At 70.4% G+C, this 57,671-nt stretch carries 48 protein-coding genes and 1 pseudogene (1 of these 49 running past the window's edge); 18 read left to right on the forward strand and 31 right to left on the reverse strand.

Translation table 11 applies throughout. The features are described 5' to 3' along the window. The 6 genes from ACFY36_RS33145 to ACFY36_RS33170 all read right to left on the reverse strand — a co-directional run. On the reverse strand, positions 1–422 hold a 422-nt coding region (locus ACFY36_RS33145; protein WP_499749869.1), incomplete at its 3' end, for an NAD(P)/FAD-dependent oxidoreductase. A 126-nt stretch (positions 423–548) separates the two neighbouring features. After that, positions 549–1,385 (reverse strand): RsmA family anti-sigma factor, encoded by an 837-nt coding sequence (locus ACFY36_RS33150; RefSeq protein ID WP_499749870.1) that lies wholly within the window; start codon positions 1,383–1,385, stop codon positions 549–551. After that, on the reverse strand, positions 1,382–2,017 hold the full coding sequence (sigM, locus tag ACFY36_RS33155; protein WP_499749871.1) for an RNA polymerase sigma factor SigM: 636 nt from the start codon (positions 2,015–2,017) through the stop codon (positions 1,382–1,384). The genes ACFY36_RS33150 and sigM overlap by 4 nt, the downstream gene beginning before the upstream one ends. Positions 2,018–2,058: 41 nt before the next feature. Further along, on the reverse strand, positions 2,059–3,585 hold the full coding sequence (locus ACFY36_RS33160; protein WP_499749872.1) for a protein kinase family protein: 1,527 nt from the start codon (positions 3,583–3,585) through the stop codon (positions 2,059–2,061). A 210-nt stretch (positions 3,586–3,795) separates the two neighbouring features. Continuing rightward, on the reverse strand, positions 3,796–5,541 hold the full coding sequence (gene murJ, locus ACFY36_RS33165; RefSeq protein ID WP_499750221.1) for a murein biosynthesis integral membrane protein MurJ: 1,746 nt from the start codon (positions 5,539–5,541) through the stop codon (positions 3,796–3,798). A gap of 36 nt (positions 5,542–5,577) precedes the next feature. Beyond that, entirely contained in the window at positions 5,578–6,447 is an 870-nt protein-coding gene (locus ACFY36_RS33170) for a hypothetical protein (protein WP_499749873.1), read from the reverse strand. Positions 6,448–6,549: 102 nt separating this feature from the next. Between ACFY36_RS33170 and ACFY36_RS33175 the strand changes: the two genes are divergently transcribed. Then, positions 6,550–7,983, forward strand: coding sequence for a CCA tRNA nucleotidyltransferase (locus ACFY36_RS33175; protein ID WP_499749874.1), 1,434 nt, complete (start codon positions 6,550–6,552; stop codon positions 7,981–7,983). Here the strand turns inward: ACFY36_RS33175 and ACFY36_RS33180 are convergent. Together ACFY36_RS33180 and ACFY36_RS33185 are read right to left on the reverse strand one after the other, a co-directional pair. After that, entirely contained in the window at positions 7,980–9,080 is a 1,101-nt protein-coding gene (locus tag ACFY36_RS33180) for a WD40 repeat domain-containing protein (RefSeq protein ID WP_499749875.1), read from the reverse strand. The two genes, ACFY36_RS33175 and ACFY36_RS33180, sit on opposite strands and share 4 nt — an antisense overlap. Continuing rightward, complete coding sequence (locus ACFY36_RS33185) at positions 9,077–9,580, reverse strand: SigE family RNA polymerase sigma factor (RefSeq protein ID WP_499749876.1); 504 nt, start codon at positions 9,578–9,580, stop codon at positions 9,077–9,079. The genes ACFY36_RS33180 and ACFY36_RS33185 overlap by 4 nt, the downstream gene beginning before the upstream one ends. Before the next feature lie 89 nt (positions 9,581–9,669). On the opposite strand from ACFY36_RS33185, the gene ACFY36_RS33190 reads away from it, so the two are divergent. After that, the gene (locus ACFY36_RS33190; RefSeq protein ID WP_499749877.1) at positions 9,670–10,125 is read left to right on the forward strand and encodes a methylated-DNA--[protein]-cysteine S-methyltransferase; all 456 of its coding nucleotides are present in this window, start codon (positions 9,670–9,672) and stop codon (positions 10,123–10,125) included. A 69-nt stretch (positions 10,126–10,194) separates the two neighbouring features. On the opposite strand, the gene ACFY36_RS33195 is transcribed toward ACFY36_RS33190, so the two are convergent. Then, entirely contained in the window at positions 10,195–11,274 is a 1,080-nt protein-coding gene (locus tag ACFY36_RS33195; protein ID WP_360248303.1) for an inositol-3-phosphate synthase, read from the reverse strand. A gap of 20 nt (positions 11,275–11,294) precedes the next feature. Beyond that, entirely contained in the window at positions 11,295–11,945 is a 651-nt protein-coding gene (locus tag ACFY36_RS33200) for a PadR family transcriptional regulator (protein ID WP_499749878.1), read from the reverse strand. A gap of 158 nt (positions 11,946–12,103) precedes the next feature. Between ACFY36_RS33200 and ACFY36_RS33205 the strand changes: the two genes are divergently transcribed. The 3 genes from ACFY36_RS33205 to ACFY36_RS33215 all read left to right on the forward strand — a co-directional run bounded on the left by ACFY36_RS33205 (position 12,104) and on the right by ACFY36_RS33215 (position 17,150). Then, positions 12,104–12,571, forward strand: coding sequence for a DUF5318 domain-containing protein (locus tag ACFY36_RS33205; protein WP_499749879.1), 468 nt, complete (start codon positions 12,104–12,106; stop codon positions 12,569–12,571). Positions 12,572–12,763: 192 nt separating this feature from the next. Continuing rightward, positions 12,764–15,472: a transglycosylase domain-containing protein gene (locus tag ACFY36_RS33210; RefSeq protein ID WP_499749880.1), complete on the forward strand. Its 2,709-nt coding sequence runs from the start codon at positions 12,764–12,766 to the stop codon at positions 15,470–15,472. A 139-nt stretch (positions 15,473–15,611) separates the two neighbouring features. Further along, positions 15,612–17,150 carry a glycosyltransferase family 87 protein gene (locus ACFY36_RS33215; protein ID WP_499749881.1) on the forward strand — a complete coding sequence of 513 codons (1,539 nt, stop codon included), beginning with the start codon at positions 15,612–15,614 and terminating at the stop codon, positions 17,148–17,150. Positions 17,151–17,153: 3 nt separating this feature from the next. On the opposite strand, the gene ACFY36_RS33220 is transcribed toward ACFY36_RS33215, so the two are convergent. The 3 genes and pseudogenes from ACFY36_RS33220 to ACFY36_RS33230 form a co-directional block, all read right to left on the reverse strand. Further along, positions 17,154–18,071: a hypothetical protein gene (locus ACFY36_RS33220; RefSeq protein ID WP_499749882.1), complete on the reverse strand. Its 918-nt coding sequence runs from the start codon at positions 18,069–18,071 to the stop codon at positions 17,154–17,156. Positions 18,072–18,499: 428 nt separating this feature from the next. Continuing rightward, positions 18,500–20,383: pseudogene (locus ACFY36_RS33225) on the reverse strand (hypothetical protein); the annotation flags it as partial. A 675-nt stretch (positions 20,384–21,058) separates the two neighbouring features. Then, positions 21,059–21,835 (reverse strand): deoxyribonuclease IV, encoded by a 777-nt coding sequence (locus ACFY36_RS33230; RefSeq protein ID WP_499749883.1) that lies wholly within the window; start codon positions 21,833–21,835, stop codon positions 21,059–21,061. 127 nt (positions 21,836–21,962) lie between these two features. Here ACFY36_RS33230 and ACFY36_RS33235 point away from each other — a divergent pair, with 127 nt between their 5' ends. The 5 genes from ACFY36_RS33235 to rplI all read left to right on the forward strand — a co-directional run bounded on the left by ACFY36_RS33235 (position 21,963) and on the right by rplI (position 24,890). Further along, positions 21,963–22,934 carry a hypothetical protein gene (locus tag ACFY36_RS33235; protein WP_499749884.1) on the forward strand — a complete coding sequence of 324 codons (972 nt, stop codon included), beginning with the start codon at positions 21,963–21,965 and terminating at the stop codon, positions 22,932–22,934. A 285-nt stretch (positions 22,935–23,219) separates the two neighbouring features. Next, positions 23,220–23,510 carry a 30S ribosomal protein S6 gene (rpsF, locus tag ACFY36_RS33240; RefSeq protein WP_097325510.1) on the forward strand — a complete coding sequence of 97 codons (291 nt, stop codon included), beginning with the start codon at positions 23,220–23,222 and terminating at the stop codon, positions 23,508–23,510. A gap of 64 nt (positions 23,511–23,574) precedes the next feature. Next, positions 23,575–24,144 carry a single-stranded DNA-binding protein gene (locus tag ACFY36_RS33245; RefSeq protein ID WP_499749885.1) on the forward strand — a complete coding sequence of 190 codons (570 nt, stop codon included), beginning with the start codon at positions 23,575–23,577 and terminating at the stop codon, positions 24,142–24,144. A gap of 42 nt (positions 24,145–24,186) precedes the next feature. Next, on the forward strand, positions 24,187–24,426 hold the full coding sequence (rpsR, locus tag ACFY36_RS33250) for a 30S ribosomal protein S18 (protein ID WP_007073789.1): 240 nt from the start codon (positions 24,187–24,189) through the stop codon (positions 24,424–24,426). A gap of 14 nt (positions 24,427–24,440) precedes the next feature. Beyond that, positions 24,441–24,890, forward strand: coding sequence for a 50S ribosomal protein L9 (gene rplI / locus ACFY36_RS33255; protein ID WP_097325442.1), 450 nt, complete (start codon positions 24,441–24,443; stop codon positions 24,888–24,890). Between the two features lie 56 nt (positions 24,891–24,946). On the opposite strand, the gene ACFY36_RS33260 is transcribed toward rplI, so the two are convergent. Continuing rightward, on the reverse strand, positions 24,947–28,882 hold the full coding sequence (locus ACFY36_RS33260; RefSeq protein WP_499749886.1) for a hypothetical protein: 3,936 nt from the start codon (positions 28,880–28,882) through the stop codon (positions 24,947–24,949). A gap of 496 nt (positions 28,883–29,378) precedes the next feature. Here ACFY36_RS33260 and dnaB point away from each other — a divergent pair, with 496 nt between their 5' ends. Further along, positions 29,379–30,821 (forward strand): replicative DNA helicase, encoded by a 1,443-nt coding sequence (gene dnaB, locus ACFY36_RS33265; protein ID WP_499749887.1) that lies wholly within the window; start codon positions 29,379–29,381, stop codon positions 30,819–30,821. Positions 30,822–30,827: 6 nt separating this feature from the next. Here the strand turns inward: dnaB and ACFY36_RS33270 are convergent, their stop codons facing one another. From ACFY36_RS33270 to ACFY36_RS33285, 4 genes are read right to left on the reverse strand one after another with little or no spacing between them, the layout of a single operon-like run. Then, a complete protein-coding gene (locus tag ACFY36_RS33270) occupies positions 30,828–31,163 on the reverse strand; it encodes a hypothetical protein (protein ID WP_499749888.1) in 336 nt (111 codons plus the stop codon). Further along, complete coding sequence (locus ACFY36_RS33275) at positions 31,160–35,173, reverse strand: toxin glutamine deamidase domain-containing protein (RefSeq protein WP_499749889.1); 4,014 nt, start codon at positions 35,171–35,173, stop codon at positions 31,160–31,162. The genes ACFY36_RS33270 and ACFY36_RS33275 overlap by 4 nt, the downstream gene beginning before the upstream one ends. Further along, positions 35,170–35,502: a hypothetical protein gene (locus ACFY36_RS33280; protein WP_499749890.1), complete on the reverse strand. Its 333-nt coding sequence runs from the start codon at positions 35,500–35,502 to the stop codon at positions 35,170–35,172. The genes ACFY36_RS33275 and ACFY36_RS33280 overlap by 4 nt, the downstream gene beginning before the upstream one ends. Then, positions 35,495–35,920, reverse strand: coding sequence for a YbaB/EbfC family nucleoid-associated protein (locus ACFY36_RS33285; protein WP_499749891.1), 426 nt, complete (start codon positions 35,918–35,920; stop codon positions 35,495–35,497). The genes ACFY36_RS33280 and ACFY36_RS33285 overlap by 8 nt, the downstream gene beginning before the upstream one ends. 88 nt (positions 35,921–36,008) lie before the next feature. Between ACFY36_RS33285 and ACFY36_RS33290 the strand changes: the two genes are divergently transcribed. Continuing rightward, on the forward strand, positions 36,009–37,178 hold the full coding sequence (locus ACFY36_RS33290; protein WP_499749892.1) for an SUKH-3 domain-containing protein: 1,170 nt from the start codon (positions 36,009–36,011) through the stop codon (positions 37,176–37,178). A gap of 78 nt (positions 37,179–37,256) precedes the next feature. Here ACFY36_RS33290 and ACFY36_RS33295 read toward each other — a convergent pair whose 3' ends face one another. From ACFY36_RS33295 to ACFY36_RS33305, 3 genes are read right to left on the reverse strand one after another with little or no spacing between them, the layout of a single operon-like run. Then, positions 37,257–37,646: a TFIIB-type zinc ribbon-containing protein gene (locus ACFY36_RS33295; RefSeq protein ID WP_498693447.1), complete on the reverse strand. Its 390-nt coding sequence runs from the start codon at positions 37,644–37,646 to the stop codon at positions 37,257–37,259. A 1-nt stretch (position 37,647) separates the two neighbouring features. Then, positions 37,648–38,898 (reverse strand): glycosyltransferase 87 family protein, encoded by a 1,251-nt coding sequence (locus ACFY36_RS33300; RefSeq protein ID WP_499749893.1) that lies wholly within the window; start codon positions 38,896–38,898, stop codon positions 37,648–37,650. Next, positions 38,895–41,429: a putative bifunctional diguanylate cyclase/phosphodiesterase gene (locus tag ACFY36_RS33305; RefSeq protein WP_499749894.1), complete on the reverse strand. Its 2,535-nt coding sequence runs from the start codon at positions 41,427–41,429 to the stop codon at positions 38,895–38,897. The genes ACFY36_RS33300 and ACFY36_RS33305 overlap by 4 nt, the downstream gene beginning before the upstream one ends. 485 nt (positions 41,430–41,914) lie before the next feature. Here ACFY36_RS33305 and moaC point away from each other — a divergent pair, with 485 nt between their 5' ends. Genes moaC through ACFY36_RS33325 form a run of 4 tightly spaced genes read left to right on the forward strand, consistent with a single transcriptional unit; the run spans position 41,915 to position 44,599 of the window. Beyond that, positions 41,915–42,406, forward strand: a complete 492-nt coding sequence (moaC, locus tag ACFY36_RS33310) for a cyclic pyranopterin monophosphate synthase MoaC (RefSeq protein WP_499749895.1) — start codon at positions 41,915–41,917, stop codon at positions 42,404–42,406. Beyond that, positions 42,379–42,903, forward strand: a complete 525-nt coding sequence (locus tag ACFY36_RS33315; RefSeq protein ID WP_498656129.1) for a MogA/MoaB family molybdenum cofactor biosynthesis protein — start codon at positions 42,379–42,381, stop codon at positions 42,901–42,903. Before moaC ends, ACFY36_RS33315 begins: the two co-directional genes overlap by 28 nt. Before the next feature lie 9 nt (positions 42,904–42,912). Then, the gene (locus ACFY36_RS33320) at positions 42,913–44,148 is read left to right on the forward strand and encodes a molybdopterin molybdotransferase MoeA (RefSeq protein WP_499749896.1); all 1,236 of its coding nucleotides are present in this window, start codon (positions 42,913–42,915) and stop codon (positions 44,146–44,148) included. 25 nt (positions 44,149–44,173) lie between these two features. Further along, positions 44,174–44,599, forward strand: a complete 426-nt coding sequence (locus ACFY36_RS33325) for a molybdenum cofactor biosynthesis protein MoaE (RefSeq protein ID WP_097325422.1) — start codon at positions 44,174–44,176, stop codon at positions 44,597–44,599. On the opposite strand, the gene ACFY36_RS33330 is transcribed toward ACFY36_RS33325, so the two are convergent. From ACFY36_RS33330 to ACFY36_RS33345, 4 genes are all read right to left on the reverse strand, one after another. Then, complete coding sequence (locus tag ACFY36_RS33330) at positions 44,586–45,812, reverse strand: glycosyltransferase 87 family protein (RefSeq protein WP_499749897.1); 1,227 nt, start codon at positions 45,810–45,812, stop codon at positions 44,586–44,588. The genes ACFY36_RS33325 and ACFY36_RS33330 overlap by 14 nt on opposite strands. A gap of 83 nt (positions 45,813–45,895) precedes the next feature. Then, complete coding sequence (locus ACFY36_RS33335) at positions 45,896–46,438, reverse strand: DoxX family membrane protein (RefSeq protein WP_499749898.1); 543 nt, start codon at positions 46,436–46,438, stop codon at positions 45,896–45,898. 28 nt (positions 46,439–46,466) lie between these two features. Then, on the reverse strand, positions 46,467–47,672 hold the full coding sequence (locus ACFY36_RS33340) for an ATP-binding protein (protein ID WP_097325416.1): 1,206 nt from the start codon (positions 47,670–47,672) through the stop codon (positions 46,467–46,469). A gap of 119 nt (positions 47,673–47,791) precedes the next feature. Next, positions 47,792–48,457 (reverse strand): LppU/SCO3897 family protein, encoded by a 666-nt coding sequence (locus ACFY36_RS33345; protein WP_499749899.1) that lies wholly within the window; start codon positions 48,455–48,457, stop codon positions 47,792–47,794. Between the two features lie 351 nt (positions 48,458–48,808). Between ACFY36_RS33345 and ACFY36_RS33350 the strand changes: the two genes are divergently transcribed. Continuing rightward, entirely contained in the window at positions 48,809–49,222 is a 414-nt protein-coding gene (locus ACFY36_RS33350; RefSeq protein WP_499750222.1) for a prepilin peptidase, read from the forward strand. Here ACFY36_RS33350 and ACFY36_RS33355 read toward each other — a convergent pair. The 6 genes from ACFY36_RS33355 to ACFY36_RS33380 form a co-directional block, all read right to left on the reverse strand. Then, a complete protein-coding gene (locus tag ACFY36_RS33355) occupies positions 49,209–52,373 on the reverse strand; it encodes a UvrD-helicase domain-containing protein (protein ID WP_499749900.1) in 3,165 nt (1,054 codons plus the stop codon). The genes ACFY36_RS33350 and ACFY36_RS33355 overlap by 14 nt on opposite strands. A 91-nt stretch (positions 52,374–52,464) precedes the next feature. Continuing rightward, the gene (locus ACFY36_RS33360; protein ID WP_499749901.1) at positions 52,465–53,718 is read right to left on the reverse strand and encodes a metallophosphoesterase; all 1,254 of its coding nucleotides are present in this window, start codon (positions 53,716–53,718) and stop codon (positions 52,465–52,467) included. 99 nt (positions 53,719–53,817) lie between these two features. After that, positions 53,818–54,849: an aminoglycoside phosphotransferase family protein gene (locus ACFY36_RS33365; protein ID WP_499749902.1), complete on the reverse strand. Its 1,032-nt coding sequence runs from the start codon at positions 54,847–54,849 to the stop codon at positions 53,818–53,820. Positions 54,850–55,033: 184 nt separating this feature from the next. Further along, the gene (locus ACFY36_RS33370; protein ID WP_499749903.1) at positions 55,034–55,285 is read right to left on the reverse strand and encodes a MoaD/ThiS family protein; all 252 of its coding nucleotides are present in this window, start codon (positions 55,283–55,285) and stop codon (positions 55,034–55,036) included. Beyond that, entirely contained in the window at positions 55,286–56,293 is a 1,008-nt protein-coding gene (moaA, locus tag ACFY36_RS33375; RefSeq protein WP_499749904.1) for a GTP 3',8-cyclase MoaA, read from the reverse strand. A gap of 92 nt (positions 56,294–56,385) precedes the next feature. Beyond that, the gene (locus tag ACFY36_RS33380; RefSeq protein ID WP_499749905.1) at positions 56,386–57,267 is read right to left on the reverse strand and encodes a fructosamine kinase family protein; all 882 of its coding nucleotides are present in this window, start codon (positions 57,265–57,267) and stop codon (positions 56,386–56,388) included. 56 nt (positions 57,268–57,323) lie between these two features. Here ACFY36_RS33380 and ACFY36_RS33385 point away from each other — a divergent pair, with 56 nt between their 5' ends. Then, on the forward strand, positions 57,324–57,671 hold the 5' portion of the coding sequence (locus ACFY36_RS33385) for a GNAT family N-acetyltransferase (protein WP_499749906.1). It continues 156 nt past the right edge of the window; 348 of the gene's 504 nt are visible here — the first part of the coding sequence; it begins with the start codon at positions 57,324–57,326; its stop codon lies beyond the right edge, outside the window.

A 57,671-nucleotide genomic window follows, 5' to 3' on the forward strand; every position in this document is an offset into this window, starting at 1 on the left:
GACGAGACGCCGTGGCCGAGCAGCTCCTGCTCGCCGGGGACGCCCAGCGGGCGCCAGGCCGAACCGGTGGAAAGGATGACAGCGCGGGCGAAGTATTCCTTCTCGCCCACCCAGACGGTCTTGAGGCCCTCGGTACCGGCCTCGGTCGGCTTGTCGGTCAGCTCGACCCGGGTGACGTCGTCGGTGATGAACTCGGCACCGAACTTCTCGGCCTGGGCGCGCATGTTGTCCATGAGCTCGGGGCCCATGATGCCGTCGCGGAAGCCGGGGAAGTTCTCGACCTCGGTGGTGGTCATCAGCGCGCCACCGGACTGCACACCCTCGATGACGAGCGGCTTGAGGTTGGCGCGGGCCGCGTAGAGCGCCGCGGTGTAGCCGGAGGGCCCCGAACCGATGATGATCAGATTACGGACCTCGTCCACTGCCGACTCCTCAGTCTGCTCAACGCCCGCGGGAGATGCCCGCTCGGCGACACTGCACGCTAGAACGCCATGCTAGGCACACACCATTCCCGCGTGCCGGTCGTGTTCGACCTCACCCGGGGCTGATCAGCGTACCGGGAGTTTTGCCAGGGTGTCCGCGTCACCGGCGGGCGTGCCGCACGACGGGCCGCTGGCCCAGGCCCAGAGGCCATTGGTGGCGGTGAAGCGCACGACCAGGGCCGGCGAGCCGTTGAAACGGGCGTAGTCGACCGACTCGACGGCGATGGGGCCGCCGGCGTTCTCCCGCTGGATCGCGTCGAGGCACTCCTGGAGGGCGGTCAGCGGCACGAGCCGGGCCAGCTCGGGCACGGTCGCGGTGGCGGCCCGGTCGCCGTTCTTCTGCGCGGAGAAGGTCTCGTCCGGGTTCGAGGCGGCGCTCAGCGGCTCGGACGGGGCGATCGCGAGGGTGGCCTTGGTGTAGTCGGTGCCGGTCGAGAGGGTCGGCGGGCTCGCGGCCGGCACCTGCTCGGCCGAGCCGCCTGCCGCCGTGCTGGCCGCCGAGTCGTCGGAGGCGCTGTCGCGGCCGGCCAGGTAGTCGAGGCCGAAACCGACGAAAGCGACGACCCCGGCGGCGATGGCGATCGGGGTCACCCAGCGCCGCTGCCTCTTCTTTCTCTCTACGGGGCCGGCGTCGTGCACCAGTTCGAGGCGCGGCGGGGCGCTGAACGCCTCGTCCAGGCGGGCGGCCAGGTCGGACGGCATCGGCTCGGGCGCCAGGCGGCCCAGCTCGGCGCCGACCATGGCCATCCGGCCGCCCAGGGTCTCGTACGCCGAGCGCCACCGCGGGTCGTCGGCGATCAGGGTGGCCACCACGGACTCGTCCGGCGTGCCCTCGAGGGCCCCGCCGATGTAGTCCGCCAGCAGGTCGATGTCGACCCCGCTGAACTCCGCCGCCCCGGTCACCTCTGGTCCCTCCGATCCGCCGCCGGTCCCGATGGGACGGAAGTGGACGCCTCCTGGTTCCCCTGGCCGGGGTGAGCGATGTCTCCCAGCGCCAGTGCCATCTTGGCTCGCCCGCGGGCGCATCGGCTCTTGATCGTGCCGACCGCCACCCCGAGGATCTCGGCCGCCTCGGCCACCGGGTAGCCCTGCACGTCGACCAGGACGATGGCCGCGCGCTGGTCGACCGGCAGCGCGGCCAGCGCCTCCCGGACGAGCAGCGCGGTCTCATGATCTTGAGCGGGGGCGGCCGGCTCCACACCGGACGGCCGGTCGTCGGAGCGGCTGCCGTCGGGCAGCGGCACGGTCGGGTGGGCCTGGCGGCGGCGGATCCGGTCGAGGCAGGCGTTCACCACGATGCGGTGCAGCCAGGTCGTGACGGCCGAGTCGCCGCGGAACCGGGCCGCGTTGCGGTGGGCCGAGAGCAGCGCGTCCTGCACCGCGTCGGCCGCCTCCTCGCGGTCGCCGATCGTGCGCAGGGCGACCGCCCACAGCCGGTCGCGGTGGCGGCGCACCAGCTCACCGAACGCCTGCTTGTCGCCCTCGACGTGGGCACGGAGCAGGTCGGCGTCGCTGGCACCGTCCCCGGAAGTCACGGGAGCAATCTAACCGGATCGACGGCGACGGCGGGAGCCGCTCAGTAGCCGTACACCTCGATCTTGTTGACACTGACCTTGTAACCGCCGCCCTCGTCGGCCTTGGGCAGCTTGGTCAGGAAGACCAGGACGTACTGATATTTCGAGTTCGGGTCGAACGGCGAGAAGACCTCGCGCGTGCCGTCCGTCGTGGTGTCGCCGTCGCCGAGACGCTTGTACGTCGACATGATCTTGGAGTCGCCGTCGGAGGTGTCACCCGGGTCGCTCGTGCCGGCCCGGATGTCCATGGTGACGCCCGGCTGCGACATCTCGACCTCGATCTCGGAGAGCGAGCGGGGCGAGCCGAGGTTGATCAGAACGCCCATGCCGGGCTTGCGGGTGCCGAAGTTGGGTTGCTTGAACCGCTGGGTCTCCCAGGCCGTCTCGGGATCGTTGTCCACCGTGTATTTCGCCTGGCCGGTGTCCTCGCGGTCGCCGTCCGGCGGATCGACGATGCGCACCATGTCGCCGGTGAGCGCGATCTTCTTGGGCTGGGGGGCCGGGGTCTGCTCGTCGCCGGTCGTGCCGTTGGCGGCGCCGGCGTTGGCCTGCGTGGTGCTCGACGGATCGGGATCGTTCGACGAGGTGATGGCGCGGATGCCGAAGACCAGGCCGATGACCGCGATGACCACCAGCGCGGCCACTCCAAGGAAGATCTTGGGGGTGCTGCGGGTGGGCTCGGTCGTCGTGTTCTGCGCGAAGCGCAGGGGTCCGACGTCCTCGTATTCGTCCTCGGCGGCGTCGAGGCGGGCCAGCTCGGCGGTGAGCGCGTCGGCCTCGGGAGCGGCCACGCGGTGGTCGAGCAGGTCCATCGTCAGATCGTCGAGGTAGGCCGGCACACCGGCGCGGAGCTGGCGGGGCGCGGCCGGGTTGCCGCTGGCGTCGCGGTTCGCGTCGGGCAGCGTGGACGCGCGGACCTCGGTGCGCGGCCAGTGGCCGGTGAGCGCGAAATAGAGGATGCCGCCGACCGCGCGGACGTCACCCTCGACGTCGTCGGCCGAGTCGGCGCGCGCGTCGGCCAGGACCACCCGGCCGTCGTCGCCGATCAGCACGGTGCCGGGGTGCACGTTGCCGTGGACCATGCCGGTGGCGTGCACGGCGGTCAGCGCGTCGGCGATCGCGTGGGCGATGGTCGTGGCACGGCCCGGGTCGAGCGGGCCGTCGGAGGCGACCAGCTCGCGCAGCGACTCGCCGTCGACCCACTCACGGACCACGTAGGACCGGGCGCCCTCGTCGATCGCGTCGTAGACGCCGACCAGGTTGGGGTGTATTACACGGCTCGCGTCCACCGCGGCCTGCAACATCTCGGAGGCGGAGTCGCCGCCGGGGTAGCGCAGCACGACCGCGACCGGGCGCCGGAGGATGACGTCGATGCCGCGCCAGACCTGACGGCCGGCGCTGTCGTTGTTGACGTGTTCCTCGAGGCGGTAGCGCTCGGCCAGGACCTCTCCGGCAGCGGGGGCACCAAAGGTCATGACCGGCCCGTCCGCATCGGCCGCGGTCTCATGGCCTTCGCCGACCTGGGTCACCCGTCCTCCTCAGTGCTCCACGGCAGCTTCTTAATACGGCGGCTTCTTAAACGTCGGCGTGCGGAAGAGCACACGCCGACACCGACCATACCCGCCCGGGGCCATGCCGCGGCAGGTCGTCCCCCCGGCGCGGCAGCGCGAAATGCCCGGCTTTGTAGATGATCGTCCGCGCCGTTCGGTGGAATACCCGCAGCTCAGAACCGCACCGGCTCAGCGCCCGATCTTGCGGCGGACCATGCCGACGACCTGATTGACCTCGGCCACGCGCAACATCGTTGCCGCACCGAGATAGGCCACCAGGATCACCGCGCCGCCGACCGCGAGCTGGATCAGCGACTCGCCGCGGCCCGAGGGCGAGCCCGCGCCGGGCAGGAAGTGCACGACGAGGAGGCCGAGGCCGGCGGCGATGGCGGCGGCAACGACGATCTTGATGAGTCCGGCCGCCAGCGAGCCGAGGTTGAGCCGGCCGATCCGGCGGCGCAGGACGACGAGCGAGATCAAGGCCGAGACCGCGTACGAGATCCCGTTGCCCGCGGTCATGCCGGCCGCCGAGAGCGAGCTGCTGAGGACCGCCGCCAGCACGAGGTAGGCGCCGATGCGCACCGCCACCACGGGCAGGTTGATCAGCGCGGCCGTCTTGTTGCCCTGCAGAGAATAGAAGGTGTAAGTGCAGAGCTGGCTGATCGAGAACGGGAGCACCGCGAACGCGGCCACCACGAGCACCGTTCCGGTCGCCAGCGCGTCGTCGTTCCCGTAGGCGCCGCCCTGGAAGAGAGTGACCGAGATCGGGGCGCCCAGGACGCCGTAGATGACCGCGATCGGCGCGAGCGCCGTCACCACCAGGCGAATGGCCCGGCTCAGGTCGGCGCTCACCTCCGCGTACCGGCCGTCGGCGGCGGCCGCGCTCATCTTGGGCAGCAGCGCGGTCATCACCGAGACGCCGATGATGCCGTGCGCCATGGTGAGCAGCAGGAAGACGTTGTTGAAGGCGAGCACGCTGGCGCTGCCCTTGCCGGCGACCCGGTTGAGGATGCGGACGACCACGAAGACGGCGATCTGGTTGGCCGCGACGTAGCAGAGCATCCAGCCGGCCAGCCGGCCGATCTCGCCCAGGCCCAGCGACCGGGGATCCCAGCGCCACTTCCAGCTGAAGCCGACCTTGCGCAGCGCCGGGAGCAGACCGGCGGCCTGGACCACCATGCCGAGCAGCAGGCCGCCGCCGATCACGGCGATCCGCCCGGGCGTCATGTCCTCGGGCTTGAGGCCCTCGGCCGTGCCGAAGACGCCGATGAACACGCCGCAGGCGGCGATCACGACGATGTTGTTGAGGATCGGCGCCCAGGTGGGCGCAGCGAAGTGACCACGCACGTTCAGCACCGCGGCGATCAGGCCGGACAGACCGGTGAAGAAGATGATCGGCAGGATGAGGTACGCGAAGTTGGTGACGAGATCGTTGTAGGACTCGTCGCTGCTGGACTGGATCGCGGTGATCAGCGGGGCCGCCACCACCACGAGCGCGGTGGCGATGCCGAGCGACACGATCGCGAAGGTGAGCAGCTTGCGGGTGAACTCGAGGCCGCCGTCCGGGTCGGCCTTGCGGCGCCGCACCAGCAGCGGGATGAGAACGCTGGAGAGGATGCCGCCGAGCAGCAGCTCGTAGATCTGGCCGGGGAGGAACTGGGCGCTGGTGAAGGCGTCGCCGATGCCGGCGCCGAGGGTGATGCCGATCAGCGCGTTGCGGACGAAGCCGATGATCCGGCTGACGAAGCTGCCGATCGCCATCATGGCGCTGTTCGACGCGGTGCTGCCCGTGTCGTCGCTGGGCAGCGCCTCACCGCCGGTGGCGGCCGCGCCGGGCAGCTGCTCCTCGACCGAGATGATCGTGACGCCGTCCTCCGGGCGTACCGGCTCGCCGTCCGGCGCCGCGTGCGCGCTGCGGTACAGACCGCTGTTCACCGGTTTCTCCCGACCGTCGTACAACACGTACGTACCTTAAAGCTGTCGAGCGAGCAGGGCGCCGGGCGTGGCGCCGGCGAGCGTCTCGACCATCCAGCACGCCTCGGCCGGCACCAGCGGCTCGCTCAGCGCGTCCAGGACCGTCGGATGATCGCAGCCGGCCTCGGTCAGCGCAGCCAGCAGGGCCGGAATGCGCCGAAGGTCACCCGTGTCCAGAATTTCCCGGGCGAGTTGCCACGTGCCGTCGTACCACTGCTGGTGGGGCACGAGCCGCAGGTGCTCACCTGACCGGCGTACCAGATCGGCCAGTGACTCCGCCGGAAAGCGCGACCCACCGCGGACCTCGCGGAAAGCGAAGTCGGGCTCGGTGATGGCGGCGATCGTCGCCTCGTCGAGGACCTGGGGCGACTCGGCCGGCGGGGACGGCCACCAGTCGTCGCTCGCGAAGAGCGGCAGAGGGGTCTGCTCGGGGCCGTGAGGCACGGCCGGGGCCACTTCCCGCTGGAGAGAGCGGTAGGCGGCCTGGCGGGTCGCGACGGCCGTGGGATCGTCGTCCGGGGCGAAGGGCGACAGCAGGGCCACCACCAGGCCCGGATGGGGCAGCGTGGGGTCCTCCCAGGCGATGACCCGGGCGCAGAGCTCCAGCTCGGGCCAGCGCAGCGCGGCCGGGAAGGGTCCGTCGGCCGGGGCCGAGCCGAGCTGGACGGGCTCGCTGGAGGCGGGACCGCGCAGGCCCAGGGTGCGCTCGCCGGTGGCGAGGTCGAGGTCGAGCACGAGCGCGTAACCTCCGGTGACCGGCAGGGTCACGCGCAGTTCGCGCTGGTCGGCGTCGTCGGTGGTCGCGCTCTCGCCCGTCCAGAACCGGGGGTCCAAGGCCAGGCGGCGGAGCGCCTCGGAAACGGGCACCGACCTATCCTGCCCGCTGCCACAGCCAACTGCCACGCCGGCCATCCGACCGCCCCACCCGCCGCCCTTCACCGGACTAAAGACAGATACCCTGGTAACCCCATGTCTGTTCTCAATTCCGCCCAGCAGAGCGCGGTCGCCGAGTTGCTCCGTGTGTCCCCCCTCGCGGATGAGCTGGGGCGCCGCTTCGGCGCCGCCGGCCACGAGCTGCATCTCGTCGGCGGATCGGTGCGGGACGCCCTTCTCGGCCGTCTCGGTGACGATCTCGACTTCTGCACCGACGCGCGGCCCGAGCAGACCCTGGCCGTGGTGCAGGGCTGGGCCGACGCGATCTGGGAGACCGGGCGCGAGTTCGGCACGATCGGCATCCAGAAGAACGGTCTGCGGCTCGAGATCACGACCTTCCGGGCCGAGGCGTACGACGGGGTCACCCGCAACCCGATCGTCGAGTACGGCACGTCGCTGCTCGACGATCTCGAACGGCGTGACTTCACGATCAACGCCATGGCGGTGTCGCTGCCGGGACACGAGTTCACCGATCCGTACGGCGGCCTGGACGATCTCGCGGCCAAGGTGATCCGCACGCCGGCCGCGCCGTCGCAGTCCTTCGGCGATGATCCACTTCGGATGCTGCGGGCGGCGCGTTTCGCGGCCAAGCTCCAGTTCACTGTGGACGAGCCGGTCATCGCCGCCATGTCGGAAATGTGCGCTGATCTCGACCGGATCACCGCCGAACGGATCCGTGACGAGTTCACCAAGCTCATGTGCGGAGCCGACCCGATCGCCGGCCTCCGGCTGCTCGTCGACACCGGCCTGGCCGACCGTTTCATCCCCGAGATCTCCGGGCTGAAGCTGGAGATCGACGAGCACGCCCAGCACAAGGACGTCTACGAGCACACCCTGATCGTCGTCATGAACGCGATGCGGCTCGAGGGCGACGAGGGCCCCGACTTCGTGCTGCGGATGGCCGCGCTCATGCACGACGTCGGCAAGCCGGCCACGAAGGCGGTCGGCCGCGACGGCCGGGTCAGCTTCCACCACCACGAGGTGGTCGGCGCGCGCCTCACCAAGCAGCGCATGAAAGCCATGAAGTACCCCAAGGACGTCATTTCCGACGTGGTCGAGCTGGTCGGCCTTCACCTGCGCTTTTACGGGTACGGCCGGGGCGAGTGGACCGATTCGGCCGTGCGCCGCTACGTGACCGACGCCGGTCCGCTGCTCGAGCGCCTGCACAAGCTCACCCGCTCCGACGTGACCACCCGCAACCGGCGCAAGGCGGCCAACCTGGCCGCCGACTACGACGCGCTGGAGGAGCGGATCGCCCGGATCGCCGCCGAGGAGGACCTGGCCCGGGTCCGTCCCGACCTCGACGGCAACGCGATCATGGAGCTGCTCGGCGTGCCGCCCGGCCCGATCGTGGGCCAGGCCTGGCGCCACCTCAAAGAGCTCCGCCTCGACAACGGGCCGCTGACGCGGGACGAGGCCGAGGCCGAGCTCTACAAGTGGGCCCGCGACAACGGGCACCTTTCCGGTTAGGGCGTCCCCACGCTGACCGTGCGGTAGCGGAAGTCGCGGGGAAGCGTCATCACCTCGACGACGGTGCCGTTCGGGTCGTAGAGGGTGGCGACCTTGTCCGTGAGGGCGAGGATCTGCCCGTTCGGCAGGAACCGCGCGTTCGAGCCGGGGATGCTCTTGATGATCTTCCCGGTCGCCGTGTCGGCGATCCGGCGCTCGTCCCCGCCCAGAGCGGCCGCCTCCAGCAGGACCCGGCGGCCGTCCGGCGACCAGGCGTTGCCGCTGACCGGCACGCCCGGCACGGGCATCGTGCGTACCTGCTTGCCGGTCGCGACGTCGTAGACCGCGAGCTCGCCGACCGTGTCGGACACCTCCTCCGACTGCGCGACCGTCAGGTCCCGCCGGGCGATGGCGATGCTCTTGCCGTCGGGCAGCCAGGTGAAGAAGCAGTTGTCCGGGCAGACCGCGATCGCGTCGGGCACGGACTGCCTGCTCGTGCGGCCGGTGGCCGCGTCGATCACGGTGTAGCCCTTCAGCGTCGAGGCGAGCAGGCGGGTGCCGTCCGGCGACCACTGCGGGTCGAGCATGTAGCCGATCTGCACCCATTTGACGCTGCCGTCGGCCCGGATGAGGCCGAGGCCACTGGCGCCGTCGCTGACGACTCCGCGGTTCTTCTTCGGCGCGCCCCAGACCGTGTAGTAGTTGGTCTTGAGCACCACGTATTGCCCGGTCGCCCGGTCGAGAACCACGTTGCCCGTCGGCAGCGTACGGCCGGCGGGTGTGTCCCGTCCGACGTCGGTCCTGGTCACCGCGGTCACGATGGCGCCGCCGGGCAGCTTCAGCGGAGCCTTCGTCCAGTTCTGTGGCGCGGCGGTCCGGCGAACCGAGGCCGCGGACGAGGTGGGGGCCGGGCTGACCGGCGCGGGTTGCGCTTCCTGCTTTCTCAGGACGACGTACGGGGTGACGGCCAGCGCCATCACCACGAGCGCCGCACCCGCCTGACGGCGCCGGCGGATTCCGCGGCCCTTCCGCCGCGCCGCGCCGGCCAGGTCCACGGGCATCGGAGCGCTCGCGGCGAGATCGTTCACGGTGGCGCGCACGCCTTCCTCCAGGTTCATCGCGAGGCCTCCATCCGCCACGTGGTGGTGCCGATCTTGTCCCGCAACTTGGCCAGCGCCCGGGAGGCCTGACTGGCCACCGTCCCCGGCCGGCAGCCCAGCACCTCGGCGGTCTCCTCGACCGTGCGGTCCTCGAGATAGCGCAACACCAGCACGGCCCGCTGCCGTGCGGGCAGGCTCAGCAGGGCCTCGCGCAGCGCCAGCCGCTCGGCCACGTCGTGCTCGGCGCCCGGCCGGTCCGGCACGTCGGCCATCGGCACCTCCCGGCCGTGTCCGGCGCGGCGCCACCCCGAGACCCGGTCGTTGTAGATGATCCGCCGCACATAGGCCTCCGCATCACCGTGGATCCGGGGCCAGCGGGCGTACGCCTTCGCGAGCGCCCCCTGCACCAGATCCTCCGCGGTGCGGCGATCCCCCGTCAGCGCGTGCGCGATCCGGAGCAACACCTGCCCCCGTTCCGCGACGAACGCGTTGAACTCCGCCTCCAGCGATTGCTGCACACGTCACCTCCGGTGTGTATGACGCCGTGCGGCGGGAAAGGCTTGCATGGATTTCTCAAGTTGTCGTACCCCGGGCGCAGAATGGGCCCATGCACGTCATCGACTCACCGATCGGGCCGCTCGGCGTCGTGGTCGAGGGCGACACGGTCGTCAACGTCCGCTTCGCGGCGCGGCCGGGCCCGTCCGGCGACCATCCGGCCCTGTCCGAGCTCGAGGCCTATTTCGCCGGCGAGCTCACCGACTTCACCGTGCCCTTCGACCTGCGCGGCGGCTCCGACTTCGAGCGCGCGGTCTGGTCCGAGATCGCCGCCATCCCCTACGGCGAGATGATCACCTACGGCGCGATCGCCACCGCCCTGGGCGACCCGGGAGCGGCCCGCGCCGTCGGCACGGCCTGCAACCACAACCCGATCCCGGTCATCGTCCCGTGCCACCGCGTGGTCGGCGCCGGCAACAAGATGGTCGGCTTCGGCGGCGGCATAGACCGCAAACGCAAGCTCCTGGAGCTCGAGGCCAAGGTCGCCCTGTCGCGCGCCTGGCGCTGAATCCCCGGGCCGAAACAGCAACGGCCGGCCCGTCGCCGGGCCGGCCGTTCAACTAGCTGGTGGTGCTGGTCAGCGCTCGATGTCGCCGCGGATGAAGGCCTCGACGGCCTCCTTCGCGTCGTGGTCGTTGTACTGGACCGGCGGGGACTTCATGAAGTACGACGAGGCCGAGAGGATCGGGCCGCCGATGCCGCGGTCCTTGGCGATCTTCGCGGCGCGCACGGCGTCGATGATGACGCCGGCCGAGTTCGGGGAGTCCCACACCTCGAGCTTGAGCTCGGCGTTGAGCGGGGTGTCACCGAACGAACGGCCCTCGAGGCGGATGTACGCCCACTTGCGGTCGTCGAGCCACGGCACGTGGTCCGACGGGCCGATGTGCACGTCGCTCTTGACCATCTCGTGCGGGATCTGGCTGGTCACCGACTGGGTCTTCGAGATCTTCTTCGAGACCAGGCGGTTGCGCTCCAGCATGTTCATGAAGTCCATGTTGCCGCCGAAGTTGAGCTGGTACGTGCGCAGCAGCTCGACACCGCGGTCCTCGAACAGCTTCGCCAGCGCGCGGTGCACGATGGTGGCGCCGACCTGGCTCTTGATGTCGTCGCCGACGATCGGCAGGCCGGCGTCGGTGAACTTCTGCGCCCACTCGGGGTTCGAGGCGATGAAGACCGGCAGCGCGTTGACGAAGGCGCAGCCGGCGTCGATCGCGGCCTGGGCGTAGAACTTGTCGGCCTGCTCGGAGCCCACCGGCAGGTAGGAGACGACCACGTCGACCTGCGCGTCCTTCAGCGCCTGCACGACGTCGACGGCCTCGACCGAGGACTCCTCGATGATCTCGCGGTAGTACGTGCCCAGACCGTCGAAGGTCGGTCCACGCAGGACGCTGACGCCGGTCGGCGGCACGTCGGTCAGCTTGATGGTGTTGTTCTCACTGGCGTTGATCGCGTCGGAGAGGTCCATGCCGACCTTCTTGGCGTCCACATCGAACGCCGCGACGAACTCCACGTCGGAAACGTGGTAGTCGCCGAAGGTCACGTGCATGAGACCCGGAACGCGGTCGTTGGGGTCGGCGTTCTTGTAGTACTCCACGCCCTGCACGAGGGACGAGGCGCAGTTACCTACACCGACGATGGCGACGCGGACGGAGCCCATCGCGTTTGCCTCCTTGTTCATCACGGCCGGTCCTGATGCGGACGCGGTTTTTCTGGGGGTGCGTCCCCGCCCACTGGCTCTGGTGACTGCTCAGCGGCGGGGATGTCGAATGACCCGGCGGAGGCCGCCGGGGCTCGGCCGGAGCGCTCGTTGGTGATGAGCTCCTCCAGCCACCGGACCTCGCGCTCGCAGGCGTCGAGTCCGTGGCGTTGCAGTTCGAGGGTGTAGGCGTCGAGCCGGCCGGCGGCGCGGGAGAGCACGTCGCGCAGGCCTTCCCGGCGTTCCTCGATCCGGCGGCGGCGACCCTCGAGGATCCGCAGCCGGGTCGCGCGGTCGGTCCGCGAGAAGAAGGCGAAGTGAACACCGAAACCGGCGTCGTCGTACGTCTCGGGGCCGGCCTGCGCGAGAAGGTCGGCGAAGCGCTCCTTGCCGTCCGCAGTGATCTTGTAAACAACGCGGCCCCGTTTGCTGGTCATCGGGGGGATCATCGACGGATCGGATGCTGATTCCGTGATGAAGCCGGCTGTTTTCAGGCGCTTGAGCGTCGGGTAGAGCGTGCCGTAGCTGATCGCGGCGCGGATCGTGCCCAGCTTGGTGGCGAGCTCCTTGCGGAGCTCGTATCCGTGCATCGGGGTCTCCTGGAGGAGGCCGAGAATCGCCAGTTCCAGCATTGGCTCTCCCTCCCTCATGCCCCGATGTATCGGCCCGATACATCGCTACCGTAGATCCGTCGGCAAAACTGTGCAAGCTGTTCACGAGTGAGCCACCGCCACGCCACGCTCCGTGATGGATATCGCCGCTTCCCCTCGGACCGCGTACTCTCTTCGCCATGCGCACGCAGCGGCAGGTGGTGGACTACTCGCTACAGAAGCGGGCAGTGCTGCGTGACGTGCACAGCGGCAAGATTGGGACGCTCGAGGTGTGCGATGCCTCGCCGTACCTGAAAAGTGCTGCTCGATTCCATGGCGAGCCGACCGACGACCGCTGCCCGATCTGCCGCCGAGACAACCTGACCCTCGTGCACTACATCTACGGTGATGAGCTCAAGCAGTCCGCCGGCCAGGCCCGCAAGCTCACCGAGCTGCCGGTCCTGGCGATGACGCTGCGTGAGTTCCAGGTCTTCGTCGTAGAGGTGTGCCAGTCCTGCGCGTGGAATCACCTGACCCAGCAGTACCTCCTGGGCCGGGACGCGCTCACCGCCGACGAGCTTGATCAGGTCGAGGCCGTAGCCGCCTCGGCCGCCGCGGGCCGCCACCGCGAACCAGGATCGTCGTTCCCCCGCTGGGACGGCCGATGATGATGTGGCTCGATCCGGCTACCGTGAGCACGACCCCGACCGAACCGCGCATCCAGCGCCATGTTCGGTCATTCACGACATCCGACAGGGCGGCTGCCGGTACGCAGCCCATATCGTCCGCTCGTGGCACGGACAAAGGGGGCCCCTCCAGGGCTCCTTTTGTATGTGCCTCCGCGACCGAGGTGTGACCGAATGAACTCGTACGGCGATCCGCAGTCTTCGCGCGCCCGGGCCCGAGTGCCCGGGTCCGCGAGCTCCACGCCTGACGACGACCAGTCCTCTTCGTACTCGGCGTCGGCTCGGCCGCCGGACGCGTACCGTCGCGGCGCCGGAGGGCGCGCGTCGGTGGCCGGCAGCGCCTCCGTCGCCGGCAGCGCCTCCGTCGCCGGCAGCGCCTCGGTCGGCTCGGCCGCCCCGGGCCGCGCGTCGGTGGCCGGCAGCGCCTCCGTCGGTTCGGCTCCGCCCGGGCGTGCGTCGGTGGGCAGCGCTTCTGTGGGCAGCGCCACTCCGGGGCGCGCCTCGGTCGGTGCGGCCCGGGTCGGTGCGGCGGGCGCCTCGGCCCGCGCCGCGGTCCGCCCGGTCACCACCCCGCCCGGCGACGAGGGCGCCATCGGCGGCGGACGCTCCGGTCGCGGCAAGGACAAGTCCAAGGCGGCCAAGCGCCGCCGCCGCACCAACATCCTCACCGCCGCGGCCGCCGTCATGGTCATTCTGCTCGGCGCCGGCGTCGTGGGTGGCACGTACTTCTTCGACGATGTCGATCTGCCGCCGCCGGTGACCGAGGACCAGTCCAACGTCATCAAGTACTCGACCGGCCAGACGATCGCCAAGCTCGGCGAGCAGAACCGCACGGTCGTGCCCGAGGCCGACATCAACAAGGTCGTCGAGCACGCGGTGGCCGCCGCCGAGGACAAGAACTTCTACAACCACCACGGCATCGACATGAAGGGCATCGTCCGTGCCGCGTGGAACAACTTCACCGGCGGCGCGACGCAGGGCGCCTCGACGATCACCCAGCAGTACGCGAGGCATGCCGCCGACCTCAAGGCGATCAGCATCAACCGCAAGCTGCGCGAGGCCGTGATCGCCCGCAAGCTGGAGAGCCAGTACAACAAAGACCAGATCATGGGCATGTACCTGAACTACATCTACATGGGTGAGGGCAGGTACGGCATCGAGGCCGCCGCGCAGGGCTACTTCGGCAAGTCGGTCAAGACCAAGGCGGGCCAGAAGGGCGCCATCACGGCGTCCGAGGCCGCCGTGCTCGCCTCGATCATCAAGCAGCCCGAGCCGGAGCCCGGCAACGGGCACAAGGGCTACGACCCGAACTACAACCCCACCGCCGCCAAGGACCGGTGGGAGTACACGATGAAGAACATGCTTGAGATGAAGTGGATCACTCAAGCGGAGTACGACGCCCGGAAGTACCCCAAGGTCAAGCCGATCGCCAAGGCCGGCGGCAACAGCGCCACCAGCGGCCCGGTCGGCGTGGTCATGCGCCACGTCCGGGCCGAGCTGGCCGAGATGGGCATCAGCCCGCAGGAGTTCGACAAGGGTGGCCTGACCGTCACCACGACGATCAACCCCAAGGTGCAGGAGGCGGCCGAGGAGGCCGGCTCGCGCAAGAGCGAGACGTCGCCGATGAACGCGAAGCCCGCCACGTATCAGGCTTCGGTGATCGGTATCGACCCGAAGACGGGCGCCGTGCTCGGCTACTACGCCGGCGACGACCCCAACGGTCTCGACTACGGCGGCTACATGGACGGACAGACCCTCAAGATCACGGGTGGTCAGTCGCCGGGCTCGACGTTCAAGCTCTACACCTTGGCCGCCGGTCTGAAGGAGGACATCTCCTTCAAGACGACCTGGGACGGCACGAAGCTGCGGCCGAACGGCAAGGAGATCAACAACGCCGGCGCCGACCCGGGCAAGGTCTGTGGCGGAAAGATCAAGTACTGCGATCTCGAGACGTCGACGATCAAGTCGTACAACTTCCCGTTCTACTGGATCGCCGAAGGCATCGGCCGTGAGAAGGTCATCCAGGCCGCCGTCGACGCCGGCGTGCAGCACATGTTCCCGGACAAGGGCGACGCCGTCGACCTGACCAAGACCAACGCGGCCACCTGGAAGAAGAACTTCGACAACGAGGTCGCCTTCGGTCAGTACCGTGTTCCGCCGCTCGAGCACGCCGAGGGCGTCGCCACGATCGTCAACGGCGGCGTGCGCAACGACACGCACTTCATCAAGGAAGTTCGCAAGGTCGACGCCGACACCGGCAAGGTGACGATCATCAAGGGCCAGCGGACCGCGGGCAAGCGGGTCTTCGACGAGGCCCAGATGTCGAACCTCCAGTCCGTGATGGCGAAGATCGTCGACGTCGACGAGCGCGACCTCAAGGGCGGCCGCGAGTCGATCGCCAAGAGTGGTACGTGGGAGTTCAACGGCGGCAGCGGTGACACCTGGTTCGTCGGCGGCATCCCACAGCTGGCGGCCACCGTCTGGGTCGGCGGCAAGAACAACAAGGTCGAGCTCAAAGACGGCAAGAAGGACATGTTCGGCGCGGGCACCCCGTCGAAGATCTGGAAGAAGTTCCTCGACGCCTCGGCCGAGGCGATGAAGTGGGAGAACGAGGACTTCCCGAAGCGGGTCGAGACCGGTAACCCGGAAAGCCCGTACGCCAACGGCCAGGAGCCCCCGCCGCCGCCGGTCCAGCAGCCCGACCCCAACCAGGGCTGCCCGCTCGGTGCCATCTTCGGCTGTGACAACACGCAGCAGAACGGCGGCAACAACAACGGTGGGAACACCAACGGCGGCAACAACAACGGCGGGAACAACAACGGCGGCAACAACGGCCAGAACGGCGGTAATACGACGTTACCGACGACCCAGGGCGAGGATTAGCGCCCAGGTCCCGTAGAACGCCTCAGCCGGCGCGCACCCGCACAGGGTGCGCGCCGGCTTCGCGTTTCCGTGGTTTCGGGCGATATTGCCAGTAGGTCGTGACCGAAGCGCGCATCCGAGTACGGCATGATGCCATGACATGAGCACGCAACGGCCCGAGGACGCCGACCGCACCGACCAGCCGAGCGCGCAGGCGACATCGGACGGCTTCGTGCGCGGCCTCTCGCAGGCGATCGGCGGCCCGCTCGGCTCGCACGCGGTGCGGCCCGGCAACCGGCCCGGGCGGTTCTGGACGGCGACCCGCATCATCCTCGCCCTGACGTGCCTGACGCTCGCCTTCTCCTGGGTGCAGAAATCGCCGTGCCAGAGCGGCGACTGGCAGCAGAACGTGCAGTACACGAGGTTCTGCTACACCGACGTGCTCGCTCTCTACTACGCCGAGGGCCTCAACGAGGGCAAGGTTCCGTACGTCGATCACCAGGTCGAGTACCCGGTCGTCACCGGCTACATGATGGGTGCGCTCGGGTTGCCTGTGCACGCGTACGGCGAATCGCACCCCGAGATCAACCAGGGCACCTGGTTCTACAACGTGAACGCGTTCGTGCTCTCCGCCCTGGCCGTCGTGACGGCGGCGGTGATCCTCGCCCTGCGCCGCCGCCGGCCCTGGGACGCGGCGATCTTCGCGGTCTCGCCGATCATCTTCTTCACCGCGACGGTCAACTGGGACTTCCTCGCGATCGGCCTGGCCGCCGTCGGCCTCTACCTCTGGGCGAAGAAGCATCCAGCCTGGGCCGGCGTCTTCCTGGGCCTGGGCGCGGCGGCGAAACTGTGGCCGCTGTTCATCATCGGGCCACTGTTCCTGCTGGCGTTGCGGTCGAAAGCGCTGCGTTCGTGGTGCTGGGCCGCGGCGACCACGGCCATCACCTGGGCCGTCGTGAACTTCCCGGTCTTCTGGTGGTACCGGGAAAGCTGGCTGAGATTCTTCCGGCTCAACGAGGAACGCCCGATCGACTGGGGCACCTTCTGGTACGTCGGCCGCTATCTGGACAGCAAGTGGTTCGCCGGCACCCCCGGCGATCAAGGCCCGTTCCAGTGGCTGAGCAACCACGTTCCAACCCTCAATTACTTGTCGTACGCCTTGTTCGCGCTCTGCTGCGCGGGCATAGCCGTACTGGCCTGGCTGGCCCCGCGCCGCCCCCGGCTGGCTCAGCTCGCCTTCCTGGTCGTGGCGGCGTTCCTGCTGACCAGCAAGGTCTGGTCCCAGCAGTACGTCCTCTGGCTGCTCCCGCTGATCGTGCTGGCCCGCCCGAAGTGGGGTGCGATCATCGCGTGGACGGTGGCCGAGTTCGCGTACTTCACCGCCTTCTACGCCGAGCTGCTCGGCGCCGGCACAAAGCCGGTGATCCCGGAGGGCACATTCGTGCTGGCCTCCAGCCTGCGGCTGATCACGGTGGCGGTCCTGTGTGGCCTGGTGGTCCGCGAGATCTGGAAACCGGAACTGGACGCCGTACGCCTGAACTACGCGGACGATCCCGACGGCGGCACGCTCAACGGCCCGGACGCGCCGTGGATCGGCCGGTTGCGGAAGGCGTTCCGGCTCGACCGCTCCCCCGCACCGGCCGACCAGCCGCCGTCGTCTCCGCCGTCGTCGCCTCCGCTGGAGACGGCGAAGGTCTGACGCTCAACTCTGCTGGTAGACGGCGGCCGACAGGCCGCAGGCCGGATCGTGGAAGAGGTAGAAACAGCCTTCGCCGAAATCGGTCCAGAGGTCGCCGCCGTTGACCATGCCCACGTACGGCATGGTTCGCGAGCACCGAGGACATGCGGGAAACTCCGCGTCCTGAATCCAGTCGGGAGAGCCGCCGAGCGTCGACCCGCCGGCATGCCAGGCGGTGCCAGCCCACGGCGTCGGCCGGTTCTCCCCGACTATCAAGGGCGCCCCGTCGGGCAGGTCCCAGCCGTCGTCGTCCCGCCCGAGAAAGCCGGGCCGCTCGTTCACCGGGGCGAACTCCCCCGCCTCGGTGAAGTAGGTCGCGTAGGACCCACACCGGACGCAGGTGGCGACGAGGATCCGGTCGACGTCGAGCAGTCGCCAGAGCGCCATTCCGCACCATCCGCAGACCCCCGGAAGCGCCCCACCGGAAACGGAGGACCGCCGCTCGGCCGCTGGAGCCGGAACCAGAGCGCGGGTGCCGTCACTGGTCAGAAGGCGGAGGTCGCCGGTGGTGGTGAGTTCCCAGCCGCCCACGTGGCCCAGGTGCTCGATCGGCCGGGCCAAGCCGGTGGCCCAGGCGGGTGGGGCGGCGGCCCAACGGCGTACGGCCGCCACTGCCGTCTCGGTCCGGCCCGAGGCGAGCACATGGGCCAGGGCGGCGGCCTGCTCGTCGCCGTCGTCGACGCGGCGGACCAGCGCGGTGGCGGTCTCCTCGGTCATGGCGCGGTAGAGGTCGGCGACCCACCACACTTCGCCGTCGACGAGCTCGAGATGAAACGGCGCGACCAGATCGGGTCGCACCTGGGCCACCTCGGTCGGCCCGGTCGGATCGTTCTCAATGGCCTCATCGACCAGCGCCCGCAACTCGTCCGCAGCGATCTCCACGGCCAGGACCCTATCGACCGCCTGCATGCCGCGGGCGCCACGTGGCGTCCCCTGCTCAGCTCGCATTCACCCCGCCATGGCTGCGTGCCGCGAGCGCCACGTGGCGTCCCCTGCTCGGCTCGCATTCACCCCGCCATGGCTGCGTGCCGCGAGCGCCACGTGGCGTCCCCTGCTCGGCTCGCACCCACCCTCCCCGCCGCGCTGTTGTCTTCTGGCGCTCTTCGGCCGGCTGGAGGGGTAGCCGGTCAGGACGCCGGGGTTGTCGGCGTGAGCGGGGCCGGCGGTGGCGTGGAGGCGGTGGGGAAGGACTGCTGCAGCGAAGGGGCCGACGAGTTTTGCAGCAGCGGGTCGGCCGGGATGGTGGGCTGCAGCGACGGGTTGGCGGGGGTGGTGGGCTGTGCCGGGTTGGGGCCGGCCGACGGGTCGGTCAGGTAGAAGATGACGGCGTCGTCCAGGTCTTCGCGGCGGATGCCCAGGGCGTCGACGGGAACGTCGCCGGCGCGCTCCCAGGGAGTGCCGGCGGCCTGGGAGCGCAGCAGGAGGACCTTGTCGATGTTCAGGGACCGTAGGTATTGGACGGTCTCGGTGTCGGGGAAGGCCTCGACGTTGCGGCGCAGCACGGCCTGACGTCCCGCGGCGAACCCCCCGGCGCCGTTGGCGATCGGCTGGAAACGGCTCGTGGACCACAGCATGATCGTCTGGTCGGTGAGGGCGTTGGTGGGCAGGACCAGCATCGAGCCGGTGACCGTGCGCATCGCCAGGGGCTGGGTGGGCGCGATGGGATGGGCGGTGGCGTTCCAGCCTTCGAGCAGCACCAGCGCCAACGGCAGGAGCGTGGCCAGACGGAGCCACGGGCCCGGCCAGGGCGGAATGCGCTGCTCGGCGACCTGCTCGGCGCGGCGGACGAACTCGGCCACGGCCCCGGCGGCCAGGATCGCCAGCAACAGCGTCGCCCAGAGCATGAGGCGGCCGGGGATGCGCAGGCCCAGGGAGGCCGGCAGATGGCCGAAGAGCGGAAGGTACGTCCAGCGGCCGTCGAAGAAGTTGGTGCCCAGCGTCAGGATGATCGTGACGACCAGCCCGGCCAGCAGCAGCAGGCGCTGGCGCAGCGTCCAGATGGAAAAGGCCAGGCCGGCCAGGGCCAGGGCGTACAGCACGAAGCCGGGCAGCAGGCCCATTTCGGCCGGCCAGCTCAGCGACGACCGGGGCACCTCGTGGGGCGCGCCCCAGATCCGGGACTCGGCCGGGCCGATCAAAAGGCTGCGCAGCGGCGGTGAGTAGAAGGCGATCTCGGTGCCGGCGGGCCCGCCGGCGGGCGCCTTGAAGTACGGGATGGCGATCAGCGCCGAGACGCCGACCAGGATGAGCGGGCCGAGCGTGTCGGTGAGCAGAAGGCGCCAGCCGAGGACCGGCCGGTCGACCGGCCGGCGGAACCAGCGCAGCGGCACGGCGACGATCAGCACCAGCAGGATCAGGCCGAGGACGTAGAGGAACGGCACGCCCAGCGAGAAGCCGAGACTGACCTGCCAGATCGCGACGAGCCAGCCGGCCGCGGCCCATCCGGCGTGGCGTCGATGGGGCCGGAAGCCGCGCCGCAGCGACCAGCCGTGTCCCCGGGCCAGCATCGCCAGGGCCAGCGGAATGGCGCCGGCCGAGATGATGTCGAGGTGGCCCTCCTGCGCGAGGCGCCAGGGCGCGTACGCGAAGGCGACAGCGGCCACGGCCGCACCCGTACGGCCCGCGCCGAGCTGACGGACCAGGGCGTAGCCGCCGATCGCCAGCAGCGCGTGGGCCAGCACGAAGAGGATGTTGTAGCGCAGAACGGCGGCGACCGGCCCCTCGCCGATCATGCCGAACGGCGCGTAGCCGAGCAGGCTGTCGCCATAGGCGAAACTGTTCGGCTCGGGATAGAAGGCGTTCGACTGCCAGAGGCGCGCCGGATCGGTCAGCAGAATGTGGCCGCCCCACGCGATCTGCCAGGCCTGCCGGGAGGGATCCCAGATGTCCTGCGGCAGGGTGTGCAGCGGATAGCGCAGCGTCGGCCAGGTCAGGGCCACGGCCAGGAGCAGTCCGCCGTAGATGACCAGCGCGTACTCGTGGATCAGCGACCGCAGGCCGGCCCGCGTCGTGCGCCGGAACCATCCGGGCGGCCGCTCGGCGGCGGTGGCGAAGGCCGTCCACGGATCGGGCGGAACGCCGGGCGGGCGCTCGGTCGGAAGAGGTTCGCCCGGTTTGACTGTCTTTTGTGGATCTTTGACCGCGTCGGCCGCTGGGTCCTTAGCCGGCTTCTGATCCGTCTTGGTCGCGGTCAGCGCAGTCGAGGCCGTCTTGGTCTCGCCCGATGTTGATTTGTCCGCGGCAGGCTTATCGCCCCCGGGCGCGAGGGTGGAGGCGGGCGCGGCGGCGGAGGTGGAAGCGGGCGCGGCGGCTGAGGTGGGCCCAGTCGCGGGGGCGGCGGTGGGCGCAGACGGCGACGGCGCAGCCGCAGACGGCGCAGCCGCAGACGGCGCAGCCGCAGGAGAGGGTGCAGTCGCGGATGTGGCCGAGGGTAAGGGCGCAGACGCGGGCGATGCCGACGGCGCAGTCGCGGACGTGGACGTGGGTGGGGGTGCAGAGGCGGGCGATGCCGACGGCGCAGTCGCGGGCGTGGCCGAGGGTGGGGGTGCAGAGGCGGGCGATGCCGACGGCGCAGTCGCGGACGTGGCCGAGGGCGTAGTCGCGGGCGCCGACGGTGCAGTCGCGGGCTTACCCGAGGGCGCCGACGGTGCAGTCGCGGGCGTGGCCGACGGCGCAGTCGCGGACGAGGGCGTTGGGGTGGCGGCGGGTGCTGGTGGGGCTGGAGTGGGTGTGGGTGAGTCGGCCTCGGTGGGGCCGGGCTGTCTCGGGATGGCGGGCTTCGGCACCGCCGGACGCAATGTGTCGGCCGGCGGCGAGGCGGACTGCCTCGGCTTCTCGCTGGTCATGACCCTCCCCGTGCTGCCGGCGCGTCAGCGGCCCGTTCGCTCCTTCAGGAGAGCGATGTCCGCGGTCTGGCCCTCGGAACCGCCCGGCGTCTCGACGACGGCCGGCGCCCCGGCGGCCCGGATCGCGGCCACGATGAGCTCGGGGTCGATCTTGCCATTGCCGAGGTTGTCGTGGCGGTCCTGGCCGGAGTCGAATCCGCCCTTGGAATCGTTGGCGTGGATCAGGTCGATACGTCCCGTGATCGATTTGACCCGGTCGACGATGCCGACCAGATCTTCGCCGCCGGCGAACGCATGGCACGTGTCCAGGCAGAACCCGGCGCCGAAGGAGCCGACCGCGTCCCACAGGCGGGCCAGGTCGTCGAAGCGGCGAGCGCACGCGTTGTCACCGCCGGCCGTGTTCTCGATGAGAATCGGGAGCGGCAGGCCGCCGTCGGACTCGGCGTATTCGAAAGCTTTGCGCCAATTGTCGAAACCGGCGGCCAGATCGGCGTCCTTGCCCACGTGGCCGCCGTGCACGATCAGGCCCTTGGCCCCGAGCTCGGCCGCGGCCTTGGCGTGCGCCATCAGCAGCTTGCGGCTGGGGATGCGGATGCGGTTGTTCGGCGAGGCGACATTGACGATGTACGGCGCGTGGACGTAGATGTCCACCTCGGACTCCCGCAGCACGGCCGCGTCCTCCCGCGGTTTGGGCGTTTTGTAGCCCTGCGGGTCGGTGAGGAAGAACTGCACCGCCTCGGCGCCGCGTTCGCGTGCCGCCTCGAGGGGGTCGGTCGGATCGACGTGGGCTCCGATGCGCATGGAACGAGACTACGACGAGGGTCCGACAACTTCCTGTCCGCGTCACCGGGCTCCCGCGGGGCTCGTTACCTCCATTGATCACGTTCACGGACCGGCACGGGCCGGTGACGAATCTGGGAGATGGTGCATGTCGCGGCAGTTCCGACAGCGGGTGACGGCGATCGCGCTGGGCGGCCTGATCTTCGGCGCTCCGATGCTGGTCAACGGCACCGCGAACGCCGAAAGGATCCCGGAGGGCGCCCGTCAGGTGACCTTCGCCGGCGGCGGCATGCTCGGCATCTCCTGCCAGTCGAAGCCCGAGGTCGAGTCGATGACCGTCCCCGCGCAGAGCACGATCCGGGTGGTCAACCGCACCGGCTACGCCGCGAAGCTGATGCTCGGCGGCGACACCAAGGGCACGCTTCCGGATGACTCGGCGACCGACGTGATCTTCCGGCGGGGCACCACGGCGGTGACCCTCAAGCCCAACTGCCCGCTCGGTGACGAGGCGGTCCCGATGCTGGTCACGGCCCAGCCCTCGGCGCCCGCGGCGCTTCCTGACCCGCAGCCGGCGCCGTCGTCGCCCGGTCCCGAGCCGGTCTCGATGTCGCCGGCCGGCTCCGACGAGCCGTCCAGCTCGACGCTGTCCGGTTCCGCCATGCCGGGCGAGCGACCCTCCCGGGTGAAATCCGCTGCGTCCGGCCCGGACACGCGCCGTCCCGCGACTCTTCGGACCTCGGCCGTCGCCCAGGCCGCGACCGCTGCTGTTCAGACGATGCCGCACGGCGGGGCCGCCACCCCCAAGACAAAGATCAAGAGCAGGACCCCATTGAGTACGCCCGGGAGCGTCACGCCGGCGTTCGCGGGCATGCCGCCTGGGGACGAAAGGGCCGTGCTCCCCGGCGTACCGCAAATCGATCTGGAACCGATCGACGCGGCACCCAGCGTGCCCACGACGGAGGCCGCCGCGGCCGAACCCGTGGCGGCCATGAGGCCGATGCGCGACGGAGGGCCGATCGGCCTGCTCGCCCTGATCGCCGCGGTGTGTGTGGTCGGCGTCGGCGCTGCGACTATTCGGGCAATCGTGTCGCAACGTGCAAATCGGGCAATAACGGCGTAAGCTTCGGCCATAAGCTCCGCGGGGCGGCCGCGTCCAACCTCATCGGTGTGGTCGTTCCTCCCCAGGTCCCACCCAGCGAATGCGGATCGGGCGCCCCGCGGCTCCACCAGGAAGGACCCCGTCCACCGACGGGGTCCTTCTTTTTGGTAGAGGGCGCGAGGTGGGTATGCTTGCTCGGTTCGCAGGCGGCCGTGGGTCAACTCCCCACGGCTTTACTGTGATCGACACAAGACCTCCTGCCACGGAGAGACCGTGGCCGCCAAGCCCACAGGAGGTGAGAACGTCTTGCGTCATTACGAACTCATGGTGATCCTCGACCCTTCGCTCGAGGAGCGCACCGTCGCACCGTCGCTCGATCAGTACCTGAACGTCATCAGGACCGCGGGTGGCTCGGTGGAGAAGCTCGACGTCTGGGGCCGTCGCCGGCTCTCGTTCGAGATCAACAAGAAGGCCGAGGGCATCTACGCCGTCGTCGACCTTCAGGCGACGCCTGAGGCCGTCGCCGAGCTGGACCGTCAGCTCCGGCTCAACGAGAACATCCTCCGCACCAAGGTCATCCGGCCCGAGACCCGCTGAGTTCGTTTTTGTCAGGGGGTTCTGAGAACCTCCTACGAACGAGCAAAGCGGCGAGGAGAAGATCATGGCAGGAGAAACCACCATCACGGTCGTCGGCAACCTGACCGACGACCCCGAGCTGCGCTTCACCCCGTCGGGTGCGGCGGTTGCCAAGTTCCGCATCGCGTCCACGCCGCGGACCTTGGACCGGCAGTCGGGCGAGTGGAAAGACGGCGAGCCACTGTTCCTCGCGTGCAACATCTGGCGTGACGCCGCCGAGCACGTCGCCGAGTCGCTTCAGCGCGGCTCACGGGTGATCGTGCAGGGCCGGCTGCGCCAGCGGTCGTACGAGACCCGCGAGGGAGAGAAGCGCACCGTCTACGAGCTCGAGGTCGACGAGATCGGCCCGTCGCTGCGGTATGCCACGGCGAAGGTGCAGCGCATGAACCGTTCCGGCGGTGGCCCCGGCGGAGGTAACTCCGGTGGCGGCTTCGGCGCCTCCGGTGGTGGCGGTGGTGGCAACCGGCAGCAGTCCAGCGGTGGCGGCGGAGGCAACAACTTCGACGACCCGTGGGCTACGGCCGCTCCGGCCTCCGGCAACCGTTCCGGTGGGGGCGGCGGCAACTCCTCGTTCGACGACGAGCCTCCCTTCTAGCCCTTTCCTTTCAAGGGCTTACCGAGTTCAGGAGTAAGAGCAATGGCTAAGGCTGCGGCGCTTCGCAAGCCGAAGAAGAAGGTGAACCCGCTCGACAAGGACGGGATCACCTACATCGACTACAAGGACACCGCGCTTCTGCGGAAGTTCATCTCCGACCGGGGCAAGATCCGTGCCCGCCGCGTCACCGGGGTGACCTCGCAGCAGCAGCGGCAGATCGCCCGCGCGGTCAAGAACGCCCGTGAGATGGCGCTTCTGCCGTACACGGCGACGGCGCGCTGAGGAGGATCACCGATATGAAGATCATCCTCACCCAGGAAGTATCGGGTCTCGGCACGCCCGGCGACATCGTCGAGGTCAAGAACGGCTACGGCCGTAACTACCTCCTGCCGCAGGGCTTCGCGATCCAGTGGACCAAGGGCGCCGAGAAGCAGGTCGTGGTCATCAAGCGGGCCCGCGAGGCCCGCGAGATCCGTGACCTCGGCCAGGCCAACGAGGTCAAGGCCCAGCTGGCCGGCCTCAAGGTCTCGCTGACCGCGCGCTCCGGCAACGGTGGCCGCCTGTTCGGCTCGATCACCCCGGCCGAGATCGTCGAGGCCGTCAAGGCCGCCGGCGGTCCGTCGCTCGACCGTCGCCGTCTCGAGCTCCCGAGTCACATCAAGACCACGGGCTCGTACAACGTGCAGGTCAAGCTTCACCCCGAGGTGACCGCGACGTTCCCCGTGAACGTGGTGGCCGCCAAGTAAGGCTGCTTTTCAGAACGGCGCGCTGGGATTCGTCCCGGCGCGCCGTTCTGCTGTCTCTAGCTGAGGCTGTTGCCGGTGATGGCGGAGGCCAGCACGGTGGCGAGGCCGCCGCCGACGACCGCGGCGGCCAGGCCCACGCTGATCGCCTTCCAGGAATGGCTGATGAAGCGCAGGCCGACGGCCACGAGGACGCTCAGCACCAGGGAGATGCCGAACTGGGGCGCGGCCTTGGAGAGCGTGTCGAGCGCGTGCGTCTGCGTGCCGCCACCGGAGACGACCATGTAGAGGACGAACAGAACGACGGGCACGCCGTACCAGACGAGCGTGTAACCGACCGCGGCCAGCGGGCCGCCCGACTCCTCGGCCTCCTCCTCGTCGTCCGGGTCGAGAAGGTCGTTCTTGCGGATCGTGGGGTAGCTACCGGTGACCGGGCGCCGCTCGTACGAGCCTTGGAATCCCCCGGCCGCGACGGCCTCGCGCTGCTCCCGCGGAACCGGCGAGATCAGCGACGTGGACGTCATGGATAAGTTCGATGTTCCCTCGACGGCGGCTGAGCCGCTCGACCGAAAGGGCACGTAATCCGAGGTGCCGTACCGCCGGGACTCCCCCTCGGCGAGATCACTCTGATCGGCGAGATCTCGCCGCCAGTCGTTACCGCCGCCCTCGCGGTAGGACGCGCTGCCCCGGGCTCGCTCCTCGCGCTCGGCGATCTGCCAAGCGCCGGGCTCGGGGCGCTGCCTGCTTTCGGTGGTGCCGCCGGGAGACCAGGGCGCGTCCCCCTGCCCCGGACGGGGCGGGGAGTCGCGGCGCCAGGCGTCGGGACTCAGCGGTTCCTGGGCGTACGCCGTGGGGTCGAGCAAGCCACGGCGCGTGGGTGAATCCTGATCGTCGGCCCGGCGCCGGCCGGTGCCGTACTGCGGGGCCCCGGCGGTATCGGCGGGCAGGCCGCTGGCGGGGGCGGCGCTGGAGTAGCGCGGGGCGATGGCCGGGAGGCCGCTGGCCGGGGCGGCGCTGGAATAGCGCGGAGGGCTGCTCGCCGGGGCCGACGCGGAGTAGCGCGGGGGGCTGCTTGCCGGGGCTGACGCGGAGTAGCGAGGCGGGTCGGCCGGATCGGTCGCGGGGAAGCGCGTGGTCTGTCCGCCGAGGTTGTCGACGCGCGAGGTGTTGGCCGGGAAGCCGCTGGCCGGGGCCGACGGGGAGTAGCGAGGCCGATCGGTGGCCGGGCCGCCGGGGGCGGGTGTGGAATAGCGCGGCGAGCTGGAAGAGCCGCCTTCCGGATAGAGCGGGCCGCCGGCTGGGTAGCGGGGTGCGTCCTCGGAGAGGCCGCCTGGATAGCGAGGCGAATCCGCGATGGGGGCGGCGTCCGGGTAGCGCGGTGCGTCCGTGAGGCCGGAGTCGTACCGGGGCGGGGCCGGGGGGAGGCTGCGCTGGGAGTCGGCGGGGAGGCCGCTGGCGGGGGCGGCGCTGGAGTAGCGCGGGGTGCCGCTGGCCGGGTTGGCGCTCGAGTAGCGCTCGGGGTAGCCGCCGGCGGGGGACGCGCCGTAGCTGGGGGTGGAGCCGCCTCCGTACGGACCGCTGCCGTAGGGCGTGCCGCTGCGGGGCGCGGAAGAAGGGCCGTCGGGGTATCCACCACGATCGGAGGGCGCGCCGCCGTAGGGGGTGCTGCGGGAAGGACTGTCGGGATAGCCGCCGCGATCCGGGGCCGCGCTGTAGGGGGTGCTGCTGCGGGGCGCGGAAGAAGGGCCGTCGGGATAGCCGCCGCCGTACGGCGTGCTGCTGCGGGGCGCGGAGGACGGGTCGTCGTAGGGGCGGCCGCCGGGCGGCGGCTCCTCCGGGTAGCTGCGGCTACCGAGCGCGGGCTGGTTCGGGTAGCCGCCGCGCGGCGTGTCCTCATAAGGACGCCGGGGCTCGTCGGGGTAGGCCCCTCGGCCGGGAACGGCGCTGGTGGGGGCCGCGCCGAAGCCGCCGTACGGTGTGCCGCTGCGTGGGGCCGGTGCGGGCGGAAGGGCCGGAGGCGTACGCCGGGCGGGCGGCTCGGGAGCCTGTCGGCTCGCCGGCTGCTCAGGCGCGGGCGGCTCCGGAGTCTCCTCGGCCGGGCCGGCGGTGAGGGCGCGCGGGCCTTCGCCCATGGCCTCGCGGCGGGCGGCCTCGCGGCGCCACGCCAGGATGCGGGGGTCGTCCTCGGAGCGGCTCCACTGGCCGGTGTCGGGGTCGCGGGTCCAGCTGCTGGTGTCGGGCTCGGCCTCCCACGAGGCGGTCTGCTCACGCCAGTCGTCGGCGCCCGCCTTGTACCGGGCCTTCGCCTTAGACGAGCCCTGCCGCGGCCCGCCACGGCGTGGCTGCCCTCGGCGCGGGTCGTCCTGGGGAGGCAGGCCGGGCGTGGCCATGCCGCCCTGGGGCGCACCGGTCTGGCTCTGGTAGCCGCTATCGGGCCGCCCCCGGTCCGCGGCGTACCCCTCGTTGGGCCGTTCCCGGTCGGCGTAGCCCTCGTCGGGCCGCGTTCGGTCCGCGTACCCCTCGTCGGGCCGCGTTCGGCCCGCGTAACCCTGCGCCTGGTCCGCGTAGCCCTGGTCCGGGCGTGCCCGGTCCGCGTACGGCTCATCCGGACGCGCCTGACCCAAGTAGGCCTGATCGGGACGTGCCGGGACGGCGTACGGCTGATCGGCGCGCGCCTGACCCGGGTAAGCCTGGTCGGGGCGGGCCTGGTCGGGATACGCCATGGGGGCCGCGCCGAACGTGGCCGTCTCGTCGCGCTCGCGGTCGATCGGCTGGGCGGCCCGGGCCCGGCGGGCGGCGCGGCTCTCCTGCGGGGTCCAGGGATCCTGCGACGGCCGGGTCTCCTGTGGATAACTCGTGGCCCCGCCGATCAGGCCGGAGGTGGGCGCGGACGCGCCGCGGCCGGGCGTGTCCTCGTCGGCGTATCGCGGGCCACGCTCGCGGCGGCTGCGGGGAGCGGGATTCTCCGGCGCGTAGCCGCGGGGCGGAGTGCCGGAGGCTTCGTCGTACCGCGAGGGGCTCGAGGACTCGTACGGCGTCGCTGGTGGAATGCGGTAGCCCGGCTCACTTTCGTGAGGTGTCGAGCGCCACGATGAGGTCGTGGACGTGCCGGGGTCTCCGTACAACTGAATGTTGCCGGTGTCGGTGTGCCCGGCCCAATCGTCGCTGTCCCAGGACTCGCCCTCGGAACGGCCCGTCGACCAGCCCGAACCGCCGGAAGGTCCTGGCTCGGGGGCGCGACGGCGGCCGACCGGGCCCGGGGTCTGCTGAGCGCCGCGCCGCCAGGCCGCCCGGTCGTCCTCACGCACCAGGTGGCGGCCGTCGTCCCGGGAGTCGCCGGAGCGCAACCAGGTCGCGTCGGTGCTGGTCCCGGTGTCGTTCCACGTGCCCTCGATGGCGTCGCGCTGCCAGGCGGGCCGCGACGGCTGGGCGGGATCGACCAGCTGCTGCCAGGACGGAGAGCTTTCGGCGGGCGTACGGGGTGAGGGCTGCTGCCAGGTGCTCGAATCGCGCCAGCTCGGCGGGTCCTGCCGGTCGGGCTCGGTGAACTGCTGCCAGGCCGGGCGGGTGGTGTCGGAGCTCGACTCGTCGGAGCCGCTCGACCAGGCGGTGCTGGAGATGGCCGGTTGCGACGTCGGGGTCTCGGTCGAGGCCGGGTAGTCGCTGCGGCCGCCGGTCTGCCAGGCCTCGGTCGTCGAGCGCCAGCCGTGTGAGCCCGTGGTGGACCGCCACTCGGTGGTCTGCTTCCAGCGGGCGCCGGTCGCGCGCCACTCGGCCGTCTCGGTGCGCCAGCCCACGCCGTCGGCCGGGAAGGTGGTCCGGCCCGTGGAGGCGACATCGGACCAGCGGTTGGCCGGTTCGACGGCCTGGCTGTCGTCGGACTCGGCCTGTTGCGCCCACGCGTCGGCGCGGCGCTGCCAGTCGAGGGCCTCGGCGCTGGGCTGCATGCTGCCGGTGTCCGTGAGGGACGACCATTTGCCCTCAGGCTCTGCCAAATCCGGAGAATCCGGACTTCGAGTGGCCCACGAGTCCGCACCGCGCCGATCGCGCGACATGCGGGCGCCGTAGTCCCACTCCCGTTGGTCCACCCGAAAAGCGTGCCGTGCCAAAGAGCGAACCGCAACGCCTCCGGGCGACGGCTTGCTCACGCGAGGCATCTTTTCGCAGCTGTGCAGGTGTTTTTCTGCTCTCCACAGTTGGGGACGGCGAAATGCCTGCTGGACAAGGCCGGTTCGGCACGCCGGCGACGAGTTGTCCACAGCTGTCCACAGGGATATCCACAGGCTCAGGTGAGATGTCCACAGGTTGTCCCAAGACTCGTCCACCGATGCAGTTGGGCAGGTGGCGGCCGGGTTCGTACAGTGGTCCAGCCGCTTGCGCGGGCTTGATCAGGAAGTTGTTCCTGATCAAGGTGGGGAGTTCAGCCGAAAGTGTCATACCCCGGCGGTTTGATCAGGGTGTGTTCACGAACGGCCAGCGGAGGAGGCCCGGGTGTCGATCACCGACGACGCGCGACCGGAGGCACGCCCTCCGGGCAAGCAGCCCGGATCAGGCTCGGGACCCTCGGGCCCCGGTGGTCCGCCGAGCAACGGCCCGTCCGGCGGGCTCGACAAGGCGCCACCGCAGGATGTGGCCGCCGAGCAGGGCGTCCTGGGCGGCATGCTGCTGTCCAAGGACGCGATCGCCGACGTGGTCGAGATCCTCAAGACCCACGACTTCTACCGGCCCGTGCACAGCACGATCTACGACGTCATTCTCGATCTGTACGGGCGTGGCGAGCCGGCCGACGCGCTGACCGTGGCCGCGGCGCTCGCCGACTCGGGTGACCTTCAGCGCATCGGTGGCGTGCCCTACCTGCACACCCTGATCGAGAGCGTGCCGACCGCGGCCAACGCGTCGTACTATGCCCGCATCGTCGGCGAGCGCGCCATCCTGCGCCGCCTGGTCAACGCCGGCACCAAGATCGTCCAGCTCGGCTACGGCGCCAACGGCAACGGCGGCCGCGACGTCGACGACATCGTCGACCTGGCCCAGCAGGCGATCTACGACGTCACCGAGAAACGCGTCAGCGAGGATTTCGCCTCCATCGGCGACATGCTGCAGCCCACGGTCGACGAGATCGAGGCGATCGGCGCGGCCGGCGGCGGCATGGCCGGCATCCCGACCGGCTTCTCCGACCTCGACCGGCTCCTCAACGGCCTGCACCCCGGCCAGCTGATCATCGTGGCCGGGCGACCCGGCCTCGGTAAGTCCACGGCGAGCATGGACTTCGCCCGTAATGCCGCTATTCGCAGCAACTGCGCGAGTGCGATCTTCTCACTCGAAATGAGCAAGATCGAAATGGTCATGCGGCTCTTGTCGGCCGAGGCACGCGTGCCGCTGCACGTGTTGCGCTCCGGCCAGCTCACCGACGACGACTGGGCCAAGCTCGCCCGGCGCATGGGTGAGATCAGCGAGGCCCCGATCTTCGTCGACGACACCCCGAACATGAACCTCATGGAGATCAGGGCGAAGGCCCGCCGCCTCAAGCAGCGGCACAACCTCAAGCTCCTGGTGATCGACTACCTCCAGCTGATGTCCTCGCCGAAGAAGACCGAGAGCCGTCAGCAGGAGGTCTCCGAGCTGTCCCGTGGCCTGAAGCTCCTGGCCAAGGAGATCGAGTGCCCGGTGATCGGCGTGTCCCAGCTGAACCGTGGCCCCGAGCAGCGCACCGACAAGCGCCCCCAGCTGTCCGACCTGCGTGAGTCCGGCTCCATCGAGCAGGACGCCGACGTCGTGATCCTGCTGCACCGAGACGACTACTACGACAAGGAGTCCCCTCGAGCAGGCGAGGCCGACTTCATCGTCGCCAAACACCGAAACGGCCCCACCGACACAGTGACAGTGGCCGCCCAGCTCCACTTGTCCCGCTTCGTAGACATGGCAATCGTCTAGGTCGACTCACGACCGAGGAGGACCGTATTCCCAGCCCATGCGGTCCCCTTCATCGGCGAGAGCATTGAGATCAGCTTCCGACGGCAGCTCAACGTGCAGTGCCTCGCGCGATATGAGCTCGGCGGATGCTCGATCGATCTCCCGTAGACGATCGAAGTTCCGGTCGTCGTACATCACGCCGGCAGCCGTTCCAGGGGCAGACACCCAAGCTTTGTGCAGCCAGCTCCAAAGGACGGCACGAAGCGGCTTCCCGGGCAGCGGTTGGTGAGCTATAACGCTTGTTGGCGTTCCCGACATATCCGGCTTAAATACCGCCATGTAGTGGAACGGGGCATCCGTCATGGGTAAACCGTCCCCGCCTGATCAGGTGGAAGCATCACGTCGCTGTATCGGAGGCCGTGCCGAGCCAAGACCTGGTCCAGTGAGCTGCCAGTCGTTTCCAGCGCCCTGAGGAAAGCGTGCCATACCTCTTGGTTCGTTCGTATCCAGCTGACGAGGTCCGTGTTCTTGTGGACGACCGGTACGACCTGCTCCAAATCTCCAAGATCTGATGGCTGGCTTTGGGGCAGACGGCGATCGCGATTGAGCACCAGAATTTCCAGAAGGGCCTCGACGCGATCTTCCGGGCTGAACTGACGACTTCGCACGCGGGCGTAGAGGTTGTGCGTGGCCTTGCCCGCTGTCCTCGAGAGCGGCGTCGGGAATTGGAGCTCGAAGAGCTGCCCATGCGGATCGACCAGTGAGACGTTGAGACCGTTGTGCCGGGTGAGACCGTCGCTCCAGAAGCTCAAGATCTTCTTGATCGAGTAGCCGGCAGACCTCATGGATTCCAGAATTCGAGCGACGGTGCGGCCGTAGCTGGGAAGTGGGACCTCGACCGAGAAGCGCACCAGATCCTTCTGCTGCGCGATGAAGTCGTCCAAAGTGGCTCCGTCGAGAGGCGCGGTCTGGAGGAAAGCTCTAGCCAGGGAGTTCACAGTCTTGGCCCGATGCTCCTCGTCGACAACGCGCGGGCGATCGGTCTCCGACATGGGGGTCAGCGAGGCGACGACATCGCGGATGTCAACCAGAACACGGTCGGCGGTGGCTAGGGACTGGGCGTACGAGTCTTTCAGTATTGCCTGTTCAGCAGGCGGCAAAGACGCGAAAGCCAAGCGCTCCGACGCCGCCTCCGGCGACTCGAACGGCATGTCCCCGGGCTGACCGTCGGTGCCGGTGGGTGGGGTAGTGGACCACTGGCCGGGGCCATGGTGTGGGAGCGGGGACGGGGTGCCGTTGGCGTTTACCACCAAGGCGTCCATTGAAGTGATGTTGGTTGGGGCAGGGGTGCCGCTGTGCTGGTAGAAGGAGTGGCTCTCTGAGAGCTTTCCGATCTGAGGGTCGAGGAAGAGGACCGTGCCGTTGTGGTTGATGGCTGACCATGAGTGGCAGCCGCCTGCTTCCAGGTCGGTGATGATGAAGGCGTAAGCGCCATGGCCTGTGTTCAGCAAGTGGTTGGTCAAGTTGGTGAAGGCCACGTCCATCGCCTGCTTGGCCTCGGGGGCGGGAACGCTGCCCAAGTGGGGGCACAACGACTGGAAGTCGCCGCCTGTGGCCTGGCGGATTCGGTCTACGCCGGCCAGCTCGCCGCCCAACGGGCGGGTGGGGTCGCCGTGGGCGTAGGTGTCGAAGGTTCGCGGGGCTGCCACTCGAGGGCGGCCGTGGATGTACGTGTCGAACAGGGATAGGACGCCGTCTACGCAGTTGAGGCCTCGGGTGGGGTCGGCGGCGGGTCCGCCGTCGTTGGCCAGGCGGAACCAGTGGCCGGTCCGGGGGTCTGGTAGGCGGGTGGGGCGGCCGGTGGTGTCGCGGGGGACCGCGTTCTCCAGATCCACCTGGTGGATGGCCAAAGGTGGGCGCAGGCCGCCGACCGAGTTGTAGTGGCGGGTGGCGTCGATGGGGGACGGGCCGGCCGTGCCGGTCAAGGCGGAACTGTCGTCGGTCTTGACGCCGCTGGGGGCCAGGTCGCCTACGTCGTGGTTGATGCGGGCCCAGGCCGGCGGGTCCACCTCCACGGTTTCGGGGGCCAGCGCGCCGGTGCGGATCTGCTCGGCCTGGGTCTCGATCTCGGTGATGACCTCGCTGAGCTCGGACGCCTGGTGGCGGTAGTCCCGGGCCCGGAGGGTGTAGCCGGCACGGTCGGCCTCGCCGGCCAGGTGACCCAGGTCGGCGATTTTGGTGCGGTTGTCGTCGGCGATCTGGTTCAGGTAGCTGACGTACTCCTCCCGCCGGTTCAGCTCGTGGGTTCGGCGGGCGTGATCGGCGAAGCCGAAGTAGGCGGCCTCGGCGCGGGCCGGGTCCGGCGGCGGGAGCGGCCGGCGAGGTGCGCTGCTCAGGTTGTTCGGCAGGGGCGCCGCGACGACCGGGGCCGGGCGGCGTGGGCTGGGAATGCGGCTGACGTACGGGCGAGCGTCCAGCGGGTCGTTCGAGTGCGGCCGGTTACGGGGGCGATCGGACAAAGGCGAAGGTTCGGTCGTACGGGTTCTGGACGGTGCCCGCGGCGCGAGTGCCTGATCGAGGAGCGAGGCCTCCGAACTGCTCAGATGCCGGTGGGTGGTCGGGGTCCGGTCCAGCGGTAGAGGCGGGCGCCGCCGGGACGAGGCGGGGCGCGGGCCCAGGGCGTCGGCGATGCGGTCCAGATCGGACAGCGGAGCACGCCAGGTGGTTCCGGGAGGCAGACGGTTCGGGTCGTCGGAGGTGCCGGTGGCAACCGGACCGGAGTGGCGGGGCATGGCCGGCACCCAGGGAGCCATGCCCGCGGTGGCCGTGGGAGTCGAGGGACTCGAGGCGGGGGTGACCGTCGTGGCGGCCGGAGAAGGTGACGAGAGGGCGGCGGCCTCGGCGGTGACGGGGGTCGCGCGACGATCGACAGCCGGGTCTGAGGAAGCGGTCGAGGAAGAAGCGGGGTCGGCGCCGGAGGCCGGACCGGGCGAAGAGTCGAAGGCCGTAGGGGCAGGGGTGGCCGAGATGTCGACGGTGGATGACGCCACGGCAGGTGTCGGTGAGGGAGCCGTGGAGCGATCGGCTGCGGTCACGTCCGGCTCGGCCTGGCCGGCGATCGAATCGGCGACGGGCGACAAAGCGGGCGATGAGGCAGGCGAAGAGGCGGGCGACAAAGCGGGCGATGAGGCAGGCGAAGAGGCGGGCGACAAATCGGGCGACGAATCGGGCGAAGAAGCGGGTGACGAGGCTGGCGACGAAAGATCCGCAGGGGCAGTGGGCGACGGAGCGGAAGACGAGGCCGGTGACGAAGGGTCCGTAAGCGACGGCGCGGAGAACGGAACGAGCGAGGACAGGTCCACGGGTGAGGAGAAGGCGCCGGTACTCGCTTCGGGGGCGCTCAAGGGCGTACCCACAAAGAAGTCGAAGTTGGACGGCAGGGAATGCATCGCCGAGCCGGCCGCGCCCGAAGTCGCGGATTTCGCGAGATTGCCCGCATCGGGCAGGTCGCCGAAGGCCGCGGCGGCGCCGAACTCGGCCAGGACCTCGCCGCCGGCGCCACGGGCCAGACCGCCGTGGCCGTGTGCGCCGATTCCGGCGCCGCTCGAAGCCGCCCCGCCGGCGAAACCGGCCACGGCCGAGGTGCGCAGGTCGTTCAGGTCGAAGCCGTCGGAGCGGCCCGTCGACTGCTGATAGGCCTGGATGCCGCCGTTGGTCGCCAGCTCCTCACGGGCCTCGTCGAAACCCTCGTCGAGCGCCTCGTGACCGAGTTTGCGCAGGCCCTCCTTCGTGCCCAGCTGCTTGATGGCGTGCGTGGCCGTCTGCTTCAGCGCCTTCGCGCCGAGCTGTTCGACGAGCTTGCGGAAGATCTGCTGGATGGCCAGGCGGGTCGCCATGATCAGGCCACCCGCCGCCGGTGACGCGGCGCCCAGCGTGAGGACCACCGTGATGCCCATGGCGATGAGCTCGGTCAGGAAGATGCCGATCTCGATCCAGGCTTCGAGCTTCGCCGCCTCGATGTCGCGGCCGGCGCCCTCGACCAGGCCGCCGAGCTGATGTGACGCCTGGAGCAGCGCGTTCAGCGGCGCGCTCTCGTCGCCCGCCAGCCGCTGCCAGGCCTCCTCGAAACTGTCGGCGCCGGCGCCCTCGTAGCCGGACAGGATCCGCGAGACCGCGCCGAACGCCGCGTCGTTCGGCTCGACCAACGCCGTGGCCAGGGCATACCAGCGGTCCGCGACGTCCCACGTGGAGACCTCGTTGCCGTCCGGCCAGTCGAAGCCGACCACCCACTCCAGCGCCGTGTAGGCCCAGCCGGGCACGTCGAACGGGCTGAACTCGAGCGGATGGGGCACGGGGCTGGGAAGGAAGCTCATGATCGGCTCCGGTGGAGGTGGAGTCGCCCGGCCGCGCCGGCGTCGGCCGTGAGGTTGTCGCGAACCGATGTGGCGACCGCCTCGCCGAGACCGGTCATATGGGCCGCGATCAGCCGCCAGGCGTCGAGGACCTGCTGCTCGACGGGGTGGTACTGGCGCTCGAAGGACTGGCCGTACTCGTCACGGCCCCACGGCGAGGCCGCGGTCGCGGCGGCGATCTCGGCGCCGGCGTGGTTGCGGCGGGCGGTCAGGTCCTCGCCGGCCGCCGTCAGCGACCGCGAGCCCTCGAGGGTGTCGTCGGCGTCGAGCCGGAGCCACTGGTCATTCATGGCGGCCGGCCACGTCCTGGACGATCTCGTCGGAGCGGCCGAGCAGCGAGCCGAGATCGTTGTCGTCCAGGTAGCGCAGCGACCCCGAGCCGGCCGGCAGGTAGTCGGCCATCAGGCTTTTCACCTGGTGGCGGGCCTTCTCGGCGGCACTTTGGACAGTTGTCAGGATCGTCCGCGATACGTATTCGTTGTCCATGTTCCGGGTGGCCCGCCGGGTCAGCCGGAGATCGACGAGCTCGCCGCGGGGGCCGACCGTCACGCGGACCAGGCCGTCGGGCGAAGCGGCGGTGACCCGCAGGGAGTCGAGCCGGTGCTGGAGGGCGTCCAGATCGGAGCGCAGCCGCGCGTACCGTCCGTGGATCTCTTCGAGCCGGTTACGGAGATCCCGGTTCGCGTCGCGGTTCGCGGTCGTCGCCATCGTCGCCACCCTTCGAACACTTTGCGTGGTCGGTTAGCTTCAATCTGCGAACGTCGCCGTGACCCAAGGGGTTCAAGAGGGGACAGAAATGGCGATCACACGAGCCGAGGCGGAAGAGATCGCCGCGCGCTGGGCGCGCGGACAGGACGGCGACCCGGAGATCGCGGAGTTCGACCTCGGGTACGTCATCTGGACGCGGCCACCGTCGACCGTGCTGCCGGTGCCGGGCGACGGCTCGCGCACGGTGATCGACCGTGAGACCGGGGTGCTCTCGACCTGGCCGAGCGTGCCGACCGAGGAGATCGCGGCGATCTACCGCGAGCGCCGGCCCCTGCCGCCGGGCACGGTCGACCCGGCCGTCTCACTCCTGCGGCTGACCCGCCGTTCGCCGGTGCCGACCACGGTGGCGCATCTGACCGCCGGTGATCGGCTCTTCCGTGCGCAGGGCGTCAAGGGCGATCAGGAGATCAACCACCATCCGCTGGTGCGCCGGCGTCTGGACGAGACCGATCCGGCGGGCCGGGTGCGGGGCGCCGAACGGCACGCGGAGCTGGTCGCGCTCTCCGACGCGCTGCACTCCCGCGGTCCGGAGATCACCCTCGACGAGGCTCGGGCCTGGCTGCTTCGCTCGCGCTTTCAAGCATTTCTCGTACGGGACCAGGGCGATCCTCTCGGTGGCACGGAGATCCGCCCCTGCGAGACGTGCATCGCGGTACTGGTCGACTTCGCCGTACTGCCCTGGTCGGACCTGGCCTTCATCACGGAGTGGCGGCACGGGTCGGAGCGGGTGCCGGAGCCGGGCCGCTTCCCGCACGACGTGGCGCGGACGCTGGCCGGTGGAGGTTGGACCGGCCCGGTGGACCAGTCGGCGCTGGTGTCGCGGGCCGTGGAGATCAGCGGTGACCGGTTGCGGCCGTTCGAGGCGGCGGAACGCGCGATCGCGGAGTTCGGCGGCGTGCGATGTGGCCGTCGCGGCCCGGGCGCGCGGCGGGCGGTTCGGCTGCTGCGCCTCGATCCGGTACCGGGCGCGTACGCGGCGGGACCGTTGGCCGAACTCGGCGAGCTGCTCGGGGAGGAGCTCTTCCCGATCGGGGTCGAGGGCGACGACGCCGTGGTGGCGATCGACGCGCGGGGCCGCGTCTTCGTGCTCGATCAGGGCGGCGAGTGGATGGTCGGCGCCACGGTGGACGAGGCTCTGGTCAGCCTGCTGACCGGCGACGGCCCGGAGCGTCGTGTGCACGACGACGGCCGCTGGTGAAAGACAAGAGCCGGTCGAAGGCGCGGCACAGCTCACCGCCGGGCCGTGAAGGCCGGCGGTGAGTCGCGCGGCACGACGTCAGTCGAAGAGGTCGTGCAGGAAGCCCTTGCGCTTGCGGTAGTGGCCGTGGTGGCCGCCACGCCGGTAGTGGCCGTGGTGACCGTAGGCCGGGGCGGGCGCGTAACCCGGAACCGGGGCCGGGTAGCCCGGGGTGGGCTGGCCGTACCCAGGAGGCGGCGGCGGAGGCGCATAGCCACCGGGCTGCGGCGCGTGGGGCGCGGCCGGCGGCGGCGCGGCCGCGGGACGAGGGGCCTGGCGAGTGTTGTAGGACGACTCGGCGTCGAAGAGCTTCTCGAGCTCACCGCGGTCGAGGAAGATCCCGCGGCACTCGGTGCACTGGTCGATCGTGACGCCGCTGCGCTCGTACACTCGCATCTCGCCGTGACACTTCGGACAGGTCATCTGCATCTCACAGACGGTACAAGGCTGTGTCATCCGTCGGGGCACTAAAAGCTGTGGGGTTCCTGTGTGCGGTGCGCAGGGCGAGGCCCCACACCAGGAACGCAACCGGATACAGCAGGTAACCGAACCGGGTCGTGGGCATCAGCAGGATCGCCGCCAGTAGGCCCCAGCCGCAGATCATCGAGGCCGCCGACGCCGTGCGTGGGGGGCGCACGAAAATGCGTACGGTAATGGCGATCGCAACCGCGACCAGTAGTCCCAGCGCGACGAAACGCCCGGCCGGCAGGTGTTCCGAGATCAGATAGCCGGGGAACGGCGACTGGGCCGGGCTCTTGACGAGACCGTGCCCGAGCGGGAAACGGATCACGTTCTCGAGGAAGGCGTCCCGGTTGACCAGGAACGGCGGGATGAGCACGAGAACCGGCAGGGCGATCGCGCCCGGAGCCAGGCGGCCGGCGCGCTTGGTGACGATCGCCAGCACGATCAGAACGGCCACCACGGGCAGCGCGAACAGCTTGCACGCGGCGGCCGCGCCGACGGCCAGCCCGGCCCAGCCGTAACGTTCGGTAGCGACGCAGGCGAGCGCGAGCAGACAGAGCGCCAGCACCGGGATGTCGTCGCCGCCGGTGGCGAGGGTCAGCGCGCAGATCGGCAGAACCGTGACTGCCTGTAGCGCCCACACCGACCACGGCGACTCGCGCAGCATGCGGACGGCCACTATCAGGGCGGCCGCGGTGACGACCGCGAACCACACGCGCGAGTCGGTCCACCAGACATCCCCGAAGATCGCGCGCGGCAGGCCGAAGACCGCCATCCCCGGCTGGTACGGGCTGTAACCCATCAGCCGCTCGTCGAGCGGCAGGGCGGCGATCGCGTCGCGGCTCAGATAGGGCGTGCCGTCGTGCAGGAGACGCTCGCCCATCCGCTCGACGACCAGCACCTCCTCCTGCGCCCGGTCGACGCGCCCGCCCGCCCGCTGCACGGCCTGGACGATGAGCGGCAGCACCGCCGCGGCCAGCCAGGTGGTCCAGGTGAGTGCGATTCTTCCGCTTCTCTTGCGGTACGTCACCAGCTGCGCGACGACCGCGAGAAATGCGCCCGCGTACGCCCAGACCGCGATCGCACCCCACGCACGATGGGGCAGCAGCGTCGAGGACGTCGCGGTGAACAGCGCGAACGCGGCGGAGAGCCCGTACAGCGCCAGGTCGGCCGCGTACTCCCGGACGCCACGGTCCTCAGCTGCTGTTTCCCCACTCACGCGGGCAAGTGTGGCAGAGAAGATCTCCCTGTTGAGCCGGGCCGCCGCCGCGACATGCGGACCACCGCGCCACCGTCGTGCAACGACGCGGCCAGCGCGCCCGTGCGCCCGCCCGTGCCCCGCTGCATGGTCGCCAGGAGGCGATCGGCCGACATCGAACGGGCGAACAGGTGGCCCTGGCCGGCGACGCAGCCCAGCTCCCACAGCGAGAGCCGCTGCGGTTCGCTCTCCACACCCTCGGCGATCACCGTGAGGTGCAGGCTCCGGGCCAGGTCGACCGTGGACCGGATCACCGCGACCGCCTCGGACGAGGTCTGCACGGTGCTGACGAACTCCCGGTCGATCTTCAACTGGCTGACGGGGATGTGGGACAGCACCGACAGCGGCGACACACCCGTGCCGAAATCGTCCAGGGCCAAGCGGACGCCGGCCTCGCTGAGATGGTTCAGCGCCTTGCGCACCACCTCGAGCTGGGTCAGGGTCAGCGTCTCGGCCAGCTCGAAGACCAGCATCTCGGGCGAGACCTTGTGACGGCCGAGCCGGGACAGCACCATCTCGGGGAAGCTCGGGTCGAGCAGGCTGCGCGGCGACACGTTCACCGCGACCGGCATGTCGAAGCCGGCCGCGCGCCACTGGTTGGACGCGTCGAGCGCCTGCTCGAGGACGGCGTCGGCGAACGCCGGCAGCTGACCGGAGCGCTCCACGGTCTCGAGGAACTGCATCGGCGTCAGGAAGCCGTGCTCGGGGTGCTGCCAGCGGGCCAGGGCCTCGGCCCACAGCACCTCGCCGCTGCCGAGGTCGACGATCGGCTGGAACTCGACGACGAACTCCCGCTCGGCGATGGCCCGCTGGAGCTCGCTGCCGAGCACCAGCCGTTCGACGTCGGCGGTGTCGCTCGCGTGCGCGTAGGTCGCGGTCTGCTGGCCGGCCTTCTTCGCCTGGTACATGGCGATGTCGGCCCGGCGCATGAGCTCGTTGACGCCACCGCTGCCGGGGGCGAGCGCGATGCCGGCGGCGGCCGAGACCGAGAGCTGCATGCCCTCGACCTCGATGGCGTCGTCGAGCGAGGCGAGGACGGACTCGGCCCGGTGGCCGGCCATCGCGGGGGTCGGCAGGTTGGTCAGCAGCATCGCGAACTCGTCGCCGCCGAGCCGGGCGACCAGGTCGCCGGGGGCGGCGGCCGAGCTCAGCCGCCGGGCCACCTTGCGCAGCACCGCGTCGCCGGCGGCGTGCCCGAGCGTGTCGTTGACCTCTTTGAAGTGGTTGAGGTCGATGAGCAGCAGGGCGACCACGCCGTCGTCGCTGTCGCCGGAGAAGTGGCGGGTGGCCCGGTCGTACAGCTGGCGGCGGTTGGCCAGGCCGGTGAGGGCGTCGTGGGCCGCGTCGTGCGCGTTCTGGGCGCTGATCCGCGCGAGTTCGGCGTACGCCGAGGCGTTGCGGATGGCCGTGCAGAGCGCCGAGGCGAAGGTCTTGAGCTTGTACTGCTCGAACTCGGTGAGCTTGACGGCGCCGCCGAAGCGCAGCCGCAGCACGCCGACCCGCAGGGTGCCGTCGTGCGCGATCAGGTCGGTGGTGACCTCACCGCGATGCTTGTTCTTGGCCGTGCCGGGCGACCCGTCGTGCCGGATGCCGGCGGCCGAGCCGATCACCACCCGGTCGTCGGTGCCGGCCACGGCCAGGTCGATCTCGGCCTCACTGGCCGAGAAGATGACGGCGGCCCGGGAGACGGCGGAGTGCAGCACCTGGGTGAGGTCGACCGCGTTGAGAGCGTCGGTGGCCTCGGAGAGACGCTGCCAGGAGTCGCGTTCCTCCCGGGTGCGCACCCGGCCGGACTGCCAAAGTTGGAGGCACGCCACGATCAACGGCAGCAGGAGCAGCAGCAGCGGATCGCCGTTGTAGGCGAGCAGGGCCATCGTCACCAGGGTGGCCACGAGCCGGACCACATAACCGACCAGCTTGACGTCCAGATTGCGGCGGGCGATGTCACGCAGTCGCGTCCGCGATGAAATTGCCATTACCGGGACGAAAGCCGCCTGGTCGACAAATGCCATCGCGCACAGGCCCAGAAGAATGGCCCCGGCGGCGAAAGGCGGGTCGCTGACGCTGGGCTGGACGCCGTAGAACAGGAACACCAGGGCGGCCGAGGACGCCAGAAGAGTGTCCTTGGCGACCTGCCACACGGTCTTGAGCAGGGCGCGCCGCATCGCGATGCGGTTGATCGTGATGGCCAGCGTGGTGCAGAGGATCACCCATGGCGACGGCACCAGCGCCAGCCCGATCAGAACCGGCACCTCGGTCCAGGTGGTGACGTCCTGGTTGGACAGCACCCGGAAGCGGACCCGCAGCCGGATCGCCACCAGGATCGCGCCGAAGATCAGCCCGATCACCAGGAAGTTCGGCGGCGGCATCGACCGGGTCAAGGTGAGAGCCACAGCCCCGCCGGCGGCACCGAGCGCCAAAACGACGACGAGACCGACGAACAGCCGGAGCTGTCGATCGGTCGCGTCGTCGTTGGAGCTTCTGGTGGGCATCTGAGGGCGTCCTGTCACTGAGCGCATCGAAGCAGTCGCTTCGGGCTCAAGCGTATTCACCCCATGCCCGTTCGCGCACCTAGGAGTTCACTCCCATTCCTGGCTGCTACGCATGGCCCTCTCCCTGCTGATCTCGGCGGCGGAAGTGCATGTGTTCGTCGCGACGACCAGAAACATATTGGGCTTTCAACCAGGTTCATAGTGTTTTGTGTCGGTATGAGCAGAAAGTGATAACAGCTGGATCGCTCATTACTCACTGCTTAGGAATGGCGACGCAGAGCGATCTGGAATACCGTTATGGCCGCAGTGTCCAAATCGCACTCTGTGCTTTTGTTCTCACCCTCCGAGTGGCCATTTCCTGAGAGATCCACAACCCATCTGACCAGCGCATAGACGCCAGGCATTTGTTTTTCGGATTAAATTGTGCGCGGCTCATCGCGGCCGTGCGAACTCACGGCCGTATGAACTTTCTATAAGCTCCTGGTATGCCCGACGAATCCCAGCTCACTCACGTCGACGAGGCCGGCGCCGCCCGTATGGTCGACGTCTCCGCCAAGGAGGTCACCGCACGCCGGGCGATTGCCGCCGGTCGTGTCGTGACCACCCCGGAGGTGATCGCCCTCTTGCAGAGCGATGGCCTTCCGAAGGGCGACGCGCTCGCCGTCGCCCGCCTCGCGGGGATCATGGGGGCGAAAAGGACACCCGATCTCGTGCCCCTCTGCCACCCCATCGGGCTGCACGGCGTCAAGGTCGACCTGACCGTGACCGACACCTCGATCGAGATCACCGCCACTACCAAGACCGCCGATCGCACCGGGGTCGAGATGGAGGCGCTCACCTCGGTCGCCGTCGCCGGCCTCACCATGATCGACATGATCAAGGCGGTGGATCCGGCGGCGAGCATCGAAGCCGTCCGCGTCCTGCGCAAAGAAGGCGGCAAGACCGGCGATTGGGTACGTCCGGAGGACCGGCCGTGAGCGACATCACCGCCCGCGTGATCGTGGCGAGCAATCGTGCCGCTGCGGGGATCTACGAGGACACCAGCGGGCCGCGGCTCGTCGCGGGACTGCGCGAGCTCGGCTGCACGGTGACCGGAGACCCGGTGGTCGTTCCGGATGGTGAACCCGTCGCCGAGGCGTTGCGCCAGGCGGTTGCCGACGGCATTGACGTCGTGGTGACCAGCGGCGGAACCGGTGTGACCCCGACCGATCGCACACCCGAGGCGACTCGTGGTGTGCTCGATTTCGAGGTCCCCGGCATCGCCGAAGCCATCCGAGCGCACAGCCGGGACAAGGTGCCGGCCGCGGCTCTTTCCCGCGGCCTGGCCGGTGTCGCCAGCCACACGCTGATCGTCAATCTGCCGGGATCAACCGGCGGGGCGAAGGACGGACTCGCCGTGCTGGGCCCCCTGCTCCGGCACACGGTAGACCAGATCCGTGGCGGCGACCACCCCCAAAGCAGTGGGGCTGGATAGGCTCGACCGGTGAGCGCAGACGACACGACTCCGGTCGACTGGGAGCAGGCCCGCGCCCTGGCCTACGCGGCCGGCCGCTCGGCGGCGGGCGCGGCCGAGCCGGTCTCGCTGCCCGAGGCCGACGGGCGCACGCTCGCCGAGCCGTTGCGGGCCCTGACCGACCTGCCGGCCTTCCCCACCTCGAGCATCGACGGCTGGGCGGTGCGCGGCCCGCAGCCGTGGCGCCCGGTCGGCCGGGTGCTGGCCGGCGGGATCGCCGAGCCGCTGACCGAGGACGGCACGTGCGTCGAGATCGCCACCGGCGCGATGGTCCCGTCCGGGGCGGCCGCCCTGGTCCGGATCGAAGACTCCACACGCGACGGTGAGGGCCGGGTCAGCGGCGAGCCGCGCCGGCACGCGGTGCCCGACTGGCGCATGCCGGGCGAGGAGGCGGCGAAGGGCGAGGTGCTGCTGCCGCCCGGCACGGCGGTCGACCCGGCCGTGATCGGTGTGGCCGCCACCTGCGGATACGAGGCGCTCAGCGTCTATCCGCAGCCCAGCGCCGGCCTTCTGGTCTTCGGTGACGAGCTGCTGACCGCGGGCACGCCGGGCGCCGGCCGGGTGCGCGACTCGCTCGGCCCGCAGGTACCCGGCTGGCTGCGGCGCTACGGCGCGACGGTCGCCCCGTCGGCGGTCGCGGGCCCGGTGCAGGACACTTTGGAGGCTCACCTCGCCGCGGTCCGGGGCGCCCTGCGAACGGCCGACCTGGTCTGCACCACGGGCGGCACCATGCACGGCCCGGTCGACCACCTCCATCCGGCGCTGGCCGAGCTCGGCGCCGACTACGTGGTCAACACGGTCGGTGTCCGCCCCGGCTTCCCGATGCTGCTGGCCCGGGTCCCGGGCGAGGACGGCCGTTCCCGCTTCCTGGCCGGCCTGCCGGGCAACCCGCAGTCGGCCGTGATCGCGCTGATCACCCTGGTCGCCCCGCTGCTGGCCGGCCTGCAGGGCCGCCCGTCCCCGGCCCTGCACACGGTCGAGGCGGCCTCGGTCGTGCGCGGCCGCGGAAACGACACCCACCTGGCGCTGGCCCGCCTCGACCCGTCGGGCCGGGTGGCCACCCCCGTCGGCCACGTCGGCTCGGCAATGTTGCGCGGCCTCTCCAACGCACACGGCTTCGTCGTCGTCCGCCCCGGCACCGAGGTCGCGGCCGGCGACCTCGTCCCCTTCCTCCCGCTCCCGCTCGTCGCTGGGGAGCGCCCGTGATCGAGATCGACGCCGAGGAGCGCCCATGACCGGGATCATCGCCGTCAGCGAAGTGCTGGACGCGCCGCTCGACCTGGCCGCGCACGAGAAGGCGGTCACCGACGTGCGCGCCGGCGCCGTGGTGTCGTTCCAGGGCGTGGTCCGCGACCACGACCACGGCCGCGGTGTGACGCTGCTGGAATACGAGGGGCACCCCAGCGCCGCCGCCGTGCTGCGCGAGGTCGCCGAGGAGATCGCCGCCGATCCGGACGTCTACGCGGTCGCCGTGTCGCATCGCGTGGGCACGCTCGCCATCGGCGATGTCGCGCTCGTGGCCTCGGTCAGCACGGCGCACCGGGCCGCCGCGTTCGCGGCCTGCGCCCGGCTGGTCGACGAGGCCAAGGCCCGGCTGCCGATCTGGAAGCGCCAGGTCTTCACCGACGGCTCCGACGAGTGGGTCAACTGCCCCTAGGCCCGGGGATGGCCGGCACGCGCGCGACCACGGCCGGGCGACGGCGCAGCGGAGCCGCGGGGCGCCACGGGAGGGCGTTGAGCAGCACTATCGCCGTGATCGCCGGGATGTTGCCGATGGGCGGCAGGGCGAAGACCAGGGTGACCGTGGCCGCGGCCGCGAAGGGGCCCAGGCCGGTCAGCCGCCGCGGTGTGGGGCGCCGGGGGTTGGCCCGCCGGCGCGCACCGGCGTCGATCAGGATCAGGATCGCCGGCAGGACCCAGAGCAGCTCGTTCGCCGTGCTGACCGGGGCCACCGCCGCGCCCGCGAGACCGACCAGCGTGAACGCCGCGATCTCGTCGCCCTCGGCGTGGGCCGCGCGGGCCCGGATCAGGCCGACCGCGAGCAGCAGCACGGCGAACGACAACCAGACCATCACCGGGGTGCTCGCCGAGTCGTAGAGGCGGGCCAGCACGCCGGCCAGCGACTGGTTGGCTGGTGTGTCGAACGGCCCGTCGCGGTCGATGCCGGGCAGCACCGTGCCGAACCAGGCGGCGCTGGCGCCGGGCGCGGCCAGCAGCGCCCCGATGACCAGGCCCGTGGTGGTGCCGAGGGCGGTCAGCACGGCCCTCCACTGCCGGGTCAGCGCGAGGTAGGCGACGAACAGCAGCGTGCCCGGGCACAGCGCCGAGGCGACGCCGATGCCGGCGCCGGCCCAGGCGCCGGTCCGCCAGACGTGCCGGAGCCGTCCGTCCCGGGCCGTCGACGGCCACCAGGTGGCACGGGTGCGGGCCCAGGCCGAGCGGCGAAGAGCCACCAGGTCGGCGACGACCAGGCCGAACAGGATCAGGTCGAGATGGCCGAGCCCCAGCGTGGACCGCACGGGTTCGAGGGTCAGGGCGAGCGCGCCGGTGGCGAGCACAACCGGTTGGCGGGCCCGGCCGTAGCGGCGCGCGACCGGGCCGGCCAGGGCGGTCAGGGCCAGGAGAAGCGTGGCCACCCCGGCCACGGCGAGCGCGCCGCCGGCCATCGCGAGCGGCATGGCGGCGGCCGGGACGAGCAGGATCGCCGCGGCCGGGGGCAGGCTCATGCCGTACGTGTAGAGCCCGTCGCCCGACAGCCACGCGATGATCGCCTGGCGATCGGCGGCGAGCGTGCTCAAGCCGTACATCTCAAGCGAGACCACGACCGCGACAAGCATCGCGAGAGTGACCAGGCGTTTCACCGCCGACATGGCGCGACCCCCGTCGCTATCGGGTCCAGGCAGGCGGAAGCGAGCCCCTCGTCGGCTTTAACGCAAAGATCGCAAGTAGGTTGTTAGCCGGGCATCTTGCGTGCGGCCGCCGCGCTCATCGCGGCGATCTTGGCCTCGCGCTTGGCCGTACGGACGGCGCGTTTGACCTTGCGCTGGGACCGGTCGACCGCGTGCGTGGTGCGGTAACGCAGACCCGGCTGGCCCTGCGTGTCGGCCGCGGCGAGCAGCAGACCGCCGAGCAGGCCCAGATTTTTCAGGAACTGGGTCTCCTGCTGGGCGCGGTCCGGGCGCGACCGGTCCCAGAACGGGTGACCGGCGGCGGTCGTCGGCAGCAGGCCCGCGGCCAGCACCGCGGCCGCCGGGCGGGTGAAGTGGCCGGTGGCCAGGGCCAGACCGGCGACCACGTCGCTCACCGCCTTGATCTGCACGAGCGTCCGAGCGTCGGAGGGCAGGCGCGGATCGGTCTTCTCCAGCCACGGGCCGACCTTGTCGGTGACCCGCTGGGCGGTCTCGACCTTGGAATCGGGATTGAGCAGGACGCGGACGCCGCTGACCACGAAGATCGAGGCCAGCATCGCGCGGGCGACGGTGCGTACAGGCTTCATGAACCTGGTTATACCCGCCGAACGCGGATCACACCGGCTGCGTACGCAGGTAGCGCCCGAAATGCGGCACCGTGAAGGCGACCGTGCCGCGCTCGCCGGAGTAGATCAGGCCCTTTTTGATCAGGGCGTCGCGGGCCGGGGAGAGGCTGGCCGGCTTGCGGCCCAGGGCCGTCGCGATCTCGGCGGTGGGCACCGCCGCGTCCATGTCGTTGTCCGGCTCACCGGACAGCGCGGCCATGGCCCGCATGTATTCGCGCTCGGCCGGGGTGGCCCGCTCGAACCGGGAGCCGAAGAAGCCGACCGCCAGCTCGGCCTCGGCCTCGGGCGCGGCGACCCGCACGTCGGCGTCGGTCACCGGCGACTGCGGCGCGTGGTCCCAGGTCGCCTTTCCGTACGCCTGCACGAAGTACGGATAGCCGCCCGACTTCTCGTAGAGCAGGTCGAGGGCCTTCGCCTCGTATTCGACCTCCTCGCGGGCGGCCGGCGCGCAGAGCGCCAGGTCGGCCGCGACCCGGTCGAGCCGGTCGATGCGCTGGTAGCGGAAGAGCCGCTCGGAGTAGGACTTCGCCGCCGACAGCACGGCCGGCAGGTGGGGCAGGCCGGCCCCGACCACGATCAGCGGGGCGCCGAGCTGCGACAGCTCGTGGCAGGCGGCGCAGAGCGCCGAGACGTCGGCCGGGCCGAGGTCCTGCATCTCGTCGATGAACAGGGCGATGCCGGTGCCCACGTCGGTGGCGAGCGAGGCGGCGTCGGTGAACAGCTCGACCAGGTCGATCTCGATGTCGCCCGAGTCGGCCCGGCCCCGGGCCGGCGGCACGTCGATGCCGGGCGCCCAGCGGTCGCGCAGCTTGGCGTTGCTGTCGTTGGCCCGCAGCGCGAAGGCCTTGAGCACGCCGAGCACCTCGTCGACCCGGTCGGGGTCGCGGTGGTGCGGGGCCAGCTCGCGGATGGCCATGTGCAGCGCGGCCGAGACCGGGCGGCGCAGCGACTGGTCGGGACGTGCCTCGATCTTGCCGGTGCCCCAGAGGCGGCCGATCGCGGCCGAGCGCAGCGTGTTGAGCAGGACGGTCTTGCCGACGCCGCGCAGGCCGGTCAGCACGAGGCTGCGCTCGGGGCGGCCGCGGGCGACCCGCTCGAGCACGACGTCGAAGGCGTCCAGCTCGCGGTCGCGCCCGGCCAGCTCGGGCGGGCGCTGGCCGGCGCCGGGGGCGTACGGGTTCCTCACCGGATCCACGGAGTGCACAGTATCGGGCCGTCTAGCTTCAGCGCTAGAGATGGCTAGTTTTACCTCGCGAGTCTCTCGACCCTGCTCTAGGCGTATCTAGCTCTGACGGTAGAAAGCGCTAGAGCGCCCTAGGAGCTCTTGTGCTCCTTCAGGCAGAGCACGAAGTCGAGGTCGTCGAAGGCGCTGTCGTAGAAGTACCACTTCGTATAGCCGGTCACCGAAGAGCACTTCTTCTCGGCGTCCTTCTCCCCCGACGTCTTGCCCTTGACCTGCTTGAGCACCTCGTACGTCCCGGAGGTGCAGGCCGACGTGCGCATGTCGGGCAGATCGTCGGAGCCCTCGTTGACCACGCAGTCGCCCTCTTTGACGTAGAACCGGGCGTCCTCGCTGCCGCGCGGCGCCGGCCCTCCGGGCTGGGTGGCCGAGGCCGACGCGTTCGGCGAGGCCCGGTTGTCCTGCTTGTCGTTGCGCTCCTTGAGCAGCCACGCCGTCGCGCCGAGCCCGATGCAGATCAGCACGCCGAGCGTCACCACGAGGGCGATGATCGGAGTGTTCCGTTTCGGTGGCGGCGGCGGGGGAGTACGCATCCAGTCGCCGTCCGGGCTCACCGGCGCGTTGAGCGGGGCCGAGTTGTACGCCACCGGTTGCTGCGGGATCGACGGCGGGTGGGCGCCCCACACCGGTTCCTGCACCGGGGCTCCATGGTCACCCCACGGGTCGGCGGGCTCCGCATACGGCTCATCGGAGCTCCCGCTCGACCACGGCGGACCGGAGTACGGGCCGTTCTGCGACATCAGGGATCCTCCGAAGGCGGGTTATGCGCTCTCACCGTAGCGTGCGGGCACGACGCAAACCCGCACGGAATCGCCGCCTCTGTCGGCAACACGACGTCCGTGGCGCAATCGATACCGCTACGGTGCACGTCCGTGCCGATACTCCTCGTGATCTTGGCGGCGACCTTCGGCGGGTCGGCCGCCGCCCTCCTCCCCCGCATCGCCTATCGGCTCGCGGTCCCCTATGGGTCACCCAGCCGGTCCACTCACACCTTCAGTCCCTGTTTACGGGGGTACGTCGCCACGACCGTCACAGGTGCAGCGGTCGCCGCGCTCCTGGCCGTCGTGATCGGAGAGTCCCCTCTGTTGCCCGTGTATCTCCTGGCCACGGTTCCGGGACTGTTGCTCGCGATGATCGACCTGCGCTGTCTGCGACTGCCCGACCGGATCGTCGGGCTGCTCGCGCTGGTCGCCGGTGTGCCGCTCGCCGTGCTGCTGCCGTCGCGGATCGGCCCGGCGCTGCTGGCCGGTGTGGTGGTGTTCGGGGCGTACCTGCTGCTGCCCGGCTTCGGGATGGGTGACGTGAAGCTCGGCGCCGTGCTGGCCTTCATCCTCGGCTTCGCCGGATGGCCGGCCGTGGTGGCCGGCGTGCTGGCGCCGCACCTGATCAACGGGCCGATCGCCGTCTTCCTGCTGCTGACCGGCCGGGCCCGCCGTCATCGGCCGCTCCCCTTCGGCCCGGCGCTGCTGGCCGGGGCGCTGGGCGCACTCCTTATAGGAGCCTGAGCTGGCGGTCCTTCGGGCGGGACGGGACGGTGTCGCCCAGCCGCTCGAAGAGGCCGGAATCGATCACGTCGAGGAACGGGCTCGGCGTCTGCTCGCGCTCGCTGCCGTGCCGGAACCGGCGCGCCGTGTGGCTGACGTAGAGCCGGTCCTGCGCGCGGGTCAGGCCGACGAAGAAGAGCCGGCGCTCCTCGGCGATCTCGTCGTTCGTGGGTGTGCCGCCCGGCCAGCGCAGCGGGAGCAGACCGTCCTCGCAGCCGACCAGGAAGACCACCGGGAACTCGAGGCCTTTCGCCGCGTGCAGGGTGAGCAGGTTGACCGCCTCGGCCCGCGGGTCGAGCGCGTCCACCTCGGCCCCGGTCGCGATCTCCTGGAGGAAGCGCGCGAGGTCGTCGCCGATCCGGTGGGCCAGCGGCAGCAGCAGCTCGGCGGCGGTCCAGATGTCCTCGGGCGCGACCTGCTCGCCGTCCAGCGTCGGGGCCGCGAAGCGCTGCGCCAGCACCTGCGCGGTCAGCTTGACCCGGGCCGCCAGCGAACCGCCGAGGCCGTCCTCGTGCCGCAGCTCGCGAGCGATCTCCTGCACGCCGGCCCGGTCGCGCAGCCGGTTGTGCGAGCGCTTCTGCACCGGTACGCCGGCGCGGGAGAGCGCCTCGACGATCGGCGACGACTGCGAGTCGGTGCGGTACAGCACGGCGATGTCCGAGAACGACAGGTTGCCGGCGACGCCGGCCCGCGAGTCGACACGACCCGAGTCGAGCGAGCGGTGCGAGAGGCCACCGACCAGCTCGTCGATCGTACGGACCACGAAGTCGGCCTCGTCGGCCACGCTCCCGGCCGGGTAGCGGCCGACCAGCGGCGCCTCCGGGTCGAGCCGTGCCGGATCGAGCCGCCGGCCGTTGACCAGCGTCGACGGCGCGATGGCCTGCACGGCGGCGGCCAGGATGGGCGCCGAGGAGCGGTAGTTGCGGGTCAGCCGGACCAGCCGGGCGTCGACGAAGTCCTCGTTGAAGCGCAGGAAGTACTTCACGTCGGCGCCCCGGAACGAATAGATCGCCTGGTCGGGGTCGCCGATCGCGCACAGGTTGCCGTCGGCCGGGCTGAGCAGGCGCAGCAGCTCGTACTGGGTGTCGTCGACGTCCTGATACTCGTCCACGAAGATCCACTGCCACTGGCGGCGGTATCTCTCGACCAGCGCCGGGTCGTCGCGCAGCAGGGCGACCGGGATGCTGATCAGCTCGTCCAGGTCGACCAGGTCCTGCTGGCGCATGAGCTTCGCGTACGCCAGGTCGTCGTCGCCGGCCTGCTCGCGCGCCTCGGCCCGCTCGCCCTCGTCGGCGATGCGCCAGTTCGCGCCCAGCCCGGCCGCCTTGGCGTTGTCGCGCAGGATCGACAGGCCGACCGAGTGGAACGTGCCGACCGTGATGTCCTCACCCATGTCGCCGAGCAGCGCGTCGAGGCGCTCCCGCAGCTCGCCGGCGGCGCGGCGGGTGAAGGTGATGGCCAGGCAGCGCTCGGGGAAGACGCCCAGCTCGGCGCAGAGATAGGCGATGCGGTGGGTGAGCGTGCGGGTCTTGCCGGTGCCCGGGCCGGCCACGATCAGCAGCGGACCGCCGGGCGCCGACGCGGCCACCCGCTGCATGGCGTCGAGCCGGTCGAGCAGGCCGGTGCCGACCTCCTCCATGCCGGAGAGCATCGGCTCGAACGGCTCGTGCGGGCTCGGCGGGGACGCCAGCGGCGGCACGACGGCCTTCTTGGGCTCTTTCACCGGCTTGACCGGCTTGGGCTTGGGGGCCGGGGCGCGGCCGATGGCCGGCTCGGGCTTGCGCTGCTGGGGCAGGTCGAACAGCGTCTCGGCCTGCGGGGCGCTGGCGCGGTTGCGCAGCTCGCCCTGGTCGAAGAGCGTGATCACGCCGTACTCGCCGTCGTAGCCCGGCACCCGGCGCACGTCGCCGGCCCGCAGCCGGGTGATGGCCTCGCGCAGGTCGTCGCCGCCGGCCTTGCCGATCTCGTCGAGCGGCACCTTGCGCAGGATGTCGAGCTCGGCCCCGAGCGTCGCCACCAGGTGGTTGAGCTGCGACTCGACGGTCTTCGACTTCGGGCCGACACCGTTGATCTCGCCGAGGATCTCGTGGATCTGGATGAGGTGCTCGACGTGGGCGTCCTTGTGGAAGCCGAGCGGCCGGTCGGCGAGGTCCTCGACCCGGCTGAGCACGCCGACCGTGAGCGGCTTGCCGCACTCGGGGCAGCGGCCGGCGTTCTCCCGCGTGCGCTCGGGCTCCCAGTTCACGCCGCAGGCCCGGTGGCCGTCGGCGTGATACTTCCCCTCCTCGGGGAAGAACTCGAGCGTGCCGGCCAGTCCGGCCCCGGTGCGCACGGCCTCGTAGTCGGGCACACCGGTGAAGAGGGTGGCCTCGCGGGCCAGCGCGGCCGGCGAGTGGGCGTCGGAGTTGGAGACCAGCCGGTAGCGGTCGAGGCTGGAGACGCGCCAGTTCATCTCCGGATCGGAGGACAGGCCGGTCTCGACGGCGGTGACGTGATCGGCCAGGTCGGCGTAGCAGTCGGCGATCGCGTCGAAGCCCGACTTGGAGCCGAGCGCGGAGAACCACGGCGTCCAGATGTGGGCCGGGATCAGATAGCCGCCGGCCTCGAGGGCGATCTCGAGCAGATCGCGCGAGTCGAGGCCGAGGATCGGCCGCCCGTCCGCGGTCAGGTTGCCGATGCGCCCCAGCGCGGTGTTGAACCGGGCGGCCGCGGCGAGATCGGGCATGTAGATCAGGTGGTGCACCTTGCGCGTACGGTCGTCACGCTTGTAGATCGTCGAGATCTCGACGCTGAGCATGAACCGCGCCGGTGCGCTCGCCTGGAGCGAGCCCGGCAGCCGTTTGGTGACCTCGGCCTCGGCCTCGTCGCCCAGCCGGTAGAGCCCGTGGCCCGACTCGACCAGGCTCTCCTTGAGGTGGTCGAACCAGGCCGGGTGGGTGAAGTCGCCGGTGCCCAGCAGGGCGATGCCCTTGCGGCGTGCCCACCAGGCCAGGTTGGGCAGCGTCAGATCGCGGCTGCAGGCCCGCGAGAAGCGCGAGTGGATGTGGAGATCCGCGACATAAGTGTCCGCGGCGACCGAGGACCCTGCGTTCTCCGAGGGCACGCGCTGCATCCTGTCACGCCCTCCGTCGCTCGCACGAATCGCCACGCCTCACAAACTTACGGATCTTGATGCCCCGGCGCCGCATCAGGTCGATCACATCTCACGTCGAGCGCAACTCGATCACGCTGACCTGAGGCGGCGCACCGACCCGCACGGGCGGACCCCAGAAGCCGGCGCCGTTGGTCACGTAGACCGGCACCCCGTCCACCCGGCCGAGCCCGGACACGACCGGCTGCTGCAGCCGCACCAGCAGGTTGAAGGGTGCCATCTGGCCGCCGTGCGTGTGCCCGGAAACCTGGAGATCGACCCCGAACGGGGCCGCGTCGTGCACGGCCACGGGCTGGTGGGCCATGAGCACGACCGGTTTCGCGGCGTCACGGTCACCCAGCGCACGGGCGAAATCGGGCGCGTCACCATGCTCGGCCCCACCGAGATCGTTGACGCCGGCCAGGTCGAGCCCGTCGATCTCGACCCGCTCGTTGCGCAGAGGCCGCATGCCGAGCCGTGCCACCTCCTCGACCCACTCCTGATAGCCGGAGTAGTACTCATGATTCCCGGTCACGAAGAACGCCCCACGCCGCGACTCGATCTCGGCCAGCGGCGCCGCGAACCGCCCCAGTTCCGCCACGCTGCCGTCCACAAGGTCACCGACGACGCACACGATGTCCGCCTGCACCGAATTGATCTGGGCGACGATCCGCCGCGCGTGATCGACGCCGGTCAGCGGCCCGAGGTGGATGTCCGACACGACGGCCATCCGGAAGCCGTCCATGCCACGAGGCAGCTTCGCGAGCGGCATCTGAAGCCGGTCGATGCGAGGCCCGCCGAGCGCGGTCTTGACCCCGTACCCGGTCACCGACGCCGCCGTGAGCCCCGCGAAGATCGCCACTCCGCGCGCCAGCAGCAGCCGCCGATCGATCCCGTCTTCGGACTTTTCGCCCTTATCGCTTTCGCCGGCGCTCAACTCGCTGTTGCCGGCGCTCAGCGCATCGGTGCCCCCCAAAGGCCTGGCGGCGGCCAAGGCAGGCGTCTCGGTGGCGGCGGCCGATGCCGTACGCCGCTGGAAGCGCCACACCAGCAGCACCACGAGCCGGGGAATCTCGAGCACGGCGAGCGTCACCAGCAGGTAGAACATCAGCGCGATCCACAGGTAGCCGGGCCAGGCCAGCCACTGCACCGCCCCGGACCGGACCCCGATCAGCGTGGCCGGCGCGAGCACCGCCAGCAGAACGGCGATCACGGCACCGGTCCGCCGTGCCACGCGCGACCTCAGCGGATCTTTGACCAGCCGCTTCCAGAGATAGAAGTGGACCAGGCCGATGACCACGAAGATCAGCCCGACGAACGCTGCCAATGTTCCTCCCCAACCGCGTATGAACCCAGCAAGTCTCCCGATTGCCGCTGAGAGTCTCCTGCCAGGTGCGCGCGGGCACCGGCGAGCTCGAAAGGAACGCTACAGGGACCCTCCGACAGTTTTCCGTTCGCTTTTCCGTTCGCTCAACAGAGAGCCGAACAGTCGTACCTGTCGGACGAAGTCCGGCATGTCGGTTATCTGGGCGATGGCCCGGGCCTCGACCTCGTCCCGATCATGAGGACCGAGCGACTGGAGGCCGAGAGACATGCGGAGCCGCTCGGCCAGGCGCCCGAGCCGCAGCCCCACCCGCCGAACCATCACGTCAGCTCCCGAGAAGGGCCGGCCGCCCCCGTCGACGTAGGCCTGGACCGTCCGCCGGACAACTCCCGGATCCGGCATCCCGGCCCGCGTGGAGAAGCTCAGCGTGGCTTGCGCCGTTTCCAGCCGGGCACTGTCCGGCCCAGCGACATCCCAGTCGATCAGCACCGGGCCGCCGGCGGTCACGATCACGTTCCACGGCTCGACGTCCCGATGCGTCACCACGTAGTCGCCGGCCTCCATAAACACCCGCGAGACCCATGAGGCAGCGCCGAGGATTTCGGCCAGACCATCCCGCAGGCTCGGCGCCCAGGGTTTGCGCTCGCCGGCCCGCAGCCACCCGTCCCACAGATCCGGGTCGTCCAGCCGGTACCAATCCGGCGCGGCGTCCGGGCGATCGCTCGGTTCGATCTGGTGCAGCCGGGCGAGGGTCGATCCCAGCCAGGCGCTCACATCGTCGGTGTCGTCGAGCGGCCGCCCGTCGACCCACTCGTAGACCCGAACCAGCCCGATGCCGTCGACCTCCGCCGCGTACCCGAAGGCCGGCGCCGTGGGGGACACCGGCCGGGCCATCGAGATGCCGGCGGCGAGGGCCTGCTCCTCGAAGCGCATCGCCCGCTCGAAGTCGTCCCGCCATTGCTCGGCCGCCACATGCTTGACGAGAAACCGCCCTCGACGGGCCGACAGGGTCCAGGTCTGAGAGCTTCGATAGCTCAGGGTTGTGAGCGGTCCCGTGGCCCGTCCAAGCCCGAAGGTCGCCGCCACTGTGTCTGCCGATCCCACCGCATCGAGCACGCCGAGCAGCGTAGCCATTTTTTGCGGCCGAACCGCCCCTGCTGAGAAGTGCTTCGCCGGCTAAGCGTCGGCTGGCGGCACGTCGTAATGCCTGGTCGGAAGTGGAGTTTCGTCGGCTAAGTGTTGGCCAGTGCCCGTCCACAGATTGTGTTTCGCCGGCTAAGCATCATCGCGTGCACCCGGGCTCGATTCAGCGGCGTGTTCAGCCCCCGGCAAAGGGCGGAAGCACGTCGACGGTGGCGCCGGCCGGCAACAGCGCCTGCGCGTCATGGCAAGCCAAACCGTCGACCAGGAAGCTGGCGGCCTTGAGGACCACCCCGAGGCGCTCGCCATGACGATTGGTCAGCGCCTGTTTCAAGTCGTTCACAGAAGCGGCCTCGATCGGCTCGGTCGACACCCCGCCGGCGGCGGCACGCGCGCCGGCGAAGTACCGGACGGTCACTGTGGTGGCCACCTATCCTCCGATCGCGGACATGGGGCGGGCCGGCTGAAGGAAGCTCGGGTCGTCGATGCCGTGGCCGGCCCGTTTGCCGCGCATGGCGACCTGCCAGGCCGTGGCCAGCTCGTCGTCGGTGGCGCCGCCGCGCATGAGGTCGCGCAGGTCGCTCTCCTTGGTGGCGAACAGGCAATCGCGCACCTGGCCGTCGGCGGTGAGCCTCGTACGGTCGCAGTCGCCGCAGAAAGGCCTGGTCACCGAGCCGATGACGCCGACCCGGGCCGGTTCGCCGGCGGCGTCGACGTAGCCGGGGACGAGCCAGGTCTCGGCCGGCGCCGTTCCACGTGAAACCGAATCGGGCTGCAGGCCGAACGGCTCGAGGTCGGCCAGGATCTGGTCGGCCGTGACCATCTTGTGGCGGTCCCACTGGTGTTGGGCGTCGAGCGGCATCTGCTCGATGAAGCGCAGCTGATATCCGTGATCGAGGGCGAACCGCAGCAGGTCCGGCGCCTCGTCGTCGTTGATGCCCCGCATGAGGACCGTATTGATCTTCACCGGCGTCAGGCCGGCCGCCGCGGCCGCTTTGAGGCCCCGGAGGACGTCGGCGTGGCGGTCGCGGCGGGTCAGCGCCTTGAAGCGGTCGGGGTCGAGCGTGTCGAGTGAGACGTTCACGCGGTCGAGGCCGGCGTCGCGCAGCGGCTCGGCCAGCCGTTCGAGCCCGATGCCGTTCGTCGTCAGCATGAGCCGCGGCCGGGGCGCGAGCTGGGCCGACGCCTGGATGATGCCGACCAGCCCGCGGCGCAGCAACGGCTCGCCGCCGGTGAACCGCACGTCATGGATGCCCAGCCGCTCGACGCCGATCCGGATCAGCCGGACCACCTCGTCGTCGGAGAGCTGATCCTGCTTGGGGAGCCAGGCCAGGCCCTCCTCCGGCATGCAGTAGGTGCAGCGGAGGTTGCAGCGGTCGGTGAGCGAGACGCGCAGATCGGTCGCCACCCGCCCGAACCGGTCGGCGAGCACATTCACCGGGACCTCCACCGCTTGCTCACCCAACGAATCTATCCGTTCGCGGGGCGGATCGCCGCTGCTGATTTCGGCCTGTGGACAACCGAGATCGATCACACAGCTCTCAGGGCGGCCTCGGCCGTCAGGCGTACGGCGTCTCGATAGCTCTCGCCGAAGGCGGCGGTGTGCACGAGCATCAGGTGCATCTGATGCAGTGGCACACGTGTCTGCCAGCCCTCGGCCAGCGGATATACCTCTTGATAGGCGGCGATCGCGGTTTCCAGGTGGGCCAGACCGCCGAACAGCGCCAGCTCGGCCAGGTCGGTCTCGCGGTGACCGCCCTGCGCGGCCGGATCGATGAGCCAGGCTCGTCCGTCCGACGCCCACAGCACATTCCCCGGCCAGAGATCTCCGTGCGTGCGGCTGGGCGCCTCGCTGTCCCCGTACACCTCAAGCCTCTGGCAAATGCTTTCCACCAGGGCGACTTCGGTCGCGGTGAGTGCGCCGCGATCGGCCGAGATTTTGAGGTACGGCACCAGGCGGCGCTCGGCGAACCAAGGACCCCATGGGCCGGCCGCGAGGGTGTTGTCCAGCCGAAGCGGGCCGATGAACCCGGGCCACGCGGCGCCGAACGCCTCCGCTCCCGAGCGATGCAGGGCGGCGAGATCACGGCCCAGCCGCTCGGCTCCGGTCCGGCTCGGCTCGCCCGGCTCGATCCACTCCAGGGCGATGATCTCGGGAAGAGCCACGATCGTTTCCGGTACGGGGGCGCCGGCCTCCCGGAGCCAGGAGAGACCGGCCGCCTCGGCGGCGAAGAAGCCCTCGGGCGCCGTGCCCGACCGCCATGTCTTGGCGAACAGCGAGGTGCCGTCGTCCAAGGTCAGCCGGTTCGCGGCCGAGACGCTGCCGCCGCCCACCGGCGTCTCCCGGATGCGCTGGTGGGTGAGAAATGTCGGTAGGTGCTCGGGGTGCGCGCGCAAGTACGCCTGGTCCACGGCCTTATCTTCCGCTTCGGCTTACGGCTGCCCGAAATCGGAGTCAAAATGTCGGCATGAGCCCTGTCACAGTGCGTTCGTACCGTCCGAGTGACCACTCCGCGGGCCGTCGCCTGTGGGCCGAGCTGACCAATCAGCACAACCAGATGTACGGCGAGCCCGATCAGGACGGCGGCGAGGGCTTCGAGGAATATCTGACCCGGCTCGACCTGGGCGGACTGTGGGTCGCCGACCATCCCGACGACGGTGTGATCGGCCTGGTCGGTCTCGTGCTGCGCGGCCGGGCGGGCGAGGTCGAGCCGATCGTGGTCACCATCTCGCACCGGCACAAGGGCGTCGGCCGCAAACTGCTGCGCCACGTCGCGAACGAGGCCCGGCGGCGCAACATGACCCAGCTGACCATC

The sequence above is a fragment of the Actinoplanes sp. NPDC000266 genome (assembly GCF_042899005.1).
Lineage (GTDB): Bacteria > Actinomycetota > Actinomycetes > Mycobacteriales > Micromonosporaceae > Actinoplanes.

Bases quoted from the DNA above. Each gene is read 5' to 3' on its own strand.
- ACFY36_RS33175 (WP_499749874.1), top strand. From the start codon at position 6,550: ATGTCTGTTCTCAATTCCGCCCAGCAGAGCGCGGTCGCCGAGTTGCTC.
- ACFY36_RS33180 (WP_499749875.1), bottom strand. From the start codon at position 9,080: ATGAACCTGGAGGAAGGCGTGCGCGCCACCGTGAACGATCTCGCCGCG.
- ACFY36_RS33190 (WP_499749877.1), top strand. From the start codon at position 9,670: ATGCACGTCATCGACTCACCGATCGGGCCGCTCGGCGTCGTGGTCGAG.
- ACFY36_RS33195 (WP_360248303.1), bottom strand. From the start codon at position 11,274: ATGGGCTCCGTCCGCGTCGCCATCGTCGGTGTAGGTAACTGCGCCTCG.
- ACFY36_RS33200 (WP_499749878.1), bottom strand. From the start codon at position 11,945: ATGCTGGAACTGGCGATTCTCGGCCTCCTCCAGGAGACCCCGATGCAC.
- ACFY36_RS33205 (WP_499749879.1), top strand. From the start codon at position 12,104: ATGCGCACGCAGCGGCAGGTGGTGGACTACTCGCTACAGAAGCGGGCA.
- ACFY36_RS33210 (WP_499749880.1), top strand. From the start codon at position 12,764: ATGAACTCGTACGGCGATCCGCAGTCTTCGCGCGCCCGGGCCCGAGTG.
- ACFY36_RS33215 (WP_499749881.1), top strand. From the start codon at position 15,612: ATGAGCACGCAACGGCCCGAGGACGCCGACCGCACCGACCAGCCGAGC.
- ACFY36_RS33230 (WP_499749883.1), bottom strand. From the start codon at position 21,835: ATGCGCATCGGAGCCCACGTCGATCCGACCGACCCCCTCGAGGCGGCA.
- ACFY36_RS33235 (WP_499749884.1), top strand. From the start codon at position 21,963: ATGTCGCGGCAGTTCCGACAGCGGGTGACGGCGATCGCGCTGGGCGGC.
- ACFY36_RS33245 (WP_499749885.1), top strand. From the start codon at position 23,575: ATGGCAGGAGAAACCACCATCACGGTCGTCGGCAACCTGACCGACGAC.
- rpsR (WP_007073789.1), top strand. From the start codon at position 24,187: ATGGCTAAGGCTGCGGCGCTTCGCAAGCCGAAGAAGAAGGTGAACCCG.
- rplI (WP_097325442.1), top strand. From the start codon at position 24,441: ATGAAGATCATCCTCACCCAGGAAGTATCGGGTCTCGGCACGCCCGGC.
- ACFY36_RS33270 (WP_499749888.1), bottom strand. From the start codon at position 31,163: ATGACGGATGCCCCGTTCCACTACATGGCGGTATTTAAGCCGGATATG.
- ACFY36_RS33275 (WP_499749889.1), bottom strand. From the start codon at position 35,173: ATGAGCTTCCTTCCCAGCCCCGTGCCCCATCCGCTCGAGTTCAGCCCG.
- ACFY36_RS33280 (WP_499749890.1), bottom strand. From the start codon at position 35,502: ATGAATGACCAGTGGCTCCGGCTCGACGCCGACGACACCCTCGAGGGC.
- ACFY36_RS33285 (WP_499749891.1), bottom strand. From the start codon at position 35,920: ATGGCGACGACCGCGAACCGCGACGCGAACCGGGATCTCCGTAACCGG.
- ACFY36_RS33290 (WP_499749892.1), top strand. From the start codon at position 36,009: ATGGCGATCACACGAGCCGAGGCGGAAGAGATCGCCGCGCGCTGGGCG.
- ACFY36_RS33295 (WP_498693447.1), bottom strand. From the start codon at position 37,646: ATGCAGATGACCTGTCCGAAGTGTCACGGCGAGATGCGAGTGTACGAG.
- ACFY36_RS33305 (WP_499749894.1), bottom strand. From the start codon at position 41,429: ATGCCCACCAGAAGCTCCAACGACGACGCGACCGATCGACAGCTCCGG.
- moaC (WP_499749895.1), top strand. From the start codon at position 41,915: ATGCCCGACGAATCCCAGCTCACTCACGTCGACGAGGCCGGCGCCGCC.
- ACFY36_RS33325 (WP_097325422.1), top strand. From the start codon at position 44,174: ATGACCGGGATCATCGCCGTCAGCGAAGTGCTGGACGCGCCGCTCGAC.
- ACFY36_RS33330 (WP_499749897.1), bottom strand. From the start codon at position 45,812: ATGTCGGCGGTGAAACGCCTGGTCACTCTCGCGATGCTTGTCGCGGTC.
- ACFY36_RS33335 (WP_499749898.1), bottom strand. From the start codon at position 46,438: ATGAAGCCTGTACGCACCGTCGCCCGCGCGATGCTGGCCTCGATCTTC.
- ACFY36_RS33345 (WP_499749899.1), bottom strand. From the start codon at position 48,457: ATGTCGCAGAACGGCCCGTACTCCGGTCCGCCGTGGTCGAGCGGGAGC.
- ACFY36_RS33355 (WP_499749900.1), bottom strand. From the start codon at position 52,373: ATGCAGCGCGTGCCCTCGGAGAACGCAGGGTCCTCGGTCGCCGCGGAC.
- ACFY36_RS33365 (WP_499749902.1), bottom strand. From the start codon at position 54,849: ATGGCTACGCTGCTCGGCGTGCTCGATGCGGTGGGATCGGCAGACACA.